A 55,877-nucleotide genomic window follows, 5' to 3' on the forward strand; every position below is an offset into this window, starting at 1 on the left:
CGCCATGTTTTCACCCCAGCCAGCTTTACCACGCAGACAGATGCCGTACTGCTCTTTGGAAGGATCGTTCAGCTTCTCAGCAAAGCCTTTGATCTGGTCCCAGGTGGGGTTTTCAGGCATGGTCAGACCAGCAGCCTTGAACAGATCTTTGCGGTAGTAAGTCATGGAGCTTTCGCCGTAGAAGGGCAGCGCGTACAGAGTGCCATCTACAGACAGACCATCACGGATGGTGGGGAAAATGTCGTCTACGTCGTAAGACTTGGGCAGGTCCTTGATAGGTGCCAGCCAGTTTTTCTCACCCCACAGGCCGGTTTCATACATGCCGATGGTCATAACGTCGAACTGGCCGCCGTTGGTAGCGATATCAGTAGTCATACGCTGACGCAGTACGTTTTCTTCCAGTACTACCCAGTTAACTTTGATATCGGGGTGAGCTTTTTCGAACTCACCGGTCAGGCTCTGCATACGAACCATGTCACCGTTGTTAACAGTACCTACGGTGATGGTAGTGGCAGCAGATGCCTGAGCGGACATCAGCATACCTGCAGACATAACAGCAGCGAAAATAGGGGTTACTTTCAGGCTGAGAGCTTTCATTCGAGTATCACTCCTCAACTGATCCTGGGACCAGCGCGTTTTTATCGTTGTTTTACCCGGTCATTCTGAAGTCGAGTTCAAAAGCCGGGAGAGTGTTGGCATCCGTATTACAGCTTTTGGACGTTGTTAAAACAAATAACAAATTTGATGATTAGGTATACTTTTTTGTACTTATGTTTGACCGCTCGGTTGAATCCTCCTTGGCTAAGAGTGGCTTGAATCAATGACTAAATACCGGAGAATCAGGCTTTTAGCCAAGAGTGATGACAAATATGTATTGTTTTTGTCAGCTTTTGGAGGCCTGAATTGCCATTAAATCCGTCGTTAAAGTATAGATTATCCTTTGGTCGAAGCTTTCAGCTCGCATGGCTCCAGCGTTCAGAGGCGCGCTCAAAAGTTTCCTTGCGATAGTCTGAAGGCGTCATATTCTTGGCGGCGATAAAGCGTCGATTGAAGTTCGAAATATTATTAAATCCCGCCTCAAAGCAGATATCAGTAATCGGCTTCTCGCTATTGCTCAACAGTTCGCAGGCCTTGCTAATCCGCAAACTTGTCACAAACTCTATAAAGCGGCGCCCGGTCGCCTGACGGAAAAACTTGGAGAAATACGTTGGTTTCATGCTGACGTGCTCCGCAACTTCTTCCAGAGTTACGTTTCGTGCGTAGTGCTCAACAATATAGTTCACGGCCAGGTTGAGCCGTTGGATGTTCTTTTCACCCGTCACAAGCAGATAGTTATTGCTGCTTAAAATTTTGTATTTATCGGCTTTGGCCAGCAGCTCCATGAGAATCAAAAAAAGTGACAGACGTGTTAAGCCTGAAGCTTCTGACATTTGATTCATAAGCTCGTGGGCGCGTTCGATGAGCTGGTCGCCAAAAAACTCGATGCCAAACTGAGCGCGCTCAAGCAGGTTGGACAAACTCTCCATTTCAGGAAAGACCTGTTTGGCAGACTGAACCAGTTCATCGTTGAAGGTGACGACTTTATCCCTGTTAGGGAATTGCTGCCCCTCTTCGGCATGGCTGATCCAGTTATGCGGGAGATTGGGGCCGACCAGTACCAGATGGCCCGGATAGAAGGTGCCGATGTAATCGCCGACAAAAACTTTGCCGGAGCTTTCGGTAATCAGGTGAAGTTCGTATTCGCGGTGATAATGCCAGCGCACCAGCGAGTGGGGAAAACCGTGCTCACGATACAGAACCGAGCACTCATGTTGCTCGTCAATTAGTTCGTAAGAGGGGTCGGTAAGTCTGCCGGAGTTGGACATTACAGCTGAACCATTTTGTTATTTTTAAGTGGTGATCGATCATCGCATAAAAGCGTACAACTTTTCACCGTGGCTGTTTAGTCCTGATTCAGTGCAGACTTTCCTTTGGTAATTCAGTTTTTCATTGGGTGGCGCTTCCTTCTGCTCAGTGAAATGAGTGCGGCAAGAATGGCTATCACCCAGGTAGGCCAGCTTCCCCATCGGCCAAAAGGGGTTTCTCCGCGATAGCCCTGAACTTCATGAACCAATACTCCAGCCTTGAACTGCTTGAGCTCTGCTTCAATTTTGCCCTTAGGTGAGATAAAGGCGGTCATGCCGTCATTGGTCGCCCGTACCATGGGGCGGCCAGTCTCCAGTGCACGCATGCGCACCATCTCCAAATGCTGATATCGGGCGAAAGAGTCGCCAAACCAAGTGTCGTTACTGACAGTCATCAAGATGTCAGCCTGATCAGCCCCAATGCGCATAAGCTCAGGATAGGCAACTTCGTAGCAGATGCTGGCTGCAATTTTATGACCCATTGTGCTCAACGGTGGCTGTTCTAGCTTGCCTTTGCTGAAAGCGGACATTGGCAGGTCAAAAAACTGGATAAGCCCCCGGAGCATGGACTCAAGCGGGACATATTCGCCAAAAGGAACAAGATGTCGCTTATGGTATAGGCCAAGTCCATCTCCCAGTACGACCAGTGAATTATGGTATTCACTGGTTCCATCTTTATCCACGCGGGTAGGGATGCCCGTTATCAGTGCAGACTGGCGTTTGGCCAGCTCATCGGCAAAGGGTGCCAGATACGCATAGGCGTTGTTTAACAGAGCCGGTACGGCTGTTTCCGGCCAAATCACCAATGAGGGCTCGCTCCAGGCTTTGCGAGTCATGGCCTCATAACGGTCAATTGTCGGAGCCGCCGAGTCAGGCTGCCATTTTGCATTTTGAGGCACATTGCCCTGGGCCAGCATAATGCGAAGTGGTGCTTGCTCAGTCGGCGTGGTCCAATCAATACGCTCAAGAATCCAGCCTGAAGCCAGTGTCAGAGCAATAAGAAAGGATGGCTTCAAACGCAAATCTGATTCACGAAAGATCGGGGGGATGATATTGGCCAGTGCCACTGCGCATATAGCCAGGATAGCACTGACACCGTACACACCCAGCACTGGGGCAAAGCCCTGCCAGTAGGTATCCATGCCGGAATAGCCCAGTAGGAGCCAGGGGAAGCCAGTGAACAGGTAGGTTCTGATGATTTCGCTGATGATCCAGACCGCAGGCAGGCTCAGTAATGCCCATCGGCCTGTTCTTCTGGTGTAAAAATGTAGGGCGGACTGTAATAAAAAAAACAGGGCCATGGCCATACAGAAGAGGGCGGTGAGCAGTGCGGAAAGAACAATGCCTGTGCCGCCATAATGATACATGCTTACCCAGACCCATGAGGTGCCTACACCAAAAAGACCGGTGCCAAAAAGCCAGCCTCGGGCGAGAGCCTGCCTTAGGGAGGAGGCTGTCTGCATCAGTACAAAAAAGTAGCTGACTGAGAGTAGTGTTAGTGGCCAGTAGCCGAATGGAGCAAATCCAAGAGGGTAAATGGCGCCCGCTATCAGGGCAAAAAGAAGCGGCAGTTTGCCTTTTGTTGTGGGAAGGCGATCAAGCCAGTGACGTTGAGCGTCTTGGGTCATCCTTGTGATACCGGTCAAAAGGCAAAGCCGACTGTAAAGGAGAATGTTCATTGCTGAGCTGGAGTCAGCATTTGAACATCAGGTAGTGAGTGATTGTGCCGACAAAATACGGCAGGTGGAATGCCTGCCGTGTGTCATTGTGATGCTCAGGCCTGAGGAGGGGTGACCTGCATCAAACGAATCCGTCGACCGTCAGCACTGAGTACCTTGAAGGTAAAGCCTGCCAGTTCAACCGACTCGTCGCGACGGGGTAAGTGTCCAAAGCGTTGAGTAATGATGCCACCAATTGTGTCGTATTCATCATCCTCAAGAGCCGCCTTGAAGAATTCATTGAAGTCTTCGATCGGGGTCAAAGCACGTACCAGATACTGCTCATTACCCATGGACTTAATGTGCACTTCCTCGGGATCTTCAGCATCGTGCTCATCTTCTATATCGCCCACAATCTGCTCAAGGACATCTTCAATAGTGACCAGGCCTGCAGTACCGCCATACTCGTCAACCACAATGGCCATGTGGTGATGGCTGTCCTGAAACTCTTTCAGCAGTACGTTAAGACGTTTGCTTTCGGGGATGACCTGCGCCGGGCGAAGGATGGTGTTCATGTCCAGATTATCCAAACCACCATCTAGCAGGCACTTAAGAAGATCCTTAGCCAGCAGGATACCCTTGATGTCATTGACGCTTTCGCCAATCACAGGGTAGCGGGAGTGAGCAGTTTCGATAATGCGGGGGAGAAAGCTGCGCCAGGATTCATCCATCTCAACAAAGGAAATCTGTGAGCGGGGAACCATGATCTCGCGTACCTGAAGATCACCGACGCGCATGGCGCCTTCAATGATTTGTAACGCATCATGATCAATGATCTGTTCGCGGCCGGCGTTACGCAGCATGTCGAGGAGTTCGTTTCTGTCCTGGGGAGCATCGTCAGAAAAGGCGTGTGCCAAACGCTCCAGCCAGGACTTGCTACTCTCCGATCGGTCTTCTTGCATGGGGGTCTCGCTACTCATCCAATGCGTAGGGGTCAGGGATATCGAGCTTGGCGAGCAGTTTTCGCTCAAGCTCTTCCATTTCTTCTGCTTCTTCATCTTCAATGTGGTCATAGCCCAGCAAATGAAGAATGCCATGGGTCACCATGTGTGCCCAATGGTGAAACAGGGGCTTGTTTTGCTCTTCAGCCTCATCTGCTACCACTTCGGCGCAGATGACCAAGTCGCCGAGTAACGATAACTCAACCTCGGGCGGTGCTTCAAATGGGAATGATAAGACATTAGTGGGCTTATCTTTGCCACGGTAGGTGAAGTTGAGCTGCCGGCTTTCGTCGCGATCCACAATTCGGATCGTAACTTCAAGCGCTGAGGGCTGTGTCGCAAGTACATTATCAGCCCATTGTTGCAGATCTTCGTCAGCGGGAAGCTGAAGGCAAGTCGATTCCCGCTGAATATCCAGTATCGCGTTCATTGGGCCTGAAGCTCCGCGTTACGTTGTTGCTTCTCCTGCTCACGAGCTTCTTCCCAGACATCGTAGGCTTCAACAATGCGCTGAACCAGCGGGTGTCGAACGACGTCCCGGGCCTCAAAGCGTGTGATGGAAATGCCATCAACATCCTGCAGAACATCCAGCACATGACGAAGGCCGGAGGGAACGTTACGCGGGAGATCGACCTGAGTGATGTCACCGGTAATGACTGCTGTTGAGCCAAAGCCGATACGCGTCAGGAACATTTTCATCTGTTCGCGCGTTGTGTTCTGGCTTTCATCCAGAATCACGAAAGAGTGGTTCAGGGTTCGGCCACGCATGTAAGCCAGTGGCGCCACTTCAATGACATTGCGCTCGATCAGCTTGGCAACTTTCTCAAAGCCCAGCATCTCATAAAGGGCATCATAAAGTGGGCGCAGATAGGGGTCGATCTTCTGGCTCAGATCGCCGGGCAGAAAGCCCAGTTTTTCACCAGCTTCCACTGCTGGACGAACCAACAGAATGCGGCTGACTTCTTCGCGCTCCAGTGCATCAACCGCGCAGGCAACGGCCAGATAGGTTTTGCCGGTACCGGCGGGTCCAATACCGAAGTTAATATCGTTGCGGCGGACTTTGCGGACATAAAATTGCTGATTCTCCCCACGAGGTTTGATCAGCATTTTCTTAAGGCGGATTACTGCTTCGTCCTGAAGGTCAGTCTTGTCGCTCAGGCTTTGTGAGGCAATACCGGATTCATGTAAGAAGAGATGCACCATGTCGCGCGTGATTTCGACATCATTGCTGGCTTCACGATACAGCTGAACCATCATTTTTTCCGCAGCCGCCAGAGCCGCAGGGTCTCCTGCCAGTTCAAAGTGGTAGGCGCGGTTGTGGATGGTGATGCCCAAGCGTTTTTCAATCAGGCGCAGGTGTTCATCAAATTGGCCGCTAAAGTTGGCCAGGTACTCCGGGTTCTCCGGGGAAAGATCAAAGGCGATGGTCGCTTGGAGGTCGGTGGTCAAAAGACGAAATCCTCAATGGTTAAGCATGTGCAGGGCATCATGTCGATGCCCTGAGTCACCTATTAATGAAGGGCATCCAGCTCGGAATCAACCAGCTCGCCGCGTAAAGAGTTTGGCAGCGCTTCAATAATCTTCACATTGGCAAATTTGCCAATAAGATCCGCATTGGTGCAGGAGAAGTTCACAACACGGTTATTTTCCGTGCGGCCTTGCAGTTGCCCTGGATCTTTGCGGCTGTAGCCGTTCACCAGAATGCGCTGGGTCGTGCCCACCATCTTGCGGGAGATGTCCAGGGCATGCTGAATGATGCGCTGCTGAAGAATCTGCAGGCGCTGTTTTTTCACATCTTCCGGGACATCGTCAGGCAGATCTGATGCGGGTGTGCCGGGGCGGCGGCTGTAAATAAAGCTGAATGAGGTATCAAAACCAATATCGTTAATCAGCTTCATGGTGGCTTCAAAATCAGCTTCTGTTTCGCCAGGGAAACCGATGATGAAGTCAGAGGAGAAACTGATGTCCGGGCGGATTTTGCGAAGACGACGCAGCTTGGATTTGTACTCAATCGCCGTATGGCCACGCTTCATGGCGGCCAGGATGCGATCTGAGCCACTCTGTACGGGCAGATGAAGATGGCTGACCAGCTCTGGAATCGTCTCGTAGGCATCAATCAGCGCATCGGAGAACTCGACCGGGTGAGAGGTGGTGTAGCGAATGCGATCAATACCATCAATCGCTGCCACATAGTGCATCAGTTCTGCTAAATCGGCGATGTCGCCGTCTGCAGTTTCACCGCGATAGGCATTAACGTTTTGTCCCAGCAGGTTTACCTCACGAACGCCTTGCTCGGCCAGATGGATAATCTCTTCAAGAACATCCTGGACCGGACGGCTGACTTCCTCGCCGCGAGTATAGGGAACAACGCAGAATGTGCAGTACTTGCTGCAGCCTTCCATAATGGAGACAAAGGCTTCTGCGCCTTCCACTTTGGGGGCGGGAAGCCGGTCGAATTTTTCAATTTCCGGGAAGCTGATATCCACCTGGGGCTGGTGGTATTTCACGGCTGCATTAACCATTTCCGGCAGGCGGTGCAGAGTTTGAGGACCGAAAACAATATCGACATAAGGTGCGCGGTCACGTATCGCTTCACCTTCCTGACTGGCGACACATCCACCGACACCAATACGCAGGTTGGGGTTCTTTTCCTTTAGCTTGCGCCAGCGACCTAGCTGATGAAATACCTTTTCCTGCGCTTTTTCACGGATAGAGCAGGTGTTAAGCAGAAGCAGATCCGCCTCTTCAGGGGTCTCAGTGATTTCCATTTCATGGCTCTCGCGCAGCAGATCAAGCATGCGTGAAGAGTCATACTCGTTCATCTGACAACCGTGAGTCTGGATAAATACCTTCTTGGACATGAAATACCTGGAGTCCCGCTAGGGAAAATGTGTTCGTTTGCCTTCAGCTCACTCACCTAAGTGACGCCATGGTAGCGCACGAGAGTGGCATCTGAGCTGACTGTGAAAAATCGGCAAAGTATATCGCAGGCGTCGTCTCAGTTGTAGCGTGTTACGCCGACAAAGCAGTGCGCTGGACGGTCTCTTCTTTGTGGGGAGCAAGGTCGAGACGAGTGGCGAAGCTATCTATGAAGTGATTTTTGAGTTTTTCTTGTGATTGAGGCTTTGGTCTTTGGGACGCGTGGCCGGTGATTGGTAGACCTGGTTGAGGAAAAACTGAAGGCAGAGTCTGCTGAGGTTAAATGCAGCGACATTTCAATACATTCGTTGATGCGCATTGATGAGGTTCTTAAGGAGGGGGTAGCAAAGATTAATCAGGCAATTGGCAGAGTGAGGCGGTTTCCATTCACGCTACTAAATTAATGCGGGTGGTAGCTCTTGAAAGGCGTGTAACTAAATGGCCGATGTAAAAACCAGTCGGCATTTATAGCTGGATAAGAAATGAAAAAGGGTGGGGGACAGCGCTTATAAAGGAAGAGTTGGCAGGGGTGGAAGGACTCGAACCTACGAATGACGGAATCAGAATCCGTTGCCTTACCACTTGGCGACACCCCTGCAACAGGGTCGACACTTTAGAGTAATCATTTTTACTTTTCAAGTATCTGAATATCAGGATGGTGGCTATGGTCGGATTTGAACCAACGACCTACGCATTATGAGTGCGCCGCTCTAACCAACTGAGCTACATAGCCTTAATGGCAGGGGTGGAAGGACTCGAACCTACGAATGACGGGATCAAAACCCGTTGCCTTACCACTTGGCGACACCCCTGTATCCTGTGCTTTTGTTCATGGTGGCTATGGTCGGATTTGAACCAACGACCTACGCATTATGAGTGCGCCGCTCTAACCAACTGAGCTACATAGCCTTAATGGCAGGGGTGGAAGGACTCGAACCTACGAATGACGGGATCAAAACCCGTTGCCTTACCACTTGGCGACACCCCTACAAAAGCGACTCGCATTATACATAAATCTTTGAAAAATCAAAGCCTAAGATCTTTCTGATTTCTGTATTGAACAGGGCTGTCAGTGAGAGCTTCTCAAGGTGACCTGTTCAGCGAGGCCGCGAATTATTCCTTGTCGTATTTCCTCTGTCAAGACTCTGCAAACCGGGATGTGCAGAGAGATAACTCTTGGCGAGATCTCGTGAGAATTTGTCGGAAGTCACGCAAAAAGCCCGCAATAGCGGGCCTTTATTGAGTGTGGGGGCTTATCGTCTGTCTTAGCCGAATGAGCCAGCAATGTAATCACGAGTACGCTGCTCGCGAGCGTTGCTGAAGATAGAGTGAGTGTCATCGAACTCTACCAGCTCGCCCATGTACATGAAGGCTGTGTAATCAGAGATACGGGCGGCCTGCTGCATGTTATGGGTGACAATCACAATGGTGTACTCCTCACGCAGCTGGGTGATCAGCTGTTCGATCGCCTGCGTTGCAATGGGGTCCAGTGCGGAAGTCGGTTCATCCATCAGAATGACTTCAGGCTCCAAGGCAACGGTACGGGCAATACAAAGACGCTGCTGCTGGCCGCCGGAAAGGGAACCTGCATCACGGTGCAGGTTGTTTTTTACTTCTTCCCACAAGTGAGCCTGGCGCAGTGCTTTCTCGACACGCTCATCCATCTGGCGGCGTGACAGGCGATCATACAGGCGAACGCCGAACGCGATGTTTTCATAGATGCTCATGGGGAAGGGCGTTGGCTTCTGGAAAACCATACCGACCTTGGAGCGCAACTCGTTGATATCGATTTTGCTGTCCAGAATGTTGCGATCGTCCAGCATGATAGTGCCTTCGGCATGCTGGCCGTTGTACAACTGATAAATGCGGTTCATACAGCGCAGTAGAGTGGATTTGCCACAGCCGGAAGGGCCAATCATTGCGGTGACACGGTTCTTATACACTGGCAGGTTAATGCCTTTCAGTGCTGCCTGGCCGCCTTTCTGATAGAAGAAACTCAGATCCTTGACGTTCATGCGTGGAGCCAGCATGTCTTGAACGACCGCAGTTTCCTGTTGCATATAAGCTACATTACTCATCGTTATTTCCTCTTCTTCGCCAGGCGTGGCAGAGCACGAGACGCAATATTCAGTAAAAGAATGGTTAAGGTGATCAACAGGGCGCCAGACCAGGCAAGCTGGTTCCATTCGGGGTCTGGACTCATGGCGAACATGTAAATCGTTACAGGCAGGTTGGCCATGGCCTCGTTGGGATCAAGACTCATAAAGCTGTTATTAAGTGCGGTGAACAGCAAAGGTGCGGTTTCACCACTGATGCGGGCAATGGCGAGCAGAACGCCGGTAATCAGTCCGGTCGCTACTGCGCGATAGCCCAGTTGGGTAATGACTCGCCATTTTGGCGTACCGAGGCCGCTACCTGCTTCGCGCAGGCTGGTAGGCACAAGTTTCAACATTTCTTCCGTGGTGCTGATGATGACTGGCAGGGCGATGATGGCCAGAGCGATAGCGCCAGCCCAGCCAGAGAAATGACCCATCGGTAGCACGACTGCTTCATAGACGAAAAGGCCAATCAGAATTGAAGGGGCACTCATCAGCATGCCGTTCAGGAAGCGGATGGTAGAGGCGACTTTGGAGTTCTGGCCGAACTCAGCCAGCCAGGTGCCACCAAGAATGCCGATGGGGGCTGCAATCAAAATACCGGCTCCGGTCATGATCACGCTGCCGACGATTGCATTGGCCAGACCGCCATCGCTGCCTGGGCCGGGGGTGGATTCGGTAAACAGTGCCCAGTTGATGCCGGCAATGCCTCGTGAGAATAGTGTCCAGAGGATCGCCAGTAATACGGCGCAGCCCAGTAGTGTGGCCAGGATGCACACAAGCTGGAAAACAATATTGGTGATTTTTCGACGAAGCATCATACCGTACGCTTCCTTTTCATCAGCAGGCGGGCTGCGGCCATCACAATAAAGGTGATAACGAACAGCAGCAGACCCAGTGCCAAGAGTGAAGAAATATGCATGTCGCCGGTAGCTTCGTTGAACTGTTCAGCAATCGTGGCTGATACCGAAGTGGCCGGCATAAAGAGTGAAGAGTTCATGTCCTGAGCGCCGCCGATCACGAAAGTGACGGCCATGGTTTCACCCAGAGCACGGCCCAGCGCCAGAATGACAGCGCCAACGATGGCACTACGAACGGCGGGCACCAGTACATGGCGGGTAACTTCCCAGCGATTGGCGCCGATGCCGTAGCTGGCTTCACGCATGACGTTGGGGACAGTGCTGAGTGCTTCTTTGATCAGCGCCGTCAAAATGGGCAGGATCATGAACGCAAGAATAATTCCAGCGGTCAGCAGACCTACACCCATGGGTGGGCCGCTAAAGATGGTACCGAGTACCGGGATGTCGCTCAGGTTATCCAGTGCCCACATCTGGAAGTGCTCGGAGAACCATGGAGCAAAAACAAATAAGCCCCACATGCCGTAGATGATACTGGGGACTGCGGCGAGTAGCTCAATGGCGGTGGAGGCAATATGAGCCATCCAGCTTGGTGCCAGTTCGGTAAGAAAAATGCTGATGGCCAGGCTTACAGGCAGGGCCAAAACTATGGCAATGAAAGAGGAGATGAGCGTGCCATAAAGGGCATTCGCTGCACCAAACTCTTCTGTGACCGGATTCCATTCCGTGCTGAAAAGAAAGCCAAAGCCAAACTCTTTCAGTGCAGGAGCTGCACCCATAAAGAGTGACACCAGGATGGCGGCCAACAGTACTGCAATCATGATGGCACTCACCCAGCACAAACGCTGGAAGATTGAGTCACTATTTTGCCATCTTGTTTTCATTGCCATGGTCGACATTGTCGTAATCCAAGTTGAAAGGCCTCTGCGCAGTCGGCCCTTGTAACGCTTAAAGGGAACGTCCTAATGGACGTTCCCGGATCTTGCGATCTGCTGGTTTTTTGATCGTGTGATCAGTTGAAAACCGCCTTGCCGCTTTCGTCTTTGATGTCTTTCTTCCACATGTCTTCAACCATGTTTACAACAGAGTCAGGCATGGGGATGTAGTCCAGGTTGGAAGCTGCTTCGTCGCCATTTGCATAGCTCCAGTCGAAGAACTTCAGGACCGCATCAGCGGTTGCTGCATCAGCCTGCTGGGTGTGCATCAGGATGAAAGTTGCAGCAGTCATTGGCCAAGAAGCATCGCCTGGCTGATCGTTCAGGATCAGGTGGAAGCCAGGAGCATTTGCCCAGTCAGCGTTGGCAGCCGCTGCCTGGAATGCAGACATTTCAGGCTGAACGTATTTGCCGGCTTTGTTCTTCATCTGGGTGTAGGTCAGGCTGTGAGCTTTGGCATAAGCAAACTCGACGTAGCCGATAGAGCCTGGAGTGCGGCTTACAAAGCTCGCAACGCCTTCGTTACCTTTGCCGCCCAACTGCTGGGCTTCTTTTGGCCAGGCCACTTCTTTACCTACGCCTACGTTGTCTTTCCAATCGGAAGATACGCGAGCCAGATAGTCGGTGAAGTTAAAGGAAGTGCCGGAACCATCAGAACGGTGAACGGTATAGATGGGTTTGTGTGGCAGGTTCAGGTCAGCGTTATCAGCCTTGATAGCGGCATCATCCCAGTACTTGATTTTGCCCAGGTAGATGTTTGCCAGTACTTCACCGCTCAGCTTCATCTGGCCAGCTTCCAGGCCTTTCACGTTTACTACAGGAACGATGGCGCCCATAACCGCTGGGAATTGAACCAGACCTGCTTTGTCCAGCTCTTCCTTGGTCAGAGGAGCATCGGAAGCACCGAAGTCAACGGTTTTGGCTTTGATCTGCTTGATGCCGCCGCCAGAGCCGATAGCCTGGTAGTTCAGCTTAACGCCTTCTGCCTTGTTGTACGCCTCTGCCCATTTGGAATAAACGGGGTAGGGGAAAGTCGCGCCCGCACCAGAGATCGCATCAACTTTAGCGAAAGCTACTGGAGCTACCAGTACGCTACCTGCAAGTAGAAGACCGTTAATAAGTTTGTTCATCTGCCATCACCTTACGTGTGTTTTGATGAGAATTTGAGAACCGTTGTCTCTTTGACGTGGGCTTAGAATAGAGGCGTTTGATGACAGAAAAATGACATGCCAAAGGTGAAGGAAATTTTTTGATAAAAAATACTTTAGGGGCTGGCAGTCGAGTGGCTTTTAAATTTTAAGTTATTGAAATTTAATGAGAAAAATTGATTTCTCTTGGTGGGGCTGCACTACGGGGTAGGTTTTTTTTAATCTGCTTCGCCATGCTAAAGCGTGCTTTTTGGCATTTTTTCCCCATGGAACTGTCATAAAAACCGTCCCGGCTTTCATAAACAAGCCGGATTTTTCATGTTTTCTGAGGAGAGCATCATGAAACGGAAGTTATGGTTCTTGGCGGGAGTTGTTGCGTTGGCGAGTTCGCAGTCGGTGCTGGCAGAGACGCTGGATGTCGACATGTATCGTGTAAGTAAGGATGGTATCGGAGAGCCGGTAGGGCATGTCCAGATAACAGAAACCCGTTATGGTCTGGAATTTACCCCTGACCTGAAAGGTTTAAAGCCCGGGCCTCATGGTTTTCATATTCATGCCAAAGGTAATTGTGAAGTGATGGCTGAAGGCGACAAGATTATTCCTGCAGGAGCCGCTGGTGGGCATTTTGATCCGGAGAATACCGGGCAGCATGAAGGTCCTTACGGCGAGGGGCATCTTGGTGATTTGCCATCATTGCTCGCGACTGACAGTGGTGAAGTGAACTATCCAGTGCTGGCGCCACGTATTCATAAGCTTTCTGAAATTAAAGGCTTGGCGTTAATGCTTCACGCTGGCGGTGATAATTATTCTGATGAGCCCGCCAAATTAGGTGGTGGCGGCTCGAGAGTGGCCTGCGGCGTGATTGGCGGACAGTGACTTTGTGGTGCTGAAGTAAGTTGCAGGTGCAGGTATCTGCTTTCGTAATAAAAAACGCCGCCTGATGAGCTGTCATCGGCGGCGTTTTCATAAAGCCTGCTTTCAATGTCGAGGCTTTCTCTAGTGAAGCCTTAAACGTTGAAGCGGAAGTGCATCACATCGCCGTCTTTAACGATGTATTCCTTACCTTCCAGGCGCCATTTTCCAGCTTCTTTCGCGCCTTGCTCGCCCTTAAAGTTCACAAAATCATCATAGGCAACAACTTCGGCTCGAATGAAGCCTTTTTCAAAGTCGGTGTGAATAACGCCGGCGGCCTGAGGAGCGGTGGCTCCAACTTTGACGGTCCAGGCGCGAACTTCTTTTACGCCAGCGGTGAAATAGGTTTGCAGGTTCAGTAGAGAATAGCCCGCGCGAATTACGCGATTAAGACCGGGTTCTTCCATGCCCATGCTTTCAAGGAACATCTGCATTTCTTCTGGGTCATCAAGCTCGGCGATCTCTGCTTCGATTTTATTGCAGACGGGAACAACTACTGCGCCTTCTTCTGCGGCGATGGCTTCCACCACATCCAGGAATGGGTTGTTCTCGAAACCATCTTCAGCCACGTTGGCAATGTACATGACTGGTTTGGTGGTCAGCAGGTGAAAGCTTTTAACCAGTTTTTTCTCTTCATCCGTCAGGTTCTTCACCAGGCTGCGTGCGGGTTTGCCTTCGGTGAAATGCGGGATCAGTTTTTCCAGTAGCGCCTTTTGTGCCACGGATTCTTTATCGCCACCTTTGGCTGCCCGAGTAACGCGCTGAAGCTGTTTCTCACAGCTATCAAGGTCAGCCATGATCAGCTCAAGATCAATGATTTCGATATCACGTTTTGGGTTGACGCTGTTGGAAACGTGAATAACGTTTTCATCTTCAAAGCAGCGTACAACGTGAGCAATAGCGTCGGTCTCACGGATATTGGCCAAAAACTTGTTGCCAAGGCCTTCGCCTTTTGAGGCGCCTTCAACCAGGCCAGCAATGTCTACGAACTCCATGGTGGTCGGCAGAATGCGCTGTGGATTTACGATAGCTGCCAGTGCATCCAGACGAGGGTCCGGCATGGGGACGATGCCTGAGTTTGGTTCGATGGTGCAGAAAGGGAAGTTTTCTGCGGCAATGCCTGACTTAGTCAATGCGTTGAACAGGGTGGATTTGCCAACGTTTGGCAGGCCGACGATGCCACAATTAAATCCCATGATGGAGTCCTGTGAGTTCTGGTTAAACAGGAAAATGACGAAAGAAATCCGTAATCTCTTGCGTCATTTGCCTGTCAGGCAGTGAAAGAGTGCAGTTGGTTCATGGCTTTGGACCAGTTGTCATCCAACCCTAGAGGAAGGGCGGCTAACGAAGCGTCTGTGGCCAATTCGATAAGTTGCTGTTCAGCGGCTGGTGCCTTGCCCAGTACATAGCCAGATACCTGGCTGGCGTGACCAGGGTGTCCAATACCCAGGCGCAAACGATGAAAATCACGATTGCCGCCGAAGCGTGCAATGATGTCTTTCAAACCATTATGGCCGCCATGACCGCCGCCTTTCTTAAAGCGGGCCTGACCTGGGGGAAGATCCAGCTCATCATGGACGACAAGAACCTGCTCTGGAGTCAGTTTGTAAAAGGCGCATAGAGCCTGGACTGCTTGTCCACTAAGGTTCATAAATGTCGTGGGAATAAGCAGATGAAGCGTGTAACCCTGCCAGTTCACTTTGGCATAGCGTCCGTGAAAGCGGGATTCCTGCTTAAAGTCTGCCCGGCACTGATAAGCAAGCGCCGACACAAGGTCGGCGCCAGCATTGTGCCTGGTTCTGTCATATTGGGCGCCCGGATTGCCGAGGCCGACAATAAGTTGAACCTTGTCACTCATCGTTCAGTATCGCTTACTTACGCTTAGCGACAACGCGAGCAACGGCCTGGTTGTGGTCTTTGCCCAGACGCAGAGCAGCAACTTCTACACCTTCAGGAGTAGCGATGTCGCTCAGGTACAGGTTCTGACCCAGTTCAGCGTTGGTCAGGTCAACAGTAACGTACTCAGGCAGGTTTTCAGGTTTGCACAGTACGGTAACTACGTTAACCAGAGTGAATACTTTACCGCCAGCTTTGGAGGCTGGGCTTGCTGCTTCGTTTTCAAAGCGAACAGGTACTTTAACGCTGATGGTCTGACCGTCTACGACGCGCTGAAAGTCAGCGTGCAGCAGAACAGGTCGGGAGGGGTGACGCTGCAGGTCTTTGATGATAGTGCGAACTTCTTTGCCATCAACAGCGATGTTGATGATGCTGCTGAAGAACTGAGAGTCTTCAGTCAGGTGCAACAGCTCGTCATGATCGATAGTCAGAGACTGTGGATCTTCGTTAGCACCATAAACAACAGCAGGGATGCTGTCATTCAGGCGACGCAGGCGGCGGCTCGCACCCTTTCCTGCAACTTCACGAACCTGAGCGTTCAGAGTATAAGTGCTCATTTATTTCCTCATTAAAGTAAAGAGCCAGACGACCGCGACCAGTCTCTGGCTTGTATGCCCGTTTGGGCGTTATCAGCGCTTGCCGTTAATTCTGTAGTGGATTAACGAAACATGGCGCTGATGGATTCTTCATTACAAACGCGACGAACGGCTTCTGCCAGTGTTGGCGCCAACGTCAGCTGTTCGATCTTCTCGCTGCTGGAAGCGGCTTTGCTGAGCGGGATAGTATCCGTCACGATCAGTTTGTCCAGCACAGAGTTGTTAATATTGTCGATGGCAGGGCCGGACAGCACTGGGTGAGTGGCATAAGCAATAACGCTGCGAGCTCCATGTTCTTTCAGGGCTGCAGCTGCTTTGCACAGAGTGCCTGCAGTGTCACACATGTCATCTACAAGAATACAGGTGCGGTCACGCACATCACCAATGATATGCATAACCTGAGAAACGTTGGCCTTTTCACGACGCTTGTCGATGATGGCAAGGTCGTAGTCCAGCTGCTTGGCGACTGCGCGAGCTCGAACTACGCCGCCCACATCAGGAGATACCACAATGGCATTCTCATAGTTCTGACGCTGGATGTGCTCGATCAGTACAGGGGAGCCAAATACGTTATCAACCGGGATGTCGAAGAAGCCCTGAATCTGTTCTGCGTGCAGATCGACAGTCAGAACCCGGTCAACGCCTACGCCGGACAGGATGTCAGCTACAGCTTTGGCGCTAATGGGCACACGGGCAGAGCGTGGGCGACGGTCCTGGCGGGCATAACCAAAATAAGGAACAACGGCTGTGATGCGCTGAGCGGAGGCGCGGCGCAGTGCGTCCGTCATCATGACCAGTTCCATCAGGTTGTCGTTGGTAGGAGCGCAGGTGGGTTGGATGATAAAGCAATCCTTGCCACGCACGTTCTCGTTAATCTGAACGGCAATTTCGCCATCACTGAAATGGCCGACATCGGCGTCGCCCAAAGGCAAGCAGAGTTGATCGACAACTTTGCGGGCGAGTTCCGGATGGGCATTTCCGGTAAAGACCATAAGTTTTGACACGGTGTTACCTTCGCTCTGGCAAGATTCGGGATAGCGATATCCATCTACGGGCCTAGTCACATCGAACTGCTCCCGAGAGGCTTCTCGGGCGGTGTGCTCGACATCCTGGCTGGCAGTTTTGATCATACTGGCGACGCCTGTCCTCTTCGGACGTTTGGTGGGTTTTCCCCTCAAAAAAAGGCGCGGAAATTTTCCATGAACCCCGGCTGATTGTCAATTAAACAGTGTCGATTTATTACGGCAGTATCTGCCACTGCTTAATCACCAGCTTGAGCCGCACCTTATCTTTTCTGGCCTCGAGCTTTCGCGGGAGCCAAAGAGTGTCTTGTTGGGTGAAGTCGGTGTACTCGATTCTCCAGCCATCTTGCTCAAGTGCCGCTATGCGGCCCTGCTGGTCATAGAGGCTGCCGGTAATCTTGCCCGGGGCTGGCTCGCCTTTGATCCAGTAAGTCAGCTGATTAACCGGAATGCTCAGTCCTGTTCTGTCCTGTAGCAGAGCTTCAGGGTCATTGGATACATAACGTCCTTCCGGTGTGAGCAGGATCATGCTGCGACTATCGCCCTGCATGGCCAGATGCCCCTGACCCATAGGGCCAGTCATCTGAACATTGTAACTATCCAGCTTCTGGACCCAATCCAGGGTCAGGGTGTTGTAGGTCTGATCATGCTGTAAGCCCGCTTTGGCATTGATTTGCCAATGATTGATATTGCCAAGCGCTGCACGCCAGGCAAGTTCAGGCTCTTTTTGTTGTTTGAGCGCAGTGTTACTACAGGCGCTGAGGAGTGCCAGCAGCAGGCTGATTCCAAGAAAACGAAAGCTCAGGTTGAGGCGTTGCATCAGTGACGAATTCCGTGTCGTTGCATTTCATCAAGAATGGGCTGGTAATCAGGCTTTTTCTTCAGAGCCTTCCTCCAGATTCGGGTCGCTTCCTTGTGCTGTTTGAAATGCCAAAGGACAACGCCCAGATGGTAGGCCACTTCAGGGTCAGGGAAAGAGGCATACGCTTGACGCAAAATGCTGAGGGAGTCGTCAAAGGCTTCGGTGTGATAATAGGCCCAGCCCAAACTGTCCTGAATGGCTGCGTCATTGGGCTTAAGCTCATGAGCACGAGTCAGGAGAGAGAGTGCTTCCTCATGGCGATCAGTCTGATCTGTCAGTGTATAACCCAGTGCGTTAAGAATTTGCGCGTTGTCAGGCTGCAATGCTGCCAGTGTTTCCAGATCTTCGATCATGGCGTCCAGATTGCCATCTTTTTCGCCGAGCATTGCGCGGGCATAAAGCAAATCCGGGTCACTTGGGCTTTCATCAAGAGCCGCGGTGTAGAGTGTCCTCGCTGAAGCGTAGTCCTGATTTTTGCTGTACCACTCACCTTCAAGCAGATACAGGCTGATGGCGTGATCAGGGCTTTCCTGACGAGAGTCCTCAAGCATCGGGCCGATCTGCTCGTCCATGTCCAGCTGATGCATCAGAACAATCATGCGACTTCTTGAGGTGAGAAACTCATCCCCTTGGCTGACTTGCTGGTAATAATCGAGGGCTTGTTGGGGCTGCTTCTGCAGTTCAGCCAGATAGCCCAGATAAAAAGCCAATGGTGAGCGGTTGGGTGCCATGTCCCAGAGCTCTTCAAACGTGTGTTTTGCTTGCTCGTAGCGTGCTAGTTGAATCTGTGTACGGCCGAGGCTAAAACGGGCTTCAAGATTCTCAGGTTGTTTCTTGATCAGTTTCTGCAGAACGGGAAGCGCTTTTTGCGGTTCGTTGCCCGCAAGGTAGGCGCGAGCCAGTAGATCCTGCAGTTGTGGGTCCGGGCGGGCAGCGTTCTCTTTCTTCAAAAAGCGTGTAGCACCTGCAAAATCCTTTTGATGAAAAAGGATGTCAGCTTTCACAAGAATACCCTGAGATAATCCCGGAGCAATGGCGAGGGCCTGGTCAATCTGGTCATGAGCGGCGTCCATTCGTTGCTGATGGCGTGCCACCAAAGCGCTGCTCAAGTGATAGAACGGATTGTTCGGGTGCTGGCGCAGTTGCTGTTTAAGCGCCTTTTCAAAGGTGTCCAGGCTTTCGCTGGGCATCTGTTCCACCCTGCTAAGCAGGATGGAATAGATCGCATCGTTCTTTTGCCAGTCGTACTGGTTGAGAATGGCGAAGGCCTGGTCGTACTTTTCTTCCTGAAAAAGTCCGTCCAGTAAGAGGTTGCTTGCAACGCGAGAGTCAGGTTCAAGTTGGTGCCATAATGTGGCTGAAGCGTTGATGGCTTCTGCGTCTCCCAGATACTGGGCGAGATAACTGGCCTGTTCTGCCAGCTCAGGTAGACGGTATTTTTGCGCGAGGGATGCGTAATGCTCATAGGCGATCTTGGGTTCGTCCCGCTGCATGGCGAACTCGGCCACCAGCAAAGAGTAGACAGGAGAGTCACCCAGAGGTTTGACCTCAGCTACCTTCAGTTTTGAAGGTGCGGGTTGGGTCGCGCAACCAGCGAGTGCGCCTAAAATGCAGACATACAGGAGATATCTTGGCATGGAGTCTGTTGTGATCAAGGCGGGTTGGTTACAATAAGCATCCCCGGCTGGAATGCTTAGCTCACGAGCAGGCCATCGGTCAGGGCGTGATTCCCTTATATTGCGTCATCGTTTTGGCTGTCACAAGGGAATTCACCCGGCAGTTACCGCCCTTGTGTTTCTTTATGTGTCTACATAAGAAGAGCCAACCGGCTTTTAGCCAAGGGTTGAGATCTCACTGCATCTACTGTGGAGCACAGCAACACCTATGCAACAGTCAATGGCCTTGCTAGCGCTGGGTATCAATCACAAGACTGCCCCCGTTGAGGTTCGCGAGCGTTTAGCGTTTGCGCCTGAGCAGCTGGGGCAGGCCTTGCAGGATGCCCGCATGCGAGGTGCGCTGAGCGAAGTCGCCATACTTTCCACTTGTAACCGGACTGAACTTTATGGTGTTGCGCCTCTTCATGAGGGGCGGGCCGTACTGGAGTGGCTGGCAAACTTCCACGGTGTGGATATTAATGAACTGAGTAAGAGTGCTTATGTTCATTGGGACCGTGAAGCTATCCGTCATATGGCGCGAGTCGCCTGTGGCCTGGATTCCCTGATTCTCGGTGAGCCTCAGATTCTCGGCCAGCTAAAGACAGCTTTCAGTTCTGCTCAGCATAATGGCAGTCTGGGTTCACGAATGAACCGCTGGTTTCAGCATACTTTTAATGTCGCCAAGCAGGTTCGAACACAGACTGCTATTGGTGAGAATCCAGTGTCTGTTGCCTATGCTGCTGTTTCTCTGGCGCAGCGTATTTTTGCTGAGCTCTCGGAAAGCCGGGCATTGTTGATTGGTGCCGGTGAGACCATAGCGCTGGTAGGGCGTCATTTGCGCGAAGCAGGCATCAAAGATGTCACGGTTGTGAACCGGACCCTGAGCCGGGCGCAGACTCTGGCAGAAGAACTGGAGGGGCGCGCTATTCCACTGGCTGACCTGGCAGAATATCTGCACGAAGCCGATATCGTTATTGCCTCGACCGCAAGTCCGTTACCCTTGATTGGTAAGGGGGTGGTGGAGCGAGCGCTCAAGAAGCGTCGTTATAAGCCCATGTTTATGGTGGATATCGCCGTTCCTCGGGATATTGAACCTGAAGTAGAGCGTCTTGAGGATGTGTATCTCTACACTGTCGATGATCTCCAGCAGGTGATCGAGGAAGGGGTCAAGGCGCGTCAGGATGCTGCCGAGGAAGCAGAATTATTGATTGCTCAAGGTCTTGAGCACTTCATGGAACAATTGCGTGCCCGTGATGCTGTGCAAACCTTGCGTGAAATGCGTTTTAACGCAGAGCAAATTCGTGATCAGGAAGTGCAGAAAGCGCTGCGCTATCTTGAACGTGGTCAGTCTCCCGAAGAGGTGCTGACTCAACTGGCGCGCGGCTTAACCAATAAGCTGATTCATACGCCCAGTATTGAACTGAAAAAAGCGAGTGCCGAAGGTCGAACCGATATGCTGGTTCAGGCCCGACGGCTATATGGCCTGGACAAGGCGCCCTCTGAAGATTGATTCCCTTCTTATGTTGAAACCTTCTTTGCTGGCCAAGCTTGAAGCTCTGGTCGAACGTCATGAGGAGCTTGGTATGCTCCTGAGTGATGCAAGTGTTATCGCTGACCAGCAGCGCTTCCGTGCTTTCTCCCGTGAATATGCAGAGCTTGAAGAGACTGTTCAGGCGTTTGGCGCATTCCGGCAGGCGCAGGATGATGCCGAAGAAGCCAAAGCGATGTTGAAGGATGCCGATCCTGAGATGCGTGAACTGGCAGAAGAAGAGCTGGAAACAGCCGCTGTAACCATTGAGGAGCTGGAAGGACAGCTGCAGCGACTGCTTATTCCTAAAGATCCTAACGACACCAGTAATGTGTTTCTGGAGGTTCGTGCAGGTACCGGTGGTGATGAAGCGGCAATTTTCGCGGGTGATCTTTTCCGCATGTACAGTCGTTTTGCCGAGACCTGCGGATGGTCTGTTGCCGTCGTGAGTGCCAGTGAGGGTGAGCACGGTGGTTATAAAGAGGTGATCTCACGGATTTCCGGCACGGATGTGTATAGTCGCCTCAAATTTGAGTCGGGTGCGCACCGTGTTCAGCGCGTTCCTGCGACTGAATCTCAGGGGCGTATTCATACCTCAGCCTGCACCGTGGCTATTCTGCCCGAAGTCAGCGAAGTGGAAGATATTGATATCAATCCTGCGGATTTGCGTGTGGATACGTACCGCGCCTCTGGCGCTGGTGGTCAGCACGTTAACAAGACCGAGTCTGCAATTCGTATTACTCATATTCCGACGGGAGTGGTGGTTGAGTGTCAGGAAGAGCGCTCTCAGCATAAGAACCGCTCCAAGGCGATGTCGTTGCTCGCATCACGACTCAAGCAGAGTGCTGTCGATAAACAAGCCAACGAACAAGCGGATAAGCGTCGTTTACTGGTGGGTAGTGGTGACCGCTCGGAGCGGATTCGTACCTATAACTATCCGCAGGGACGTGTTACCGATCATCGCATTAATCTGACGCTTTACCGGTTGGATGAGGTGATGGGCGGTGATCTGAACTGTGTCGTCGAGCCGCTGCTTCAGGAGTACCAAACCGAGATGCTGGCGCAACTGGCTGAGCAGGATGGTGTCTGATCACAGTATCCGTGCGGCGCTGGCGCTGGGCCGTCAGCAGCTCGCGTCGCTCTCCGAAATCGATCCTCATGCCGAAATTGAAGTGGATCTTCGCTACCTGTTGTCGGATCTGCTGAATAAGTCACCGGCCTATCTAATGGCGTTTGATGATGCCAGCCTGACTCCTGAGCAGTGGCAGCAGTGGGATGCCTGGCTTGCTCGTCGACAGCAGGGGGAGCCGGTTGCCTATATCACCGGATTCCGTGATTTCTGGTCACTTCGGTTGCAGGTTTCTCCTGACACGCTGATCCCTCGTGCCGATACCGAGCGCTTGGTGGAAGTTGCGCTGTCGCTTCCTGTTCCTGTCTCTGCCAAGGTGATTGATCTTGGTACAGGAACCGGTGCCATTGCTCTGGCGCTGGCGGATGAGCGCCCTCAGTGGCTGGTTACTGGTGTTGATCGAATCCCTCAAGCGGTTGAATTGGCGCGGCGAAATGCGCAGCGTCTTCATTTGCCTGTTGCTTTTTCTCAAGGGAGTTGGCTGGAAGGGATTACGGATTCTGTAGATCTCATAGTGAGTAATCCACCCTATATTGACGCTGCTGATGCTCACCTTGATCAGGGAGATGTGCGCTTTGAGCCGCATTCTGCCTTGGTTGCTGCTGAGTCTGGTCTGGCCGATATCCGCACCATTATCCAGCAGGCGGTAAAGTGTCTGGCACCTTCTGGCTGGCTGCTGTTTGAGCATGGTTGGAAGCAAGCAGAGGCGGTCCGTGACATGTTGGGCGCAGCTGCCTTCGGTGAGATTAAAACCTGGCAAGACCTGGGTGGGAATGATCGTGTGACTGGTGGATGCTGGAGAGGCTGAATCTTTGGCATCGCTCAATCTGTAAGTACTCCATTCTCCCTTAAACAATAAGGGTTCCTCTTTCATGAATGATAATCAGCTCCTGCGTTATAGCCGACACCTGTTGCTGCCTGAAATTGATATCGATGGCCAGCAAGCGCTTAGCGAAGCGCGAGTGCTTGTAATTGGTGTGGGTGGTCTGGGCTGCTCGGCAGCGCAATCATTGGCGGTATCGGGTGTGGGTACGCTAGTGCTGGTCGATGATGATGTGGTCGAGTTGAGTAATTTGCAGAGGCAGATACTGCATAAAGAGGCTTCTGTTGGAATGACGAAGGTCGCCTCAGCCATTGCCGCAATCAAAGAGCTGAACAGCGAGTGTCAGTGCGTTGGTATTGACCGGCGCCTTGATGAAGCTGAGTTGCTCGCTGAGGCCGCGCGTGCAGATTTGGTGCTGGACTGCTCAGACAACTTCTCCACCCGTTTTTTATTGAATCGGGTGTGCTTTGCAGTGAAAACCCCTTTGGTTTCAGGTGCTGCGATTCGCTGGGAAGGGCAGGTTAGCGTTTTCCCGGCTACAGATGAGTCTCCTTGTTATCACTGTTTGTATAAAGAAGGTGAAGAAGAAGGGTTGACTTGTTCTGAAAGTGGCGTAGCCGCTCCCTTAGTGGGTATGGTAGGGTGTACACAGGCACTTGAGGCTGTGAAGCTTCTTGTGGGTGCAGGAACACCGCTTTCGGGGCGCCTGCTGGTGCTGGATGCTTTATCCATGCAGTGGCGTAACTTCAAGCTTCCCAAAGATCCGGCCTGTCCCGTTTGCCAGTCAAATGAGCAAGACATGTAGTCGATTCATCACTCGGCGTTACATGTGTCTTATTGAACCAAGCGTGTAATTACAGGAGATAACCCCCATGCCGGGCGCGCTTAACAGCATGAAATACGATGACGAATTTCTGCGCGATATTCTTGAAGAAGTGAATGTAATTGCTCTGGTGGGAGCCAGCGCTAAGCCTGAAAGACCTAGCCACACAGTGATGAAGTACTTGCTGCACAAGGGCTATAGGGTCATTCCTGTGAATCCTAATGAAGCAGGCGGCGAAATTCTGGGGGAGACTGTCTATGCCTCTCTTGCAGATGTCGAGGAGGTTGTGGATATGGTTGATATCTTCCGCCGCTCTGATGCTGTACCGGAAATCGTTGAGCAGGCTATCGAGGCGAATGCCCGTATCATCTGGATGCAGCAAGGCGTTGTGCATACTGCCGCGGCGAAAGTTGCTGAAGAGGCTGGTCTTCGCGTCGTAATGGATCGCTGTCCCAAGATAGAATATGAACGCCTGGGGCTTGGCGCTTTCTGAAGCCAATACGGGACTTTGCTCTGAGTTTGACTGGGCTCTGAATACAACAGGCATGCCATGGGTGTGCCTGTTTCCTTGCTTCGCGCGTTACTTATTCTGTGCTTGTTGATGCTGTTTAGCGGCCAAGCATAAGCTTTCTGATGCGAATATCTTCTTCGCAGCGTTTTGCCAATTGCCAGCACTGGCGCTGCTCCTTTCCTTCCAGCTGACCCTCTTGCAGTGATGTGAATAAGCCTTTCTCGCAGAGCATTCGGATGCTGCTCTGGTAGCCACGCTGTATACACTCATCGACTAATGCCGGGTTGTCAAAACGGATGCTGTACTGATCCAGTCTGGAAAGAATGCTGATCAGCAAAGTGGGAGCGCTGTGTCGGATACTCGCCATTGGTAAGTCTAAGGAGAAAGGGCGAGACTCTTTTGCCTCAGGTTGATGCTTCATCAGTAGTCCAATCAGTTCGGCCGCTGCGGACGCGTGTGTCAGTGCTTCTTCGGTGAGCGTGGTTAGTTGTGAGCTTTCTACGGCAAGTCTTTCCAGAAGCCAATTGGCGCACTCTAGCGCCGCGCATGAAAAGGCTGTCTCTAAGGTTGTGCCGGGCTTCTCAGACTCTGCTCTCATGAGTCGCTTTTGCTGCTTGATCAGTTGGGCAAGATTATCTTCCTGCAATAAAGCTTGCAGCTTGTCTTGGGCAAGGGGGCGTGACCAGAAAATAACTCTTCTCCCTGAAGCTGCTCTTAATGGTGATGAGTATCGGGTTTGAGCCTGCCTATTTGGCAGGCTGCTCCTTCAGTGGCGCGACCATAGCCATCCGCCTGATTTTGCGGGCGCTTCTCAAGGAGTCAATGCTAAAAATTACCAGCGCGGACCAGATGAGTAGGAAGGGAATGAGGCGTTTTTCATCAAATGGTTCGTTATAGACCCAGATTGCCAGCTGCATGGTAATTGTGGGTGTCATGTACTGCCAGAAGGCGATGGTGGTCATGGGTAATCGCTTGGCGGCGCTGGCAAACCAGATCAGTGGCAGAATGGTAACGAGGCCGGTGATGGCCAGAAGGGCGTCCTTGGCTGGCGTCTCAAGCGACAGGCTCAAGGTGTTCTGGCTCCAGAGCCAGGCGAGATAGCCTAATGAAATGGGACAGAGCAGCAGTGTTTCTATCGCCAGGCCGTCAATCGAGTTCACGGTCGTGCGTTTTCTAATGGCGCCATACAGCCCGAAGCTCAGTGCTAAAGAGAGTGATACCCAAGGCAGGTGCCCCAGTTCAATAACTTGATATCCGACGCCAATGCAGGCCAGCGTCACCGCCATCCATTGGCCTCTGCGAAGCTTTTCTCGGAAAAGAGCGAGGCCAATCAGGATGTTAATAATAGGTGTAAAGAAATAGCCCAGGCTGGTTTCCAGAATGCGACCATCATTCACCGCCCAGATGAAGGTTACCCAGTTCACCGCAATCAGAGAGGCTGAGACAAAAAGCCACTTGCTCTGCTTAAGATCTGCCGTAAGTCTCAGAGTTCGCCAGAGTTTGCCGGTGAGTGCCAGAAAAATGATCAGGGTCAGCATAGACCAGGATATACGATGGGCCAGGATCTCCCAGGCAGGAATGCCCTGCAGAAACTTGAAGAAAACCGGAAAGGTTCCCCAGACGCCAAAAGCGGCCAGCGCGAACATATGGCCATGACGGATATCGTTATTCATTAGCTTTCCTTGCCAGGAAGTAGAGACGGCGAGTCTGCGTGCAGGCAAGGTCAAAGTGCCGGACTGGCAGGCGAGGCTGTCATATTTGTTTAATGATTATGCGATAGCTTAACGGGATGAATGTAGTAAACAATTTAGCTTTTCTAATGTATTGAATGCGTGTGGTGATCAGTCTTGCAGCGTTGAGTTTTTAAAGCGCGGTGTTGTAAAACTGTAAAACAATGTCATCTCTGTTCGTGACACTGTGAGCACATTGTGTGCTATATTCGAAGTCATCCTGTTGGTCAAAAAATGACAGGAAGGTTAAAAACAATAATGGAGGCATTAATGCTGAATAGTGAAAAGACTCCTCTGCGTCATGCAATGGAGCTAAGTCATCGGGTGAAAGCCCTGCATCTGGAATCCCGTCTGGGTGAACAGGAGCGCGATTATCTGGGTGTGATTGACCGTCTGGAAAGCCGCTACCGTATTAGTAAGTGTAATGACTTTCTTCGTTTGAACGCTCTGGAAATTAAAGCAGTGGAAGCGCTGGATAAATCACTTGCAGAACTGGCCGCCTAAAGCGCCAGTTCTGGGCTGGCAGGGTTCTCTGCTAGTGTCTTTACTTCCTCTCTACATCCTCTCGTGTAAATGAAGTCTCTGAAGTCCATCAGGCATTTGCCTGAAATGGACGCTCAGTAGGCCTTCAGATAATTCCCCACAGTCGAAGTAAATAAATACCGGTGCTCATGGTGATAATTGAGCCCAGTGTCGTCACCAGAATAATGCTGGCAGCAAGCTTCGCATTAGCTCCCATATTTTTTGCCATTACAAAGCTGGCTGCTGCTGTTGGGCTGCCCAGCATGACAAACAAGATGGCTGTTTGCATGCCTGTGAATCCGAGAAGCCAGGCAAGAGGGGTGAACACCAGCGGCATCCAGATCAGTTTGAATACTGAGGCGTGAAAAGTAATGCCTGATGAGGCGCGAAGGTCCTTGAGGTTAAGTGAAGCGCCGATGGTCAGGAGTGCTAATGGAAGCGTCATGCTGCTCAGAGTATGGCCTGTTTTGCTAATGACTTCCGGCATATGAATGCCCATTGCTGAAACGGGAAGAGCCACAACCGTTGCGATGATCAGCGGGTTTTTCAGGATCTGGATCATCGTCTTCCCCCAGGAGCGTGAGCCCGGCTGGCTAACGGAAAGGGCGATGATTGATAACACATTGAAGAGAGGGATCACCAGTGCCAGTACAATAGAAGCCTGGCCGAGTCCTGGCTGGCCAAACAGGTTGAAGCTTATGGCAAGGCCGATGATGCCGTAGTTGCTACGGAATGAGCCTTGTACAAAAGCGCCTTCATCCGCTTTTTCATATCCTTTCCAACGCGCCCAAACAGTGGCGCCAACATAGGTCAGAAAGACGGAGATGCCGGCAAATGCCAGTGTTGCCAAGTCAAAGACTTCTCGAATATTGGTCTGGCTGATACTGAAAAAAACCAGTAGTGGCAGGCATACCATAAATACCAGTCGTGAAGCGGTGTTAATGAAGGCTTCATCAATAATGCGGTAGCGAATGAGAACGATACCCAGAAATACCAGAAAGAAAATGGGCGCTACCATTTCCCCGGTGAATATCAGGGTGCTCCAGTAGAGAGAGCTCTCTGGCGTTACCATTGCTGTAGTCCTTCTGTGATGAGCTTAAGCCCGGTAAAAAAGAGGAAAATCATGATGATTCGGTAAAAAAGTGCTGGCTGGATGCGTTCCAGTAGCCAATAGCCGAGTAATACGCCAAGTGGCGCAATGGGAAGTAATGCCAGCGACGTTTCAAGGTTGGCAGTGCTGAACTGGCCGAGCAGCGAGTAAGGGATCAGCTTCAGATAATTGGTTGCGATAAAGAAAGCGCTGGAGGTGCCCATGTAAATTTTGGGGGAGAGTTTTTGCTGGAGCAGATAAATGCTCAACGGAGGCCCGCCGGCATGAATACCAAAGCTGGTGAAGCCCGCGATGCTGCCCCAGAGTGTTGCAGACCAGGAAGGCGTTGATTTTGATGAGCTTCTCCAGCGCTGTGTCAGCCGCTGCAACACAAAAAGTAGCGCGGTGGCGCCTATCAGAATTCTGATGCCCGCTTCAGGCAAATGGCTGAAAGTGAGCGCCCCCATGGTAATACCGATGACGGAAGCAGGTAGCAGTCGGCGCAGATGGTTGATATCCCATTGTCCCCAGTATTTTTTCACGGCGACAAGATCCATTGTGCACAGGATGGGGAGCATGATCGCCGCCGCTTGCGGAGGTGGGACCGCCAAGCTGAGCAAGGGAACGGCGAGCAGGGATAGTGTACCGCCAAAGCCGCCTTTGGCAATGCCAAACAGGATAACGGCGGGTATGGCGCAAAGATAAAAGAAAGGGTCTGTGATCAATGTCTCGGACCCGAGAAGCCGGAAGAGAGTGATGAGCTACTGGCGACAGTGCTTATCTCGAGTGGGGCAAACCGTGATGGAGACTTGGCTTTGGGTCGATCAAGCAGGCATAAGGTGCCGCAGTTATCATCCAGTTCTTGCCAATCGTTAATTTGCAGTTGGAGTGTGGCGATCGCCGCTGTTGGAAAGCGCTCCAGTGAGTGACCGCATAAAAGCTGTATAAGCTCCTGAATGCCAGGGTTGTGACCGATCATAAGGAGATGATTGACGCTATTGTCGCTTCCGCGCAGGCTTTCCAGTAATCGATAGGCGGATGACTCGTACAGTGCCGGATTCTCCAGCACGAAGCCTGAGCTTAGAATTTCTGGCATCAGGGCCAGTGTTTGTCGGCAACGCCGAGCATCGCTTAGGGTGATACCCTGTGGTTGCAGGCCATAGTGAAGAAGTCGCTGCTGCATCAGTTCAGCGGCATGGCGTCCACGTTCATTGAGTGGACGCTCATGATCAGACAGCGTGGGGTCGTCCCAGCTGGACTTGGCGTGTCGCATTAGCGTGAGCCATTTCATCCGAGTCTCTCCCGAACAAAGTCTGACGTGTGATGATTACTCGTGCTCCCAGGGCGGGGTCGTGTGATCTTCATTTTCAAGCGCATAGCGGCGAAGCTGATGTTTGAGTGATTCAGGAAGCCCCTGAATAATCAGGGTGTCGGTATCCTCGCGGTATTCGATATTTTTGCCAAGGCAGCCTGCTGCAAAACTGATTTGCACTTCGCTGCTTCTGCCATTGAACCGGACTAACTGACGCAGGGCCTGTTTTTGCGGAATGATTTCTTCGGGTAGAGGGCTCGGTTGAGCTTTTGCGTAGTCACTAAAGCGATCGGGCGCCTCTGGCGTAATCACCTTCGCCAGTTCTTCCAGGCGCACGGGCTCAGCCAGTTTTTCTTGCTCTACACAATAGTCATATACCGCAGAGCGACAGGCCAGCTGCTGATCGGCAGGAAGCTGCTGACTGAAATGGGCAACTTGCTCCAGTAGCTTTTCAGTTTGTTCTTCACGGTCAATAGAGGGCAGGCAGCCAACGGCATGGGCGAAGTGGTCTGCCAGACGTCGTTGGGACTTGCCTTGCGTGAAGCAAACATAACGCTCGCTATTTTCTTCCCATGCGGCTAAGTCAACATTGGCGGCCAGCTGTACCTTGGATAGGTCAAGGTAGCGTGACTGGGTCAGCTCCAGTTCATCGTTAACGGCCATGGCATCCGCGTTTTGTAGTAAGGCAATCAGCAGATGTTCTGAGGTTGGGGTTTCATAGTAGGCAAAGAGCAGATAGCCGCTCAGAGAGAGATCACTGTTATCCAGCTCGCGCTTAAACAGATTGAGAAACTCGAAGCTTAGCTTCATGAAAGGCATCGTGCCTTGTTTGTGTTCCCGAAGCAGGCGTGAGAACGGATAAAGCTCGCTGTCTTTCTGAAACCGACCATAATGGCGGCCTGCTTTGCTAAGCAGCTGGCGGTTAAGCTCGCTGATCAGATGCTCAATAGCGGGCGTCGGATGCAGGCTATCCTGACGCGGCAGCAGTTGGGTTTCACCGTCTTCGGTCTTCTGAAAGGCATGAATCGTTAGATGACGTACGGCCACAATGACACCTGATCGTTAGAGTAAAAAGTAACGTTGGAAAATATGATATCGCCAGTCGGTGCTTAGCCCAATGACGGGATGGCTATATTCGGGTTTCGCTTAACGTTTTAAAACAAGAGGGCAGAGCATGCCCTCTGTACTATCCCGTATACGATGGTTTCAGCAAGAAGCTTACTCTGCGGAGCTGCCTTGCTTCTCGGCGAGCTTCTTGCGCGCCAGATGTGCGAGGTGGACCAGCGCGTGACGAGCAGAAGAGAGGTCAAGGGCAGGCTCGGGCAAATCAATCAGCAGCTCTTGTGACTCGCCAGCGACTTTGACATCAAGCAGAATGCGCTCCTGATAGATGGCAATCAGTGTCGCGCTTTGTGGCGCTTCCAGATCACTGAATGCGTGCACATATTCCAGCAGTGTGTCGGCATGATCTTCATTCATATGATCAATCACGCGGTTTCCCTGATTGCGCTCCATGGGTTGGTCAGTCATAGCAGCTCCTTTGCACAAAGTAGTCGAGCCAAATATTGTACGTTGTCATGCCTTTTGATGCGATGCCAAGGGTGTTGCATAGCAGAGTGTTGAGTCATTCACTGGAATGCGAAGAAGGCAGAGCCCGAAAATAATTTGCTAAAACAGATGTTTAGTATTGACTCATAATCTCAAATCGTTATTATTTGCGCCGTCGAAACGGAGGGATGGCCGAGTGGTTTAAGGCAGCGGTCTTGAAAACCGCCGTAGGGAAACCTACCGAGAGTTCGAATCTCTCTTCCTCCGCCACTTCGATTGTTCCCTGATAGCTCAGTCGGTAGAGCAGCGGACTGTTAATCCGTTGGTCGCTGGTTCGAGTCCAGCTCGGGGAGCCACGGGTCGTTAGCTCAGCTGGTAGAGCAGTTGGCTTTTAACCAATTGGTCGCAGGTTCGAATCCTGCACGACCCACCAATTATCTTTAGCACGAAAGTGCACTGCGTTAGCCGGAGTATCCGGTATCAACGTGACAATCAGGTGAAACGTACGTTTCTGGGTCGTTAGCTCAGCTGGTAGAGCAGTTGGCTTTTAACCAATTGGTCGCAGGTTCGAATCCTGCACGACCCACCAACCTGAACCCTCTTAAGTGGGTCGTTAGCTCAGCTGGTAGAGCAGTTGGCTTTTAACCAATTGGTCGCAGGTTCGAATCCTGCACGACCCACCACTTTCTTATCCTTTTCCTTCCCTTGCTTAACGATAGTTTTTCTGTCGCTGATATCTGAGCTTCAATCCGTTTATCCTGTTGCTCATCATGTTATCGCTGTGCTTCCTCTCGTTTATCTGCGAGTTGAATCAAAAAAACCTTTATACGGTTAGCAAAATCCTGCCATTAACTCACCAAATCCGGTGCGAAGCCTTATCCTATGGTGATATGTTTCTGCTGACTGTCAGTAAGCATGTACAGTTTCTTGGGTAATTGCCGATAAACAAGTCGGGATTGGTTGCAGGTCAATGGAAGTCATGAAGCGAGCCATGATGCGTTATTGCGCACTCGTCGGAATGCTCTGGGTGATAGTGCTTGGCACTGTTGCTACGGCGCATGCCGCAAGTGCTGACGCCTCAACGCCCGCTTTAACCGAAGCAGAGAAAGTCTGGCTCAAGAAGCATGGCGTAATTCGCGTTCATAATGAGATGAACTGGCCGCCCTTCAACTTTAACGAAGGCGGCACGCCAACAGGCTTTTCGATTGACTATATGAATCTGCTCGCTGCCAAGCTCAACATGCCGATTCGCTATATTACCGGCCCCGAATGGGATGATTTCCTGCAGATGATCCGCAATGGTTCGCTGGATGTCATGCTGAACATCGTCAATACCCCCGGGCGCCGTGAATTTATGGCGTTTAGCGATCCCTACATCACCTCGCCCACCGGTATTTTCGTTACCCGGGATAACACCAATATCCACTCGCTGGATGATCTTAACGGTAAAACCGTTGCCATTCCGCGGGGCTTCTTCTTTGAGGAGATCCTCAAGAAGAGCTATCCCAGAATTAATCTGCTGCTGGAAGAGGATGCGTTGCAGAATCTGGAGTCGGTTGCTTTTGGTCGGGCGGATGCCACCATTGGTGAACCGGGTGTCATGAAGTACCTGATCGACACGCACTTTCTCACTAATATCAAGCTGGCGGGCCAGGCCTCTGACCGGCGTTTTACCAGTGACATGAGCCTTGGCGTCGCGAAAGATCAGACGACGCTGCTCGACATTCTGCAAAAAGCCGTTCGCTCAGTCTCCGCTCAGGAGCTACAGCAGCTGTATGCGCGCTGGAATCTGGATGCGACACGCCAGGAACAGGTGGTCGCGCTGAATGAGGCTGAAACGACCTATCTTTCCCAGTTAAATACGGTGCGTGTGTGCGTCAACTCTCGTGCCATGCCTTACGAAGGTATAGATGAGGCTGGCGTGTATGAGGGGATTTCCTCTGAACTGGTCAAGCTTTTGGGAAAAAGGCTGAATATTGCCTTTGAGGCCATTCCCACGGGCAACTTTAATACCTCGGTCAGTGCTCTTGAGGCGCATGTGTGTGATGTGATGCCGATGGTGCTGCCGCAAACGGCAGTGGATGCCAGGCTTCGAGATACCAAGCCTTACCTTAATGTGCCAGTAGTGCTGGCAACGCGAACCGATGAGATCTTTCTCGGCGATACTCACCAGTTAGCAGGTAAAACCATTGGTTATGTGCCGGGGATCTTTTCTGAGGAGCGTATTCACAAACGCTATCCGGATCTGAAACTTGAGGCGCTGCCTTCCCTCAAAGAAGGTGTGGCAATGCTGAGAGAAGGGCAGGTGGATGGCATTATGGATACCGTGGCAGCGCTGGCCTATGGCATGCAGCAAAATGGCTGGTATGACATGCGAATCGCCGGACGTTTTGATGAGCCGTTGATTCTCTCCATGGCGTTCCGCTCCGATGACCAACTCATGCAGGGCATTATCCAGAAAAGTCTGAACGCTTTGGGGCCGGATGCGCCTAAATCCCTTTATGATCAGTGGGTTTCGATCAAGTATGTACAGTCAGTGGACTACACTTGGGTCTGGCGTGGTCTTTTAGCGCTGGGTGTGGTGCTGGTTTTCCTCTGGTATCGCAACCGACAGCTCAGCCAGTTTAACCGGCGGCTGGAAGCAATTGCGGTAACGGATGCTCTGACGGGTATTCACAATCGTAAGAAGCTCGATGAGGTGTTGAAGTCCGAGTCCGAACGAGTGGAGCGGGATGGGGGCACTTTTAGCGTCATTCTGCTGGACCTTGATCACTTCAAGAAAGTGAATGATGCCTACGGGCATCAGGAAGGTGATGCGGTTTTGCTGGTTGTCTGTGATGCTGTTCGTCGAGCTGTCAGCCACCGTTTCACCTTTGGCCGTTGGGGTGGTGAAGAGTTTATGGTGATTTGCCCCGATACGCCGTTACTTGCCGCTGCATCTGCCGCAGAGATCATCCGCAGGGAAATCATGCTCGCGCCGCAAGGAGCCCCTGGCCCACAAACAGCAAGTTTAGGCGTCGGGGAATATCGGCGTGCTGAGGGAGTGCAGTCGTTTCTGCCTCGCGTGGATGAAGCGTTATACGAGGCCAAGCGGCAGGGAAGAAACTGCGTAATGACAGCAGAAAAGCAGGCGAGTCCTCGCCATCCTCACAATTCCGCCTATACCTTAATGTAAGCCTTGACGTTACTGCGCTTAGCGCCTTAGATGACGCCGTCTTAGGGCGCGTATCTGGCGGAACGTTGTCGGCGTGCTTTGTTAGGGTAAGAGTGTAAATTTCGGTCATGTTTGACCGTATTGTCTGGTGATGTGAGAAAACTGCCCTTGTATCTACGATTCCTGTTGCTGACATGCCTGTTCTTTTTGGGTATGAGCACTGCGCTTGCTGACTCCGGCGAGCTGGGGCTGACCGACCAGGAAAAACAGTGGCTCAGCAAGCATACGGTGCTCAGGGTCCATAACGAGCGCAATTGGCCGCCATTCAACTTCAATGAGAATGGCAAAGCTACAGGCATGTCTATTGATTACATGAACCTGATCGCGACCAAGCTCAATGTCGGTGTTCAGTATGTGACGGATGATGACTGGGAGCACTTCTTCGAGTGGATCCGTAGCGGCTCTCTTGATGTGATGCTTAACATTGTCAATACCCCGGCTCGACGTGAGTTCATGACCTTCACGGAGCCTTACCTTATTTCTCCTGCGGGTATTTTCGTTACCCGTGACAATCGCTCCATACATTCTCTGGATGACCTCAACGGTAAGGTAGTCGCTGTTACGCGTGGCTTCTTTATGGAAGAGATGCTGAAGAAGAACTATCCCGGTATTCGTTTGCTGGTCGAAGGTTCGACTTTGCAAAATCTTGAGTCGGTGGCGTTTGGCCGTGCGGATGCCACCATCGGCATTCCGGGGGTTATGAATTATCTGATTGACACCCACTTCCTCACCAACCTCAAGCTGGCGGGGCAGGCGAATGACAAACGCCTGAGTAGCGTGATGTCGATTGGTGTGCGGAAAGATCAGACGATGCTGCGCGGCATTCTGCAGAAAGCCATGAATCAGGTGACGCCGCAGGAAATGAAGCTGCTTTATGCGCGCTGGAACCTCAATGCGCAGCACCAGTCCTTGCCAGCAGAAATGACTGATGAGGATAAACAGTTCATCACTAATTTACCGTCGGTGCGTGTCTGCTATCAGGAAGCCGCGATGCCTTACATCGGTAAAGCCACTGGCGGCGGTTATCAAGGGATCGTGGCGGATCTGATGCGTCAGCTGGAAAAGCAGCTGCAGGTTAACTTTCAGTGGATTGAGCTGGGCGACAGTATGGGCTCCGAGCAGGCACTGAAAACCTCTTTCTGTGACCTTCTGCCCATGGTGACTGTGAATAGTGAGCGCAACAGCTTTATGCGCTACACCAGCCCCTATTTGCAGGTGCCGATCGTGCTGGCATCGCTGCATGATGATCTCTTCCTAGGTGATACCAGCCAGCTTAAAGGACAAACGATAGGCTATGTCCCCGGATGGCTGGGGCTTGAAAGTTTGCCACGACGTTATCCTGATGTGCACTTCGAAGAGGTTGCCAGTCTGGATGAGGGGGTGCAGCTGATGCGGCAGGGTAAACTCGATGGTCTCGCAGATACTGTGCCTGCTATTGCTTATGGCATGCAGCAATATGGCTGGTCGGATATCAAGATTTCCGGGCGCTTTGATGAGCCTCTACTGATGAGTATGGGAGTTAGTCAGCAGAAACAGCAGTTGCAGGCTGTCTTGCAAAAAGGATTGCTGGCGCTGGGGGATGAAGTGCCGCAACAGATCTATCGCCAGTGGGTTTCAGTGAAGTATGTGCAGCCCTTTGACTTTACCTGGGTATGGCGAAGTGCTGTAGGCATTCTCGTTATTTTGGGCTTTTTGGGTTATCGCAATAAACAGTTACGCCGCTTTAACCGTCAGCTGGAACGCATGGCGGTAACGGATGCGCTGACGGACCTGTTTAACCGCAAGAAGCTGGATGAGATTCTCGCTGAAGAGCAGAAGCGCTGGTCTGAGCCGGGCAATACCTGTGGGGTGCTGCTGCTGGATCTGGATCACTTCAAGCAGGTTAACGACCACTATGGCCATCAGGTGGGTGATGAGGTGTTGCAGCGCGTTGGGCAGGCCGTCTCCGCCGTGGTTGGCCATGGCCAGACGCTGGGGCGTTGGGGTGGCGAGGAGTTTATGGTGATTTGCCCGAGCCATTCCTTGGGCATGGCGAGCCGGCTGGCGGATATCATTCGTCGTGAGGTTGCGCAGTTGCCGCCTGGAGTCTCTGGAGTACAGACGACAAGTATTGGTGTGGCTGTTAGCCAGCCGGGTGAAACGGTGGTCGAGCTGGTCAAACGTGCGGATCAGGCGCTATATCGTGCCAAGCAGGAAGGCCGGAACCGTGTTGCCGTTGCCTCTATTTCAGTTGAATCGATGCATTCAGACATGCCCGCAAACATTCCGGTGGAACGAAGGGGCAGTGACGTACCCACTAAGTAGCTGCTTCACAGCGCACTCTTTTAGGCGCCATAAAAAAGCGGAAGAGTTTACACTCTTCCGCTTTTTTGTTTTCAGGTGGCTCTTACTTTTGGGTGGCCTCAAGCACTAATAGCCTTGTCTTCCTCGCTGGCACGAGGATCCTGAGTGCGAACGGCATAAAGAATGATATCGCGTAAGTCCTCAAGAAACAGTCGCTGTGCGCTCTGGGCGCCCATATGCTTCAAACTGATGTTCTGTACTCTTGTGAGCTGGCTGCAGGGCAGGGCGTGATGACTCCAGCCGCGACTACGCATTTTCTGGCGCACGTAACGAAGGTTCACCGGGCCGTATTCATCCAGAGCAAAGCACACCTGTTCTTGGGGGTTGTCGCTGGTGAGGACGCTGACGAGTGGCAGGTCGTTGAGATAATCACGGAACCAGCGATGTGGCGTCTGCCCTTCGATATTGACCAAGGTATCTCTGGACAGCTCAGTAGTAGCTTTCGCCGTCTTTTCAGCCGCCTGCAAGCGCTGGCATAGCCCATAATACTGGGGGATTAACTGCCCTTCACGTAACTCCGCGGAGGTTGAGAGTGCATGGAAAAAGGGCGCTCGTTCGTTGTCTTTCCATGCTAACCAGGAGCTGTGCATCCCACTACTCTGTCGCTGAATACCACGCAAGCTGATAGAGCTGATTGCTTTATCTTGGGTGATGCTATGCAGTGGTCCCAGTGTTTTGGACTGAATATCCAGATGCAATGGCAGGGTATCAGGATGCTGTGCCAGATAAGCTTTCAGCGGGCCGGTAAGGCACTCGGGGCTATCAACAGCAATGACCCCAATGACATGCTCGTCGGTAGCTAAACCCGCAATCTCTTCGTTTAGCGTCTCGATCGCCAGTGGCAATACATCCAGTCCAAGGCTTCGTGCAGCGCGCTGCCATTCCTGTTGATGATCACCTGTGATGATGACCTTGAGATCCATCTCTAACAGACCGGAGCGCTGGCTGGTGGATTGATGCAGTCGGTTCGAGGCATGAAAGTTTCGCCAAACGCTCAGCAAAATAAGACGAGCCTCTAATTCCTGCTGTAGTGCAATCGCATGATGAGACGGGGTTTCATCGGCAGAATTGCTTGGGCTCCACCCCAGGTAATATCCCAGTTGCCGGTTAAACGCAGGCTTTAGATAGCGAGGAGTTCCTTCAAGGCTGAAGGCCTGGGTGGCGTGGCGGGACAGTGGTGGATGAATTGTGCCCATGAGAGGCTCCTCCTGCTAAGGCTATGCAGTACTTCAATTGATCTGCCTTAGCAGGTCACAGTAGTAGTGTTAGAAATCTGCCGGTGCGCTATCGTCGATAGCCATGTCACCTTCAGAGAAAAATTCAGGCTGTTGTCCCTGCATAATCTGTCCCAGCTTCGAAAGCGCATAAGACGTCACCATAGGGCCAGCAAATCGCCAGACATGTTTGCCAAGATCACCGATCACTGATGACTTCTGTTCTTCAGCAACCAGGGGTTGTTCGGTTTCTGTTGGGGCGGCAACAACCACTTTTTTGCTGCCGGGGCGGAGCAGGCCAAGTACAAGGCCAGTACCAAAGCTGGTGGCAAGCACTTTGGGTTGAGCAAGGAAATCACCTGACTTGTCTTTACTTTCCTGCCAGTGGCGGGAAACCAGTTCACGGCGAATTCGGGCAGTTTTCAGTGCCAGATCAATTTCTTGCTGAATGCTGTCGTTGTAGCGCATCTGCTTATTCCCCAGTTGTTGTGGCTAACAATCCTTAAATGCTTGTGTTTAATCAGGATTGTTAGGACTTTGGGCGAATTGTCCGATAAGGCTTCGGGTACCTTTGAACGCCAGGTTTTCGCTTCTACGACGCAGCCGCATTACCAGATAAGCGACAGCCCCGAGATTACCCGCAATTAAAAGAATCAATGCTAAGGCCCAAGGCAGGCCAAGCGCGTTTAGCCCAATGCCAATCACGGCAAGGATGCCGATCCAGCTTGCAATCAGCAGCACGGCGCTGATGATGCCGAGAACCAGCATTTCAACCAGGCTTAATGCAGCAAGTCGTGCCTCAAGGGTGGCGACATCAGTAAAGCTTTCCCACTGCGCTACCAGGGTTTTCCACGTCAGTTTCCACTGGCTCATGACGTCTGACAGTGAGGGGGGAGCATCACCGCGGGGATTCTCTCCCCGCAGTTCTGTTGGCTCCTGTGGAGGAGTCATAAGCTATCCTTAGTGCTTGCGAAGCAGAGCGGACAGGACAACACCGGCACCGAATGCCATACCCAATGAAGCGACAGGATGCTTGCGAACATAGGTGCTAACGCCGTCGCAGACTTCTTCACCCTTGGCGCGTGCTTTCGCGTACTGAGCACGCATCTGCTCATCCATTTCACCTGCTTTAGTGCGAATACCTTCTTCTGCACGTTCTGCATGAACCGCAGCGCGGTCAATCGCCTCGTGAGCCTTGGCAGCGGCATTGGCGGTGGTAGAAGTGTCCTTGTTAGTTGCAGTGCTCATAACTATTCCCTCGGTATGAAAGTAGTAAAAGTAAGTTCAGCAGAGTAACGATGGTTCAGAATAACTATGGTTCTGAATTCGCTTATAAGTCGTGAATAATGGCTGCTGCTGATTTCAGAGTGTTGCCCCTTAGTGGCGCAACGTCTCTTTCAATGCCTTCATGCGATCATGTGTCTGATGCATGACGGTCAATTGCTCGGTAAGACGCTTCTCAAGTGTCGGATTCTCGATATCCTCGATCGCCACTCGCAATTCGCTGAGAGTTCGATCTTCAAGTTCTTCCAGCTGCTCCACCAGAACAAAGTTCTCATCTTCTTTGCCTTTAATGGCGCGCTTAGCATCCGTGTACCACTTATGAAGGGAGCCGACGATGGTGCCTGATTCATCGACTTGCTCTTCTGTACGAACTTCATATTCAGGCTTGAGCGCATTGATCGCAGAGATGCGAGTAGTTGCTTGCTCGATAAAAATTCGGCGCAGATCCTGGTTGTCAGTCTCTTCAGCGGCATGCTCGTAGAAGTTCTTGCCGTCCTCGCAAACACCCACAAACTTCTCAAGAGTGCGTGCATCTTCTCGGGAAATGGATTTGTATTGCATCTTACGACTCCTTCTTTTTCGACTTCCCTGTGTCGTCCTTACCAAAGGGCTTGCTATGGTTTCAGCAAGCCATCTGCAGAATGGCATCCGGCCATTCTGATATTGAATAAACAGGCTTCACTGCCTCTTACCCGTCCCTTGGCGAATGTAGCTTCTTCCTGAAGCGTGTCCTGTTAACAGCCCAGTCCGTGGCTGCCGGTTCCTTATGCTCCGAGAAGAGAGGCGCTTCCTATGCCTCAAGTCCCTGCCTTCCTGGCAAATTTTTCATCCTGAATGAAGAACCTTCCTGTTCTTCCGGTCATCCTGACCGTATCGCATCCTTGCGGCAGACTTCCTCGTAACGTCCCTATTTGCGCAGCTATCACATCCTGTGATTGATGGCCCTAATCCTTCCCTGGCCACTGCCAACATCATGTCAGCTCACTGCGCTTAGATCCTTGTGTGCCGTCCTGGCACTTAACGTCCTTGTCACTCTCTCTTCCCTGGAGCGGCAACCTTCAGGCTGCGCTGGAACAGGTTTCCTGATCAAGGTGAGCTTAAATCAGGAATTTTCTGCAGGTTTGGAGACCACCAGGTCATCCACAACCTTGGTTACTCCATCCACATCCTTGGTGGTAGCAACCGCTAAATCCTTTTCTTTATCACTGGGGATTGTTCCACTCAGGGTCACTACACCACCAGGCGCTGTTTCAACGCTGATATTGGTCGAAGTCAGCTCTTTTTGGAGAAACAGCTGGGTTTTGATGCTGGCTGTGGTAGTCGCTGCATCAACCTGCTGCATAAATGAGGTTTCAGAGTCATCACGCTTCTCAGCTTTACCATCAACCTTCAGGTTGTTAGTTACGGTGGTAACTCCTTCGATATCTTTAGCAAGAGAACCTGCAAGTTCTTTATCGATATCGGAATCAACAGTACCGGTTAAGGTAACGGCACCTTTTTTTACATCCGTGTCGATCTTGAATGGATTCAGATGTTCATTCATCAAATACATGGTTTCGATTTTTCCGTCGAGCCATGCGTCTTTTGCGGTGCCAGTCCAGCTTTGATTGCTATTGGCTGAGTCTGCAAAAGCGATTCCTGAAGTTGCACTTAATACGGTTGCCAGTGCTGTCATCTTTACTACGTGATTCATTTGATTATTCCTTCATCAGATTCACGATTAATATAAAGCATTCGCCGTGCCAACTTTTTAAGTTATTGTTTTTTAAAGGTTTTTTTGTTTTTCTATCATGATTTTTATTCCGTCATTAACTTATTTACCAAGTAGCTTTGTAATAGCGTTGAAGTTTTTTCAGGGTGGTTTTTGTCAGTATTGTTCGTGTTGAATAAGGCAAAAGTTTAATTGCTATCAAGTGTTACCTGAGTATTTCAAGGATGATTCTTAGGTAATAATGAGTGAGAGAATCTAAGATGCAGTGGGAGGCTTTTTGATAAGTAAGCTTGGAAGATAAAAAAAAGAGGTGTTACTGAAAGGTAGGTCTATTGAAAACTATTTTAGTTTTGAGGTGTGATTCTGAATTTTTTGTCGGGGTTTGAAAATAATTACTTTTATTTTTTAGGTGCTTATAAAGTAGAAAACCCATAGGTGATAGTTTGCTATCGCCTATGGGCTTTATTGGGCAAGGTATATTTTGCCAGAGCGCAGGATCTTAGATTGCCAGCTCTTCTTTAATTTTGTTCAGTTTGTAGTAGCTGAAGCGTTCCATGAAAAGGCAGATCGCAAATGTCGCTACAATGAATGTTAAGCAAATGCCAACTACATTCACGGAGATTGTTGAGAACAGGCCAATTGTCGCTGCAAGGGCTACCAGGGTTCCTACGAATAAGGTTAACAGAATCTCAATCATCGTCTTATCATCCATAATTTATTATCGGTTAGTTGTTTGTATATAAGCTAGATGTGTGCCAACTTTTTAAGTTATTGATTTGTAAGGTTTTAAATGGTCATTTGTTAGTTTTTCAAGCAGCTGCTTGTAGAAATTTCCTATCCCTTTGGCAAGTTTTTCCAGATCGGGTAATTTTTGGAAAAGCGTTGTAATGATGGAGTCGGTATTTTTTACGTAAGGCACCCGTTAAAAATTACATACTTTGAAATATGAGTTACTTCCGGAGGATGCGGTGCTCCTATGAAGTTTCGCAGCTGTATTCGCTGGGAAGCCAAACTAGCGAGGTCGTGGTTATGCATGTGTTGAGAATAGGCTTTTTAGCCAGGCTATGAAGGAAGGGAGCGGCTGCGAGATTTTCGTTTGGCAGATGAGAAGAGGCTGGATAAACGAAAGCCCCAATTAAGGGGCTTTCATTTTTTAAGGCAAGTAGGACGTTTTGAGGGAGGTGGTTTCATCAGTGATGCGTCCGCTTCATATCATCCTTGATCGACTTCATTCGATCATGGGCCAACTGAATAGTGGCGAGATGGCTTCCTAGTTTGCTTGCCAGCCTTGGGTTATGCAGTGATCTCACTGCCTGTTTCAGCTCATTCAAAGACCTTGTCTCGGCTTCTTCCAGCGCCACAATGAATTGATAGTCCTGGCTGTCTGAAAGTGATGCCCGAATGTCTGTATACCATTGCTGTAATGTGCCTGAGACGGTGCCATTATCGACTGGTGATCCTTCACGATGCTGAACTTCTTCTGTCAGCTCCTGAATTGCTTCCCGGCGAGCTTGCGCCTGCTCAAGAAACACTCTACGCAAAGATGCACTGTCAACCTCGCGAGCTGCATGCTGATAGAAGCTTTTTCCATCCTCACATACGGCTAGCACTTGGTTTAACACCTTTAACTCAGTCTTCTTTTCGTCTTTGGTCAACATAATAAAGTCCCCTCTTGGCTCGCTTTAATCCGACTATGGTGGTGCTGAGACGAAGTGCCGCATCCTGCGGACTGAACCTCATTCTTGAGAGTCTCAAACTCCAAAGATTGCTGATGTGTCATCAGCCGAGCTTCCAAGGAGTGGCAGTGCGTTTATGAAAACTCGCTTCCGCCTCTCTCCTTCAGTCAATGCTATTAGTTTGCAGTAATAGATAATGCATTTGCTGTGCCAGTTTTTAAGTTATTGTTTTATAAGGCTTTTTTGTTTTTATGATACGGTGGCAAGTAACTTTGTCAGGGCAGAAAGTAAGAGGGTGGCAGATATTACAGGGTGCCTTAATACACTGTATTTCATGCAAAAAGTCAGGATTTACCTGGAAGTTTTACCAGCATGCCTATCAGCATAAAGATGATGAATAGCCAGGCAAGCGGCAGCCCTGAGGCTGCCAGTGCCAAGCCCGGGCCCGGGCAAATACCGGCTAATCCCCAGCCTATGCCGAAGAGTAAGCTACCGAAAATCAGCGAGCGAGTGATGGGGTGCTTATCAGGGAGCTCTGCAGGTGTGCCATAGAGAGTTGCATCGCGCTGCTCGACCCAGTGAAAACAGGGAAAGGCTATGGCAATAGCTGCCACCATCACCAGAATCAAAGACGGGTCCCACTGTCCTGCGATATCGAGAAAGGCCTGTACTTTTTGCGGGGACGTCATACCGGAGATCATAAGCCCCAGTGAAAACAGCACGCCACTTACAAAGTTAATTCCTCTGCTCATGATGCTGCTCCTTCAAGTAAGCGAAGACAGGCAACGGTGATCATCCCCATCGCAATAAAGCTGAAGGTGGCTACCAGTGAGCGGGGTGAGAGGCGTGCATTTCCGCAGACTCCATGGCCACTGGTGCAGCCTGAGCCCAGTCTTGTACCTATACCCACTAATAACCCTGCGATTATCAGTAACCACCAGGAGGAATGAATGCTTTCTGTTTTGCTGATCGACCAGGGCGTCAGTGTCAGTAATGCCGGGGGAAGCATGAGTCCTGCAAGAAATGCGAGATTACTCCAGCGGGCTGGGCCTGTGGCCTTAATGCTCTGTCGGATCATGCCGCTGATCCCGGTAACGCGCCCTAATAGAAGTACGCGCAAGCCTACGGAAATGCCGATGAGTGCTCCGCCCACTAAAGCGGAATAAGGGGTGAAGCTTGCCCAATCAATCGTCATGAAAGCTCCTGATAGCAGCGGCGAAGTCGGAAGTGAGTACAAGATGATATGAACGGCTTAAGGCGGGCTTAACTCAATGCCGCCTGATCGGTTCGGTGCTGTTATTTTAGCGGGTTTGTTTTTGCTTATAAGTTTATTGCTAAAACATAAATGCTTCAGGGGTTGATACAAATCGTTTTGTTAATGATAATGACTTTCATTCTCTGCTTGTTCTTTCGTATTTTTGAAAGGCTGGCTATTTACCTGTTCAGACGTTTAGGGGATCCCGTGAAGAAATCGTTGCTCGCCTGTGCTGTCGCTTCTGCATTGGCTTCACAGATGGCTGCTGCTGCGGTCAAAGTTCAAGATACGACTTTTGCTCCTGCCGCAGAAATGCTGGCTTATACCGAGTTTGAATTGTCCGGTGAGCCACTGGCGGAATCACTGGGAATTGATCTGGATAGCCTGGATCCGAATCTGGTTAACGCTCCCCATGTATTCGATTACAAGGCCGGTATCGAGTCCTATGAGTACTCTGAAGAAGCCATGTATGCACTGAACTATCAGTCCAAGATGGGTATTCATCTGGTGAACGGGCCGCTTAATAAGGCCCGTGGCGGCTCGATGGAGGATTTTGGTAAGCGCTTTATCAGCATGGCGGACGCGGTCGGTTTCCCGGCCGAAGAAATTCCACTGAATATGTACCCTCTGTCACTGCCCTATGCGTCCGGCTCGCCCAAGCTGGCGGGTAAAGCCGATGAAACGCCGGTAAACAGTGATGAGCTGGATGGCACGACGGCCAAAGGTAACCCCATGAAAGGGGAGAGCAGCACGCCAGCCTATTTCCGTGATTACAAGTCACTGGCCTGGAATGCAGAGAGCTTTGATAAGTCCTTTGAGCCTGCGGCTATCGGCGGCATCTTCCTGAAAGAAGTCATGTGGTCTCAGGACTTCCTGGGTGGTATGCACGTTGCTGACAGTGATGAAGAAGTGGAAGCGGACTCTGCGACCATGGATCAGGATGGTGTTCATAAGCTCGGCGTATCTTCTGCCGATGGGATGAACGGCATGATCCTTACTGAGCAATCCATTGATAAGCTTCTGACCATGCAAACGATGCTGGGCTTTGATGGCAAGAAACTCGGCGCAGCGATTACCCCTGACTACGATCCAGCCAAAGGTGTGGTGTACTTCCCGCACAAAGTGGCAGTAAAGGAAGGTCAGGCCAATGGCGTTAACTCCATTGATAGCCTGAGCGTGTCCGATGCCAGCTCGACGCTGCGTGATACCTGGGAAATGCTCTGGCCGCTGTCTGAGTTCTACGCTTACTCTGACCAGCGCAAAGCGAACAGCAACCAGAACCCAGCCTTCCTGGCGGTGTTTGATGGTGCGCCTTTCGCTAAAGCACCTGAGAAGAATACCGATGACGATCTGAGTAATAACGTTGCCGGTAGTGATGCCTTCTCGCTGGCATCAAACCTGTCTCATTTCGAGTTTGCTAACTTGCAGGCGCTGCATTTCAACAAAGATGCAGGCACTTTTGTCGATCAATATAAAGATGGCAAACAGGGCAAGCATGTCAGCACCTTTGATGCGGCTTACACGCTAGTCGCTCTGCAGATCTTCCAGCGTGCCCAGGATGCACTGCCTGTAGGCTACGCCGCAGGTGATGATGCCTCGGGTCTGGAAACCGAAGCAGGTAAACAGGCACTGGCGCTGATCAAGCAGCAGGCGGATTACCTGATCAAACACCTGATCACTGACAATGGTCTGGTGGCTGATGGCGCCACTATCGGCGGAGCTGTGGATAAAGGTCAGAGTGTGGATGCGCAGTTTGCCGCGGTTCGTGGTCTGACGGCTGCCTTCCTGGCAACCAAGGACACGGCCTACCGTGATGCTGCGCGCAAGTTGTTCGCGGTGGCAGACAAAGCCTACTTCAATGCTGATGCTGGCACCTGGCTAAACGGTGACAGCACTGTTTACACCCCCTGGACTCAGGCGGCGATCTCTGGTGGCCTTCGTTCTGCGATTCAGAACCTGCGTAACCGTGGCTCTGAGAATACCCCTGCGCTGGAACTGCAGCAGCTGACCGAACGTTACGTTGCCTGGTTCAGCAATACCGTTAACGGTGGTATGCAGTTGGCTGAATGGCTGGGTGACTCTGGTGAAAACGTCATGGCGACTGGCAACACCGGTGACACCGATGAGGACGGCGTGCCTCAGGTCGGTAAAGCAGGTGTTGCTCCAGTGTTGGCCGGAAAGATTGAGATCTCCGGCAAAAAGTAATCTCATTTAAGGTTGAGATAACCTGAGTGAACTAAAAAGGCGGAGCTAAAGCTTCCGCCTTTTTTATTTCTGCCGACATCTCGGACGCAAGCTTGGGGCTTTGCCAGCCTGTCCAAAGGGCCTGATGTCACTCAGTATTTCTGCAGATGGCGCGATGCTTGGGGATCAGTCGTAACAAAAGGGTAGGAAAAATCCTTTTATGGCGTGATAATCAGCCCTAAAGTGGTAATAAGAATCAGACGTAATAACACCAAGACTCTCATCATGAATCAGGCAGTCAGACTGGAAAGATTACCGGCAGGTAAATCGCACCGGCACGGCAAAGGTCATCACCGCGGTGCGCACAAAGCGCAGGGGTCGGGTGAGTTTCCTATGTTCCGCCGGATTCCTCGTTTGGCCTATTTTCATCGTGCCTCCGAACTTTCTCTTTATCTCCTCTTGTTGACTGGTCTGGTCATGTGGACACCACTGTCCATCGACTGGTCTTTGCAACGGCTGGCAATGCCATTGCATGTACTGATGGGAATCACGCTGGGCGGAGCGGTGGTCGTTCGCTTCTGGTGGGCGCACAGGCAGTTACTGCGCAAAAGCCGCAAACGTTGGTTGCGAACCACCGGCCGGGTCATTGAGCTTAATCTGCTGGCGGTTTTGGTAACGGGCGTCATTTTGTTTCTGCATGGTAACCCCGGCGATATGCTGGGTCGGGTTGCTCACACTGTTCATCTGTACTCCAGCCTGTTGCTGACTTCTATGGTGGTTGTGCATGCATGGCGATGGAGTGTTCTTCGTTTTCGGCACAGGGGGCGTCGGTGACAGCAGTTCGTCATCTCCACCTGAAAAAAATCTCACATAGTCTTTTCCCGCTTTCGTTACTTTGCATTGGCGACGATATGGACAGCGGTTGGGCTCGTGGGCGCTACAGCGTGCTGGTAAGCACAGTGCTGTTAATGATGCTGCTTCTTATCAGCACCTTGGCCAATGCAGCTGTCAGTAGCTCGCCCTTTATTAGTTTCAACGGCAAGATCTACAGCGCGAATGCTGAGGCAGGCTCGGTCAGTCTGCTGGATGCCAAAAGCGGTTTACGTGAAGTCGAGCAGCCGCTGGGGCGGGATATTCGCGAAGTGGCGGTGTCTGATGCAGGCGTGGCATTGGCGACGTCCTACCTCGATGGCGAGGCGGTGCTGCTGGATGCGGCCTCTCTCTCTCCCAAAGCACACATCAAGCTGGGGCGTCGGCCTTACGGCGTTATCTATGATGCTGTTCACAAGGTGTTCTGGGTCACTCTCTTTGAAGATCATCAGCTGGTTGCGATCAATACCTCTGGCGATATTGTGCTGCGGGAAAACACCGCGGATACGCCGCGTGGGCTGGCATTGACCGATGATGGGCGCCTGTTGGTCAGCCACGCGATGACTGGCCAACTGTCGATTTATACGATTACTGATGTTGAGCAGAAGCTGAGCCTTTCTCTTAGTAAGCGGATTGATCTTGCGGTTGAGCAAAACCCGGATCAGACCGTCTCCCAGGGCTTGCCACGCTTACTGGACGATATTGCTATCAGCCCGGAAGGGGATCGTGCCTGGTTGCCACATGTACTGTGGAATTTTGATCATCCTTTCCAGTTTCAGAGCACGGTTTTCCCCGCAGTATCGGTGATAGACCTGACGCCGGGTGATGAGCAGGAGTTGCCGGAAGAGCGCAAGCAGTTATTTGAACAGATCAACCTGCTGACCAGCGCAAACCGTTCAGAGATCGTCAGTAATCCTTTTGCGGCGGTGTTCAGTGCGGATGGCAATAAAGTCTATGTGACCCTGGCGGGCAGTGAGGATCTGCTGGTTTTTGATCGCTCACGACGAGGTAAATTCAACAAGAAGCGCCATCGCTCCACCGGCGAGAAACAGGGCGCACGTGCCACCCAGTTGCTGCGACACTTGCCGGGCAGCAATCCGCGTGGGCTCTTGATCGATAAAGACCAGCTGCTGGTGCAGAATGCGCAAAGCCTGGATGTGACTGAAGTCACGACCGGTGGCGATGGTGCCTTTGCCCGGGCGCGAGTCATCAAGCCGGTCTGGGCAACGCTGGTTGAGCACGACGCTTTGTCCGCCGATCAGCGAGAGGGCCTGCGGCTTTTCAATTTGGGTAATACCCAGCGTGACCCTGAGTTCCCTATGGCAGGTGATAACTGGATGAGTTGCCAGTCCTGCCATCTTGATGGCTTTAACTTCACCAATAAATTCCTGCAGGATGCCCACGGACAGGTACCGGCAGACAATGCCATTACCGGCCATGGCGATATGAAGCACATGGTCTCGGGGGACTTCCTCTCCGAATACATTCGCATGGTCAAGGATACCCAAGGCGGTTTTGGCCACGATGATCGTGATGGCGCTATTGCTATCACGCCGGAAGCGCCTGAACCCAAGGCCAAGAAAATGATGGAAGACCTCCATCGTTACGTTATCGCATCTTACAACCTGCCGTTTCTGGCGAGCTGGTTGCGTCTCAATGGACAGGAGCAGTTGCCGCACCCTAAAGAGTGGCTGAACTCGGCCACCTGTGAGTCCTGTCATCAGGAGATTTTTGACCAGTGGGCGACCTCGAACCACCGTTTGATGGGGCAATCCAATCCCTATTATGTCGCCGTACTCAAGCTGGCGGAAAAAACGGAAGGCAAGGAGTTTGGTCAGTGGTGCCAGTCCTGCCACATGCCGCAAGCCGTGCTGAGCGGCATTAAAGAGCTGCCCGGCGAAAATCATATGTTGGAGCGCGAGGGCGAGTCCCTCAAAAAGGCGCTGGAAAATGGCCATCCGGTAGTTGAAGAGGGTACGGGGTGTCTGTTCTGTCACCGAGTGGAATCCGTCGAGGATGCTGGCGGTAATGCCTCGCTTACGGTCAATCTTTCCAGTCGTGAAAGCTACCTGTTCGAAAGTAGCGATAACGCGCTGGCTCGCTGGATTGGGCAGCGGATGATTAATGCCAAGCCGGCTGCCCACGTGGCGTCCTATTCCAGGCCCGTCTATGGTGATGCGCTCTATTGCAAAAGCTGCCATGACGAGTTTGCTCCGGGTACCGGCAGCAAGATCGTGAATACCTGGGAAGAGTGGTCCGTCTCCTCGTACGCAACTGCTGAAAATCCTGCTGACCGACGCACCTGCATCAGTTGCCATATGAATGCAGAACCCGGCAATGGTGGTGCGCCAGTGCCTGGACAGGCGACCAAAAACGGCCCGCTTAAAGACAATGTTTATACCCACCGCTTCCCCGGAGCTCAGCTGCATCTGGCCGGACTGCGCGACCCTGAACTTGCCGCCCAGACGCTGGCGTTATTAAAGAGTGCGACCACCCTAAACGTTCGCCGTGAGGGCGAAAATGTAGTGGTGCGAGTCAGTAATACCGGCGCTGGGCATGGTTTCCCGACCGGCGTGTCGGATTTCCGGGAGTTCTGGCTGGAAGTGAATGTCTGGGATGCTGATGGCAATGTGCTTGTCACGAACGGCCAACTTAATGCCCGGAATGAAGTGCCTGAAGACGCACATATGTTCCAGAAGGTCTTCGGCGATAAAGAAGGTCATCCGGTCGGGCTGCATTTCTGGCGATATGCCAAGTTGCTGAAGGATACCCGTATTCCGGCAGACGGTTATCGGGATGAGGCCTATCCATTGCCTGCTGAGGCCAAAGGGCCGCTGACGGTCGAGGTGAAAATGCAGTTCAGAACCTATCCCCAGTGGATTACGGATGTGGCCAAGCAGCAAAATCCGGCGTTAACAGACCCCGAGGTCGTTACTCTGGAGCGTGTTAAAACAACGCTGAACTAAATACTGAATAAAGGCTTTTGGCTGCACCCTGAATGCTGCTTAAAGCCAAAACACCGTGGTTGAAACCCTGTCTGGGAAGTTTGTCTACCAGACGCTCATTACCTGCAACGGTATCGAGGAGCATCATGTTTGCCAGTTTTTTGATTACATTGCGCGAAGGGTTGGAGGCATTCCTGCTGGTCGGGATCTGCTTGTCCTACCTCAGTAAACTCAACGCCTCACGCTTTAATAAGTATGTGTACGCTGGTGTCGGCGTCGGTCTGATTGCCTCACTGGTGGTGGCTTTCCTGTTCCAGGTGGTGATTGACCAGTTCCATAACGAGCACTACCGCAACCTGTTGATGGCGGGAATCCTGATTTTCGCGACGGTTGTGCTGTCTTCCATGGCCTTGTGGATGAGCAAGCAGGGCAAGAACAAAAGCGACCAGATGAAGGAAAACGTCGAGCAGCTGGTGAATGGTGAGAAAGCGCTGGGCCTTGCGTTTCTGGCGTTCCTGGCGGTGATGCGCGAAGGCTTTGAAACGGTACTTTTCTTCTCGGCACTGGTGTACTCCGGTCAGGGTATTACGCTGCAGTCCGGCATGAGCGGCGCCATTCTGGGTTTGGTACTGGCCTTCGTGCTGGTATGGGCTCTGATGCGCTCCACCCGTAAGGTACCGCTTCGCTCCTTCTTTAAATGGAGCAGCTTGCTGATCATGCTGATCGCTGCGGGTCTGCTGTCATCCGCCGTGAATATGCTGCAGGCTGCCAACTGGATTCCGATGGTCTATGCGCCGCTGTTTGATATCACACATGGCCTCGATCTGATCCAGCAATCGCTGCAATCCACGTTCGGCAGTAATGGCCTGACGGTGACCATCGATGCCGCGCTGCGCTCTGTACTGGATGATCGTGCGCTGATCGGGACTTTCCTGCGTGCACTCTTTGGCTATAACTCTTCTCCGGGCCTCCTGCAGTTGCTGGCCTGGGCATTTTATCTGCTGTTCTTCGGCGCACTATGGAGAAGGCAGTACCGATGACAGGCAGTCGTTCTTCAATGAATCAACACGAAATCGATGCTCCCATCGTCGTTCTTGGCGGTGGGCCTGCCGGTTTGATGGCCGCCTGGCAGTTGCAGGAGGCGGGTAAATCTGTGGTCGTGCTGGAAAAAGCCCAGGAAGCGGGCGGCATGTGCGCTACCTTGTCTTTCCAGGGTAAAGAGGGTGACTACCGTTTTGACTATGGCGGTCATCGCTTTATCACCAAAAACCCCAAGTTGCTCGACTTCGTCGATGAACTGATGGGGGAGTCTCTGTTGCATGCCGAGCGCAAAAGTGTGATTCGCTTTCGCAACCGCACTTATGACTATCCGCTCAGTGCCGGTAACCTGTTAAAGAATGCGCCTTTTTCCTTGTTGGCAGGCGCTGCTATCGACTGGCTGAAAATGCCTTTTCGCCGTCGCATTGGTAAAAACGAGGATTGCAGTTTCGCCGAGTGGATCACCAATCGTTTTGGCAAAACCCTGTATCAGCACTTTTTTGAAGGCTATACCCGCAAGCTCTGGGGGATTGAGCCGGCGACACTTTCCGCCGACTGGGCGGGTCAGCGCATCAGTCTGATTGACCTGAAAGATGTCGTACGTCGCTTATGGCAGCGCGGCCCGACAACCCCTCGTACTTACGCACGCAAATACCGTTATCCCAAACTGGGGTTCGGACAGATTTTCACGACCTTGCATGAGCGACTGGAAGCCGCCGGTGTGAGCTTTATCACTCAGGCCGATGTGTGCGGGCTGGAATACAACGACTGTGGAGTCACTGCAGTCCGTTACCTCAAAACCGTATCGGACCAGCCACAATCCAGCGAGCCGACTCAGGAGCAGCTTCAGCCCTGCAGCGCCGTCGTGGCGACGATTCCGCTACCGGAGGTCTGTCGCATGCTGTCGATTCCCTGTGATCTTAACTACCGCTCGCTGCGCTTTTTTAATCTGCCGATGAATCAGGAAAACGTGTCTGATAACACCTGGCAGTATTTATCCGATGAGGCGATTCTGGGCACACGCCTGCAGGAGCCGCGCCGGCGATCACCCTTTATGGCACCAGAGGGGAAAACCTCGCTGATGTTCGAGATTCCCTGTCAGAAGGGGGATCGTATCTGGAATAGTGATGAACCTGCTCTTCGCAAACAGGTGGAAGCGGATATGACTCATCTGGGTCTGGATGTCAGCAAGGCTGGCGATGAGCATTTTTCTGCCTGGTGCGAGCATGCCTATCCGATCATGGATCTGAGCTATCGGCAAAAGCGCGAGAATGCGATTCGCGCATTGATGCCCTATCGCAATCTGGTGATGGCTGGCCGTCAGGGCACCTTTCGCTATATCTTCACGGATACCGCGATGGAGATGGGCTTGATGGCGGCGGATATGCTGATCAGCGGTAAGGATGAGCGCCGTGCTATCTTCGATCATCGCAATGAAAATACTGTTATTGAAACCCAGAGTGTCGCCTGAGGAGGCCTTCATGAAGGTTTTTACTGTTCGATTTCTTACTTGCCTGAGCCTATTGCTGGGCATGCTGATCTCAAGCCAGAGCTTCGCCTACTCCTATGCTGCAGCCGGTAAAGAGCCACTGATTGATGGCCGGGAAACGCTGATGACAGCCTTGGCCAACAAGGACAAGTCGACGGCGACCACGACGCTGGATAGCCTCAATGATGAGCTGGTCTATCTCGAAGAGCACCATAACGTTGTGCTGATCAAGCCCATGCACGAGGCGGTAGATGCCTTGGACAGCGCCAGGCTCGATAAACTGCTGAACCTGGCCTACAAGGCTGAGATTGAGCGTCGTCTGGAGGGTGCAGGCGATAACCTCAGCGATTACCAGACAGCCAAGGTACTGGTGGTGAAGTCCAAGAAATTCCTGGATTTACTGCAGTCCGGTATTCCCGCCGATGACTGGAAGCGTGCAGAGGATGCACTAAGCCAGGCGCTGGAAAGTATCGGTAACCCAGGCGTGTTCGGTGTGGGTACCAAAGCGCCTGATCCCAAAGCATTTGAAGCAGCGGAAAAATCCGTGATGGATGCGCTAGGCAGCGTTCAGGGCTAATGGCTTCTGAGTGTCAAAAAGCCCTGCCACTGCTGGCGGGGCTTTTGTTTTTCCGGGCTGCAAGCTTATGAGCATGGTTCCTGGTATGAGGATGCTTTCAGGTCAAACATTCACCGGTTTTCACTGGCGGCCAGCTTTAGGGCTGATGTTGCTATGCCTGATATTTATTGGGCGAATGCTGCAGTTTCCATGGCAGCTGGATTCTGACGATGAGGTGAACTTTGCTCGCGGTGTGGTGAATTTCTCGGTGATCAGCGAGTCGCCTCACTTTCCTGGCTATCCCGGATTTATTCTTGCTGCGCGTTTTTTTTCGCTGTTACTCACGCCAGTTCAGGCCATTATTGCCACCAGCACTGCGGGAGTCATCCTGACCGCGATTGCGCTTTATTTTGCGTTGGTTACGCGACTTTCTCCGTGGCTGGCTCTTTGTGCGGTGGTGTTGGTGCTGTTACATCCGCTCAGTGCGGCGCTGGCGTTATCGGGCCTTTCTGACAGTCTGGCCATTGGGCTTTCTTTCTTAAGTCTTGGGTTTCTGCTGAGAGCCAAAAGCTGTCGTTATCTTCTTCTGGCGGCGCTGTTCAGCGCGCTGATGCTGACGGTTAGGCCCAGCTATTTTGCTATAGCCGCAGCGTTAGTGCTGATCGGGGCAGGGCGGGCAGCTTCGGGCGGCAGAGAAAGCTTTTTCTTGTTGTGGTTGGCAGTGCACCTGCTGATAGGCGCGCTCGTTCTGCTTTATGTGCTGTCGCGGGACGGGCTTGGCTATTTCAGCGAAGGTTGGCGTTTTACTCAGGGGCACTTTTTGTTGTGGGGCAATACCGCAATTGAAAGCGGTGCAGCTCAGGCTGTGAGCCGTTCAGAGCAGTGGCGGCAGTTTTTTGCGGGGATTATTCCGTTATGGCTCTGGCCGTTACTGTTGTTTGGCGGCTTTGCAGCTCGCAAGCAGCATGGCTGGTTGTGGCTGGGTCTCGGGGTTGTGCTTCTCTGGACTTTGCTGGGGCAGAACCCACGTAACTTACGCCATGGTGCCTGGCTGTATTACATGCTGTTGATGCTTGCGGGGTTGGGTTGGGCGAATGTACTTGACGCCAGGGTGACGGGTGTTGCGCATCGCCAGAAAATGATGACTCTTGCTGCCGTGCTGTTTCTTATGCCCGCATTGCTCTGGTGCTTCACTCTCTCTGCTCCCAGACCCTCGGCGCTTCGGCAAGCGCTGTCCATGGCTGAGCAGGAATGTACGGCTCTGGTCACTCAGTACGGGATCAAAGTTGCCAGAGCGACTTCTGCGCTACCGGTGGTCGATGCCTGGTACAACGGCAGCGCCCAATGGGCACTGCGGCAGGGGAGCTGTCGCCTGAGTAGCGAGCCTTTACCTCAGGCGCGGAGCTTTCCTGCACGATTTGTTGGCGAACCACCTTTTTATCTGAAACTGGCGCCTTAGTGTTCAGCAGCTTCAAGGAAGTTGACGCAGAGACGGACGAAATCACTCGGTGTCAGGATGCCAAGTAGTCGATCCTGTTCATCCAGTACCGGCAAACAACCGTGTTTATTTTCCAGACAGTAGCGACCCGCCGTCAGCAGAGAGGTGTCGGCGCTGGTGGTAATCACATCGGTCGCCATAATTTCCGTCACCCGGATGTCTTGCTCTCGCGCCGTCAGGCCCGCTAAACCCGTCTCCGCCACCAAAGCGAAGGACTGGCGCAGCATATCGCGCTGGTTGACGATGCCGACGAAGCGCTGACTTTCCGGGTCAAGAATGGGCACGTTACGAATACTGTGCTGACGCATCAGTTCCCGGGCATCAGCAATGCTCGACTCTGTCGTCAGGCTGTGGAGTTGGGTAATCATCAAATCGGCTACGGTTTTCATTCTTGCTCCTTTGCTTCAGTACGCCTTTCCTGCCTTGAGTATAGGAAGTCTCCCCTCAGGCGCCGCTTTTTCAGTATGCTAGTGCCGCAGCCTGATGCTTAAGTTGTCGCCGGATGCTTGATCAGCGTACTTTTCTGATTGTGACCCAGAGGTCGGTTTACTCAACGTGATGTGTATCAATAACGAAGACGAAAAGTGGATGCGTCGTGCCATGGCGTTGGCAGAGCAGGCGGCTGCCGAGGGTGAGGTGCCGGTTGGGGCGCTGGTGGTGCTGAATGGCGAGGTTATCGGCGAGGGCTACAACCGTCCTATTGGCAGCCATGATCCGACAGCCCATGCAGAAGTGCAGGCATTAAGGCAGGCAGCGGCCCATCTGGAAAATTACCGGCTCGTTGAAGCGACGCTCTATGTCACGCTTGAACCTTGTACCATGTGTGCCGGAGCCATGGTGCATGCGCGGGTCAAACGTCTGGTGTATGGAGCCGCAGAGCCTAAAGCCGGCGTGGTGGAGTCGCAGGGGCAGCTTTTACAGGCCCCTTATCTGAATCATCAGATTGAGGTGACCGGCGGAGTGCTGGCGGAGCTGTGCAGTCAGCAACTGAGCGCCTTCTTTAAGCTGCGCCGGGATGAGAAAAAACGACTGAAACAAGCGCAGCAGGCGGCTCAGCAATAACCTCCAGCTGTTGCGCTTTTTGTCACAGTGTTGGTGGGATGCGATCAAAGACCTTGAAGCGCGGCGTTTCCGGCAGGTCAGAAAGTTCTGCTTTATAGGGCAGATTTTCTAGGCGCAATATCTCGCGATACAGACGAATATTTCGAACGTAAATCACCGGCTCCCAGCCTCGGGCATAGCCGTGATTGGTTTGGGTATACCAGCGTTTCAGCGCCAGTTTCGGCAAATACTGGCGTACATCACTCCAGCGATCCGGATCCAGCCCGGCATTTTGGGTCAGAATTCGCGCATCTTCCAAATGCCCCATTCCTACGTTGTAGGCGGCCAGAGCCAGCCAGGTTCGGTCCGGATCGGGGATGCGGTCCGGCAAAAGGTTGTACATCCGGCGAAGATAGCGGGCGCCGCCCAGAATGCTCTGCTCAGGATTGTTGCGATCATCCACGCCCAAGGAGCGAGCGGTATTCAGCGTCAGCATCATGATGCCGCGCACACCCGTATGGGAAACCGCGGTGTTGTCCCATTTTGACTCCTGATAGCCCAGGGCAGCGAGCAACTCCCATTCCCATTCATATTTGTCAGCACCTTCTTCAAACCAAGGCTGATATTCACCCAGACGGGTTTTGATGTGCTGGCGAAAGGCGCGGATACCAATAAAGTCGTAACGTTGAGTGTGTTCGAAGTATTTGTCATAAAGCTGACTGATCAGCTCCTGCGTGGAGCGTGACGCCAGAAAGGTATTGATTGCGGCGCGCAGGCTTTTATCTGCCGTCGGCGCGAGATACCAGACCAGCGGCTGGGGGGCATCCAGTGTGAAGGCTTTGCGCATACTGGTATACATCGGCTGGTAGAGTGACAAGGACATGTTATCGCTGATCAGATAGTCGGCATCGCCGTTTTTCAGGAGCTCCAGCATATCGGGAAGGTCCATGTCTTCGGTTTCTTCCCATTCCAGTCCGGGTAAGTCCTGTTTCAGCTCCTGCAGCCGCTCTGCGTGGGCACTGCCAGCCTGAACCAGTACCCGTTTACCAATGAGATCAGCCATGGACTGGGCGGCATTGCCC

The 55,877-nt window shown here is 51.9% G+C and carries 54 protein-coding genes and 10 tRNA genes (2 of these 64 running past the window's edge); 23 read left to right on the forward strand and 41 right to left on the reverse strand.

Translation table 11 applies throughout. The features are described from left to right. The 7 genes from ACKC9G_RS04155 to miaB all read right to left on the reverse strand — a co-directional run. Positions 1–597, reverse strand: partial view of an ABC transporter substrate-binding protein gene (locus ACKC9G_RS04155; RefSeq protein ID WP_411403676.1) — the start only. Its footprint begins 732 nt before the window's first position; 597 of the gene's 1,329 nt are visible here — the first part of the coding sequence; it begins with the start codon at positions 595–597; the stop codon falls past the left edge of the window. Between the two features lie 356 nt (positions 598–953). After that, positions 954–1,865 (reverse strand): AraC family transcriptional regulator, encoded by a 912-nt coding sequence (locus tag ACKC9G_RS04160; RefSeq protein WP_411403677.1) that lies wholly within the window; start codon positions 1,863–1,865, stop codon positions 954–956. Positions 1,866–1,978: 113 nt separating this feature from the next. After that, entirely contained in the window at positions 1,979–3,532 is a 1,554-nt protein-coding gene (lnt, locus tag ACKC9G_RS04165) for an apolipoprotein N-acyltransferase (RefSeq protein WP_411403678.1), read from the reverse strand. A 146-nt stretch (positions 3,533–3,678) separates the two neighbouring features. Next, the gene (locus ACKC9G_RS04170) at positions 3,679–4,524 is read right to left on the reverse strand and encodes an HlyC/CorC family transporter (protein WP_411403679.1); all 846 of its coding nucleotides are present in this window, start codon (positions 4,522–4,524) and stop codon (positions 3,679–3,681) included. A gap of 10 nt (positions 4,525–4,534) precedes the next feature. After that, positions 4,535–4,993 carry an rRNA maturation RNase YbeY gene (gene ybeY, locus ACKC9G_RS04175; protein ID WP_411403680.1) on the reverse strand — a complete coding sequence of 153 codons (459 nt, stop codon included), beginning with the start codon at positions 4,991–4,993 and terminating at the stop codon, positions 4,535–4,537. Continuing rightward, entirely contained in the window at positions 4,990–6,012 is a 1,023-nt protein-coding gene (locus tag ACKC9G_RS04180) for a PhoH family protein (RefSeq protein WP_411403681.1), read from the reverse strand. Before ACKC9G_RS04180 ends, ybeY begins: the two co-directional genes overlap by 4 nt. 62 nt (positions 6,013–6,074) lie before the next feature. Then, positions 6,075–7,424: a tRNA (N6-isopentenyl adenosine(37)-C2)-methylthiotransferase MiaB gene (miaB, locus tag ACKC9G_RS04185; RefSeq protein WP_411403682.1), complete on the reverse strand. Its 1,350-nt coding sequence runs from the start codon at positions 7,422–7,424 to the stop codon at positions 6,075–6,077. Positions 7,425–7,715: 291 nt separating this feature from the next. Here miaB and ACKC9G_RS04190 point away from each other — a divergent pair, with 291 nt between their 5' ends. Beyond that, complete coding sequence (locus ACKC9G_RS04190) at positions 7,716–7,886, forward strand: DUF1820 family protein (RefSeq protein WP_411403683.1); 171 nt, start codon at positions 7,716–7,718, stop codon at positions 7,884–7,886. A gap of 117 nt (positions 7,887–8,003) precedes the next feature. On the opposite strand, the gene ACKC9G_RS04195 is transcribed toward ACKC9G_RS04190, so the two are convergent. The 9 genes from ACKC9G_RS04195 to pstS form a co-directional block, all read right to left on the reverse strand. Beyond that, positions 8,004–8,078 (reverse strand) — tRNA-Gln (locus tag ACKC9G_RS04195). A 60-nt stretch (positions 8,079–8,138) separates the two neighbouring features. Continuing rightward, positions 8,139–8,215 (reverse strand) — tRNA-Met (locus ACKC9G_RS04200). Between the two features lie 4 nt (positions 8,216–8,219). Next, positions 8,220–8,294 (reverse strand) — tRNA-Gln (locus tag ACKC9G_RS04205). Positions 8,295–8,314: 20 nt separating this feature from the next. After that, positions 8,315–8,391, reverse strand: a tRNA-Met gene (locus ACKC9G_RS04210). A 4-nt stretch (positions 8,392–8,395) separates the two neighbouring features. Then, positions 8,396–8,470: transfer RNA gene (locus tag ACKC9G_RS04215), tRNA-Gln, on the reverse strand. 277 nt (positions 8,471–8,747) lie between these two features. Continuing rightward, on the reverse strand, positions 8,748–9,560 hold the full coding sequence (gene pstB, locus ACKC9G_RS04220; protein WP_411403684.1) for a phosphate ABC transporter ATP-binding protein PstB: 813 nt from the start codon (positions 9,558–9,560) through the stop codon (positions 8,748–8,750). Positions 9,561–9,562: 2 nt separating this feature from the next. Then, complete coding sequence (gene pstA / locus ACKC9G_RS04225; protein WP_411403685.1) at positions 9,563–10,399, reverse strand: phosphate ABC transporter permease PstA; 837 nt, start codon at positions 10,397–10,399, stop codon at positions 9,563–9,565. Then, positions 10,396–11,334, reverse strand: coding sequence for a phosphate ABC transporter permease subunit PstC (gene pstC / locus ACKC9G_RS04230; RefSeq protein WP_411403686.1), 939 nt, complete (start codon positions 11,332–11,334; stop codon positions 10,396–10,398). The genes pstA and pstC overlap by 4 nt, the downstream gene beginning before the upstream one ends. Before the next feature lie 113 nt (positions 11,335–11,447). Continuing rightward, positions 11,448–12,500, reverse strand: coding sequence for a phosphate ABC transporter substrate-binding protein PstS (gene pstS, locus ACKC9G_RS04235; RefSeq protein WP_411403687.1), 1,053 nt, complete (start codon positions 12,498–12,500; stop codon positions 11,448–11,450). 357 nt (positions 12,501–12,857) lie between these two features. Here pstS and sodC point away from each other — a divergent pair, with 357 nt between their 5' ends. After that, on the forward strand, positions 12,858–13,394 hold the full coding sequence (gene sodC / locus ACKC9G_RS04240) for a superoxide dismutase [Cu-Zn] SodC (protein ID WP_411403688.1): 537 nt from the start codon (positions 12,858–12,860) through the stop codon (positions 13,392–13,394). A 131-nt stretch (positions 13,395–13,525) separates the two neighbouring features. Here sodC and ychF read toward each other — a convergent pair whose 3' ends face one another. The 6 genes from ychF to ACKC9G_RS04270 all read right to left on the reverse strand — a co-directional run bounded on the left by ychF (position 13,526) and on the right by ACKC9G_RS04270 (position 19,443). Beyond that, the gene (gene ychF / locus ACKC9G_RS04245) at positions 13,526–14,626 is read right to left on the reverse strand and encodes a redox-regulated ATPase YchF (protein WP_411403689.1); all 1,101 of its coding nucleotides are present in this window, start codon (positions 14,624–14,626) and stop codon (positions 13,526–13,528) included. A gap of 74 nt (positions 14,627–14,700) precedes the next feature. After that, complete coding sequence (pth, locus tag ACKC9G_RS04250) at positions 14,701–15,288, reverse strand: aminoacyl-tRNA hydrolase (RefSeq protein WP_411403690.1); 588 nt, start codon at positions 15,286–15,288, stop codon at positions 14,701–14,703. A gap of 13 nt (positions 15,289–15,301) precedes the next feature. Beyond that, on the reverse strand, positions 15,302–15,883 hold the full coding sequence (locus ACKC9G_RS04255; RefSeq protein WP_411403691.1) for a 50S ribosomal protein L25/general stress protein Ctc: 582 nt from the start codon (positions 15,881–15,883) through the stop codon (positions 15,302–15,304). A 101-nt stretch (positions 15,884–15,984) separates the two neighbouring features. Further along, a complete protein-coding gene (locus ACKC9G_RS04260; RefSeq protein ID WP_411403742.1) occupies positions 15,985–16,926 on the reverse strand; it encodes a ribose-phosphate pyrophosphokinase in 942 nt (313 codons plus the stop codon). 235 nt (positions 16,927–17,161) lie between these two features. Then, the gene (gene lolB / locus ACKC9G_RS04265; protein ID WP_411403692.1) at positions 17,162–17,764 is read right to left on the reverse strand and encodes a lipoprotein insertase outer membrane protein LolB; all 603 of its coding nucleotides are present in this window, start codon (positions 17,762–17,764) and stop codon (positions 17,162–17,164) included. Continuing rightward, the gene (locus tag ACKC9G_RS04270; RefSeq protein ID WP_411403693.1) at positions 17,764–19,443 is read right to left on the reverse strand and encodes a tetratricopeptide repeat protein; all 1,680 of its coding nucleotides are present in this window, start codon (positions 19,441–19,443) and stop codon (positions 17,764–17,766) included. The genes lolB and ACKC9G_RS04270 overlap by 1 nt, the downstream gene beginning before the upstream one ends. A gap of 247 nt (positions 19,444–19,690) precedes the next feature. On the opposite strand from ACKC9G_RS04270, the gene hemA reads away from it, so the two are divergent. The 5 genes from hemA (at position 19,691) to ACKC9G_RS04295 (ending at position 24,257) form a co-directional block, all read left to right on the forward strand. Further along, positions 19,691–20,971: a glutamyl-tRNA reductase gene (gene hemA / locus ACKC9G_RS04275; RefSeq protein ID WP_411403694.1), complete on the forward strand. Its 1,281-nt coding sequence runs from the start codon at positions 19,691–19,693 to the stop codon at positions 20,969–20,971. A gap of 13 nt (positions 20,972–20,984) precedes the next feature. Next, positions 20,985–22,079 carry a peptide chain release factor 1 gene (prfA, locus tag ACKC9G_RS04280; RefSeq protein WP_411403743.1) on the forward strand — a complete coding sequence of 365 codons (1,095 nt, stop codon included), beginning with the start codon at positions 20,985–20,987 and terminating at the stop codon, positions 22,077–22,079. After that, complete coding sequence (gene prmC, locus ACKC9G_RS04285; RefSeq protein ID WP_411403695.1) at positions 22,069–22,926, forward strand: peptide chain release factor N(5)-glutamine methyltransferase; 858 nt, start codon at positions 22,069–22,071, stop codon at positions 22,924–22,926. The genes prfA and prmC overlap by 11 nt, the downstream gene beginning before the upstream one ends. Positions 22,927–22,990: 64 nt before the next feature. Then, positions 22,991–23,746, forward strand: coding sequence for a molybdopterin-synthase adenylyltransferase MoeB (locus ACKC9G_RS04290; protein WP_411403696.1), 756 nt, complete (start codon positions 22,991–22,993; stop codon positions 23,744–23,746). A gap of 67 nt (positions 23,747–23,813) precedes the next feature. Then, positions 23,814–24,257 carry a CoA-binding protein gene (locus ACKC9G_RS04295; protein WP_411403697.1) on the forward strand — a complete coding sequence of 148 codons (444 nt, stop codon included), beginning with the start codon at positions 23,814–23,816 and terminating at the stop codon, positions 24,255–24,257. Positions 24,258–24,372: 115 nt separating this feature from the next. Here ACKC9G_RS04295 and ACKC9G_RS04300 read toward each other — a convergent pair whose 3' ends face one another. Next, positions 24,373–24,642, reverse strand: coding sequence for a hypothetical protein (locus ACKC9G_RS04300; RefSeq protein ID WP_411403698.1), 270 nt, complete (start codon positions 24,640–24,642; stop codon positions 24,373–24,375). Positions 24,643–25,021: 379 nt separating this feature from the next. Beyond that, entirely contained in the window at positions 25,022–25,948 is a 927-nt protein-coding gene (rarD, locus tag ACKC9G_RS04305; RefSeq protein WP_411403699.1) for an EamA family transporter RarD, read from the reverse strand. Positions 25,949–26,275: 327 nt separating this feature from the next. Here rarD and ACKC9G_RS04310 point away from each other — a divergent pair, with 327 nt between their 5' ends. Then, positions 26,276–26,509: a hypothetical protein gene (locus ACKC9G_RS04310; RefSeq protein ID WP_411403700.1), complete on the forward strand. Its 234-nt coding sequence runs from the start codon at positions 26,276–26,278 to the stop codon at positions 26,507–26,509. 124 nt (positions 26,510–26,633) lie between these two features. Here ACKC9G_RS04310 and ACKC9G_RS04315 read toward each other — a convergent pair whose 3' ends face one another. The 5 genes from ACKC9G_RS04315 to ACKC9G_RS04335 all read right to left on the reverse strand — a co-directional run bounded on the left by ACKC9G_RS04315 (position 26,634) and on the right by ACKC9G_RS04335 (position 30,459). Next, entirely contained in the window at positions 26,634–27,599 is a 966-nt protein-coding gene (locus tag ACKC9G_RS04315) for an AEC family transporter (protein WP_411403701.1), read from the reverse strand. Beyond that, positions 27,593–28,342: a sulfite exporter TauE/SafE family protein gene (locus tag ACKC9G_RS04320; protein ID WP_411403702.1), complete on the reverse strand. Its 750-nt coding sequence runs from the start codon at positions 28,340–28,342 to the stop codon at positions 27,593–27,595. The genes ACKC9G_RS04315 and ACKC9G_RS04320 overlap by 7 nt, the downstream gene beginning before the upstream one ends. Continuing rightward, positions 28,339–28,908, reverse strand: a complete 570-nt coding sequence (locus tag ACKC9G_RS04325) for a SixA phosphatase family protein (RefSeq protein ID WP_411403703.1) — start codon at positions 28,906–28,908, stop codon at positions 28,339–28,341. Before ACKC9G_RS04325 ends, ACKC9G_RS04320 begins: the two co-directional genes overlap by 4 nt. Positions 28,909–28,944: 36 nt before the next feature. Then, positions 28,945–29,976, reverse strand: coding sequence for a nucleoid-associated protein (locus tag ACKC9G_RS04330; RefSeq protein WP_411403704.1), 1,032 nt, complete (start codon positions 29,974–29,976; stop codon positions 28,945–28,947). A 171-nt stretch (positions 29,977–30,147) separates the two neighbouring features. After that, complete coding sequence (locus tag ACKC9G_RS04335; protein WP_411403705.1) at positions 30,148–30,459, reverse strand: DUF2470 domain-containing protein; 312 nt, start codon at positions 30,457–30,459, stop codon at positions 30,148–30,150. 200 nt (positions 30,460–30,659) lie between these two features. On the opposite strand from ACKC9G_RS04335, the gene ACKC9G_RS04340 reads away from it, so the two are divergent. The 7 genes from ACKC9G_RS04340 to ACKC9G_RS04370 all read left to right on the forward strand — a co-directional run bounded on the left by ACKC9G_RS04340 (position 30,660) and on the right by ACKC9G_RS04370 (position 35,995). Next, positions 30,660–30,747, forward strand: a tRNA-Ser gene (locus tag ACKC9G_RS04340). 10 nt (positions 30,748–30,757) lie between these two features. After that, positions 30,758–30,833 (forward strand) — tRNA-Asn (locus tag ACKC9G_RS04345). A gap of 1 nt (position 30,834) precedes the next feature. Beyond that, positions 30,835–30,910, forward strand: a tRNA-Lys gene (locus ACKC9G_RS04350). A gap of 80 nt (positions 30,911–30,990) precedes the next feature. Then, positions 30,991–31,066, forward strand: a tRNA-Lys gene (locus tag ACKC9G_RS04355). Between the two features lie 18 nt (positions 31,067–31,084). Then, positions 31,085–31,160 (forward strand) — tRNA-Lys (locus ACKC9G_RS04360). A 308-nt stretch (positions 31,161–31,468) separates the two neighbouring features. Then, on the forward strand, positions 31,469–33,652 hold the full coding sequence (locus tag ACKC9G_RS04365; RefSeq protein WP_411403706.1) for a diguanylate cyclase: 2,184 nt from the start codon (positions 31,469–31,471) through the stop codon (positions 33,650–33,652). 192 nt (positions 33,653–33,844) lie between these two features. Next, positions 33,845–35,995, forward strand: a complete 2,151-nt coding sequence (locus ACKC9G_RS04370) for a diguanylate cyclase domain-containing protein (RefSeq protein ID WP_411403707.1) — start codon at positions 33,845–33,847, stop codon at positions 35,993–35,995. Between the two features lie 98 nt (positions 35,996–36,093). On the opposite strand, the gene ACKC9G_RS04375 is transcribed toward ACKC9G_RS04370, so the two are convergent. From ACKC9G_RS04375 to ACKC9G_RS04420, 10 genes are all read right to left on the reverse strand, one after another. Then, complete coding sequence (locus ACKC9G_RS04375) at positions 36,094–37,230, reverse strand: hypothetical protein (RefSeq protein WP_411403708.1); 1,137 nt, start codon at positions 37,228–37,230, stop codon at positions 36,094–36,096. 69 nt (positions 37,231–37,299) lie between these two features. Next, a complete protein-coding gene (locus tag ACKC9G_RS04380) occupies positions 37,300–37,716 on the reverse strand; it encodes a hypothetical protein (protein WP_411403709.1) in 417 nt (138 codons plus the stop codon). 48 nt (positions 37,717–37,764) lie between these two features. Then, positions 37,765–38,199, reverse strand: a complete 435-nt coding sequence (locus ACKC9G_RS04385) for an NfeD family protein (protein WP_411403710.1) — start codon at positions 38,197–38,199, stop codon at positions 37,765–37,767. Positions 38,200–38,208: 9 nt separating this feature from the next. Beyond that, positions 38,209–38,496, reverse strand: coding sequence for a hypothetical protein (locus tag ACKC9G_RS04390; protein WP_411403711.1), 288 nt, complete (start codon positions 38,494–38,496; stop codon positions 38,209–38,211). Positions 38,497–38,625: 129 nt separating this feature from the next. Then, entirely contained in the window at positions 38,626–39,093 is a 468-nt protein-coding gene (locus ACKC9G_RS04395; protein ID WP_411403712.1) for a PA2169 family four-helix-bundle protein, read from the reverse strand. A gap of 541 nt (positions 39,094–39,634) precedes the next feature. Then, positions 39,635–40,225, reverse strand: a complete 591-nt coding sequence (locus tag ACKC9G_RS04400) for a BON domain-containing protein (protein WP_411403713.1) — start codon at positions 40,223–40,225, stop codon at positions 39,635–39,637. A 517-nt stretch (positions 40,226–40,742) separates the two neighbouring features. Then, positions 40,743–40,955 carry a hypothetical protein gene (locus ACKC9G_RS04405; RefSeq protein WP_411403714.1) on the reverse strand — a complete coding sequence of 71 codons (213 nt, stop codon included), beginning with the start codon at positions 40,953–40,955 and terminating at the stop codon, positions 40,743–40,745. A gap of 478 nt (positions 40,956–41,433) precedes the next feature. Continuing rightward, complete coding sequence (locus ACKC9G_RS04410) at positions 41,434–41,901, reverse strand: PA2169 family four-helix-bundle protein (RefSeq protein WP_411403715.1); 468 nt, start codon at positions 41,899–41,901, stop codon at positions 41,434–41,436. A 362-nt stretch (positions 41,902–42,263) separates the two neighbouring features. Continuing rightward, positions 42,264–42,671: a DUF6691 family protein gene (locus ACKC9G_RS04415; protein WP_411403716.1), complete on the reverse strand. Its 408-nt coding sequence runs from the start codon at positions 42,669–42,671 to the stop codon at positions 42,264–42,266. After that, positions 42,668–43,114, reverse strand: coding sequence for a YeeE/YedE family protein (locus ACKC9G_RS04420; RefSeq protein WP_411403717.1), 447 nt, complete (start codon positions 43,112–43,114; stop codon positions 42,668–42,670). The genes ACKC9G_RS04415 and ACKC9G_RS04420 overlap by 4 nt, the downstream gene beginning before the upstream one ends. A 267-nt stretch (positions 43,115–43,381) precedes the next feature. Between ACKC9G_RS04420 and ACKC9G_RS04425 the strand changes: the two genes are divergently transcribed. The 7 genes from ACKC9G_RS04425 (at position 43,382) to ACKC9G_RS04455 (ending at position 53,715) form a co-directional block, all read left to right on the forward strand. Beyond that, positions 43,382–45,379: a hypothetical protein gene (locus ACKC9G_RS04425; protein WP_411403718.1), complete on the forward strand. Its 1,998-nt coding sequence runs from the start codon at positions 43,382–43,384 to the stop codon at positions 45,377–45,379. A 264-nt stretch (positions 45,380–45,643) separates the two neighbouring features. Then, positions 45,644–46,192, forward strand: coding sequence for a hypothetical protein (locus ACKC9G_RS04430; RefSeq protein ID WP_411403719.1), 549 nt, complete (start codon positions 45,644–45,646; stop codon positions 46,190–46,192). A gap of 77 nt (positions 46,193–46,269) precedes the next feature. Further along, positions 46,270–49,194, forward strand: coding sequence for a hypothetical protein (locus ACKC9G_RS04435; protein ID WP_411403720.1), 2,925 nt, complete (start codon positions 46,270–46,272; stop codon positions 49,192–49,194). Positions 49,195–49,319: 125 nt separating this feature from the next. After that, the gene (locus ACKC9G_RS04440; RefSeq protein ID WP_411403721.1) at positions 49,320–50,213 is read left to right on the forward strand and encodes an FTR1 family protein; all 894 of its coding nucleotides are present in this window, start codon (positions 49,320–49,322) and stop codon (positions 50,211–50,213) included. A gap of 17 nt (positions 50,214–50,230) precedes the next feature. After that, complete coding sequence (locus ACKC9G_RS04445) at positions 50,231–51,682, forward strand: FAD-dependent oxidoreductase (protein ID WP_411403722.1); 1,452 nt, start codon at positions 50,231–50,233, stop codon at positions 51,680–51,682. A 10-nt stretch (positions 51,683–51,692) separates the two neighbouring features. Continuing rightward, entirely contained in the window at positions 51,693–52,277 is a 585-nt protein-coding gene (locus tag ACKC9G_RS04450) for a hypothetical protein (RefSeq protein ID WP_411403723.1), read from the forward strand. Positions 52,278–52,452: 175 nt separating this feature from the next. Beyond that, a complete protein-coding gene (locus tag ACKC9G_RS04455) occupies positions 52,453–53,715 on the forward strand; it encodes a hypothetical protein (protein WP_411403724.1) in 1,263 nt (420 codons plus the stop codon). Here the strand turns inward: ACKC9G_RS04455 and ACKC9G_RS04460 are convergent. Then, positions 53,712–54,143, reverse strand: coding sequence for a CBS domain-containing protein (locus tag ACKC9G_RS04460; protein ID WP_411403725.1), 432 nt, complete (start codon positions 54,141–54,143; stop codon positions 53,712–53,714). The two genes, ACKC9G_RS04455 and ACKC9G_RS04460, sit on opposite strands and share 4 nt — an antisense overlap. 169 nt (positions 54,144–54,312) lie before the next feature. Here ACKC9G_RS04460 and tadA point away from each other — a divergent pair, with 169 nt between their 5' ends. Beyond that, entirely contained in the window at positions 54,313–54,816 is a 504-nt protein-coding gene (gene tadA, locus ACKC9G_RS04465; RefSeq protein ID WP_411403744.1) for a tRNA adenosine(34) deaminase TadA, read from the forward strand. Between the two features lie 22 nt (positions 54,817–54,838). Here the strand turns inward: tadA and mltF are convergent, their stop codons facing one another. Then, a protein-coding gene (gene mltF / locus ACKC9G_RS04470; protein WP_411403726.1) for a membrane-bound lytic murein transglycosylase MltF crosses the window boundary here: on the reverse strand, positions 54,839–55,877 show its 3' portion. 410 nt of this gene lie beyond the right edge of the window; 1,039 of the gene's 1,449 nt are visible here — the last part of the coding sequence; its start codon lies off the right edge, out of view — the gene reads right to left on this strand; the stop codon is at positions 54,839–54,841.

The sequence above is a fragment of the Pokkaliibacter sp. CJK22405 genome, from assembly GCF_046614695.1.
Classification (GTDB): domain Bacteria; phylum Pseudomonadota; class Gammaproteobacteria; order Pseudomonadales; family Balneatricaceae; genus Pokkaliibacter.

Bases quoted from the DNA above. Each gene is read 5' to 3' on its own strand.
- ACKC9G_RS04160 (WP_411403677.1), bottom strand. From the start codon at position 1,865: ATGTCCAACTCCGGCAGACTTACCGACCCCTCTTACGAACTAATTGAC.
- lnt (WP_411403678.1), bottom strand. From the start codon at position 3,532: ATGACCCAAGACGCTCAACGTCACTGGCTTGATCGCCTTCCCACAACA.
- ACKC9G_RS04170 (WP_411403679.1), bottom strand. From the start codon at position 4,524: ATGCAAGAAGACCGATCGGAGAGTAGCAAGTCCTGGCTGGAGCGTTTG.
- ybeY (WP_411403680.1), bottom strand. From the start codon at position 4,993: ATGAACGCGATACTGGATATTCAGCGGGAATCGACTTGCCTTCAGCTT.
- miaB (WP_411403682.1), bottom strand. From the start codon at position 7,424: ATGTCCAAGAAGGTATTTATCCAGACTCACGGTTGTCAGATGAACGAG.
- pstB (WP_411403684.1), bottom strand. From the start codon at position 9,560: ATGAGTAATGTAGCTTATATGCAACAGGAAACTGCGGTCGTTCAAGAC.
- pstA (WP_411403685.1), bottom strand. From the start codon at position 10,399: ATGATGCTTCGTCGAAAAATCACCAATATTGTTTTCCAGCTTGTGTGC.
- pstC (WP_411403686.1), bottom strand. From the start codon at position 11,334: ATGTCGACCATGGCAATGAAAACAAGATGGCAAAATAGTGACTCAATC.
- pstS (WP_411403687.1), bottom strand. From the start codon at position 12,500: ATGAACAAACTTATTAACGGTCTTCTACTTGCAGGTAGCGTACTGGTA.
- sodC (WP_411403688.1), top strand. From the start codon at position 12,858: ATGAAACGGAAGTTATGGTTCTTGGCGGGAGTTGTTGCGTTGGCGAGT.
- ychF (WP_411403689.1), bottom strand. From the start codon at position 14,626: ATGGGATTTAATTGTGGCATCGTCGGCCTGCCAAACGTTGGCAAATCC.
- pth (WP_411403690.1), bottom strand. From the start codon at position 15,288: ATGAGTGACAAGGTTCAACTTATTGTCGGCCTCGGCAATCCGGGCGCC.
- ACKC9G_RS04255 (WP_411403691.1), bottom strand. From the start codon at position 15,883: ATGAGCACTTATACTCTGAACGCTCAGGTTCGTGAAGTTGCAGGAAAG.
- lolB (WP_411403692.1), bottom strand. From the start codon at position 17,764: ATGCAACGCCTCAACCTGAGCTTTCGTTTTCTTGGAATCAGCCTGCTG.
- ACKC9G_RS04270 (WP_411403693.1), bottom strand. From the start codon at position 19,443: ATGCCAAGATATCTCCTGTATGTCTGCATTTTAGGCGCACTCGCTGGT.
- hemA (WP_411403694.1), top strand. From the start codon at position 19,691: ATGCAACAGTCAATGGCCTTGCTAGCGCTGGGTATCAATCACAAGACT.
- prmC (WP_411403695.1), top strand. From the start codon at position 22,069: ATGGTGTCTGATCACAGTATCCGTGCGGCGCTGGCGCTGGGCCGTCAG.
- ACKC9G_RS04290 (WP_411403696.1), top strand. From the start codon at position 22,991: ATGAATGATAATCAGCTCCTGCGTTATAGCCGACACCTGTTGCTGCCT.
- ACKC9G_RS04295 (WP_411403697.1), top strand. From the start codon at position 23,814: ATGCCGGGCGCGCTTAACAGCATGAAATACGATGACGAATTTCTGCGC.
- ACKC9G_RS04300 (WP_411403698.1), bottom strand. From the start codon at position 24,642: ATGGCGAGTATCCGACACAGCGCTCCCACTTTGCTGATCAGCATTCTT.
- rarD (WP_411403699.1), bottom strand. From the start codon at position 25,948: ATGAATAACGATATCCGTCATGGCCATATGTTCGCGCTGGCCGCTTTT.
- ACKC9G_RS04310 (WP_411403700.1), top strand. From the start codon at position 26,276: ATGCTGAATAGTGAAAAGACTCCTCTGCGTCATGCAATGGAGCTAAGT.
- ACKC9G_RS04315 (WP_411403701.1), bottom strand. From the start codon at position 27,599: ATGGTAACGCCAGAGAGCTCTCTCTACTGGAGCACCCTGATATTCACC.
- ACKC9G_RS04325 (WP_411403703.1), bottom strand. From the start codon at position 28,908: ATGAAATGGCTCACGCTAATGCGACACGCCAAGTCCAGCTGGGACGAC.
- ACKC9G_RS04335 (WP_411403705.1), bottom strand. From the start codon at position 30,459: ATGACTGACCAACCCATGGAGCGCAATCAGGGAAACCGCGTGATTGAT.
- ACKC9G_RS04365 (WP_411403706.1), top strand. From the start codon at position 31,469: ATGATGCGTTATTGCGCACTCGTCGGAATGCTCTGGGTGATAGTGCTT.
- ACKC9G_RS04370 (WP_411403707.1), top strand. From the start codon at position 33,845: ATGAGCACTGCGCTTGCTGACTCCGGCGAGCTGGGGCTGACCGACCAG.
- ACKC9G_RS04375 (WP_411403708.1), bottom strand. From the start codon at position 37,230: ATGGGCACAATTCATCCACCACTGTCCCGCCACGCCACCCAGGCCTTC.
- ACKC9G_RS04380 (WP_411403709.1), bottom strand. From the start codon at position 37,716: ATGCGCTACAACGACAGCATTCAGCAAGAAATTGATCTGGCACTGAAA.
- ACKC9G_RS04385 (WP_411403710.1), bottom strand. From the start codon at position 38,199: ATGACTCCTCCACAGGAGCCAACAGAACTGCGGGGAGAGAATCCCCGC.
- ACKC9G_RS04390 (WP_411403711.1), bottom strand. From the start codon at position 38,496: ATGAGCACTGCAACTAACAAGGACACTTCTACCACCGCCAATGCCGCT.
- ACKC9G_RS04395 (WP_411403712.1), bottom strand. From the start codon at position 39,093: ATGCAATACAAATCCATTTCCCGAGAAGATGCACGCACTCTTGAGAAG.
- ACKC9G_RS04400 (WP_411403713.1), bottom strand. From the start codon at position 40,225: ATGAATCACGTAGTAAAGATGACAGCACTGGCAACCGTATTAAGTGCA.
- ACKC9G_RS04405 (WP_411403714.1), bottom strand. From the start codon at position 40,955: ATGGATGATAAGACGATGATTGAGATTCTGTTAACCTTATTCGTAGGA.
- ACKC9G_RS04410 (WP_411403715.1), bottom strand. From the start codon at position 41,901: ATGTTGACCAAAGACGAAAAGAAGACTGAGTTAAAGGTGTTAAACCAA.
- ACKC9G_RS04415 (WP_411403716.1), bottom strand. From the start codon at position 42,671: ATGAGCAGAGGAATTAACTTTGTAAGTGGCGTGCTGTTTTCACTGGGG.
- ACKC9G_RS04420 (WP_411403717.1), bottom strand. From the start codon at position 43,114: ATGACGATTGATTGGGCAAGCTTCACCCCTTATTCCGCTTTAGTGGGC.
- ACKC9G_RS04430 (WP_411403719.1), top strand. From the start codon at position 45,644: ATGAATCAGGCAGTCAGACTGGAAAGATTACCGGCAGGTAAATCGCAC.
- ACKC9G_RS04435 (WP_411403720.1), top strand. From the start codon at position 46,270: ATGGACAGCGGTTGGGCTCGTGGGCGCTACAGCGTGCTGGTAAGCACA.
- ACKC9G_RS04440 (WP_411403721.1), top strand. From the start codon at position 49,320: ATGTTTGCCAGTTTTTTGATTACATTGCGCGAAGGGTTGGAGGCATTC.
- ACKC9G_RS04445 (WP_411403722.1), top strand. From the start codon at position 50,231: ATGAATCAACACGAAATCGATGCTCCCATCGTCGTTCTTGGCGGTGGG.
- ACKC9G_RS04450 (WP_411403723.1), top strand. From the start codon at position 51,693: ATGAAGGTTTTTACTGTTCGATTTCTTACTTGCCTGAGCCTATTGCTG.
- ACKC9G_RS04455 (WP_411403724.1), top strand. From the start codon at position 52,453: ATGCTGCAGTTTCCATGGCAGCTGGATTCTGACGATGAGGTGAACTTT.
- ACKC9G_RS04460 (WP_411403725.1), bottom strand. From the start codon at position 54,143: ATGAAAACCGTAGCCGATTTGATGATTACCCAACTCCACAGCCTGACG.
- tadA (WP_411403744.1), top strand. From the start codon at position 54,313: ATGTGTATCAATAACGAAGACGAAAAGTGGATGCGTCGTGCCATGGCG.